Raw genomic sequence first — 56,600 nt, 5'->3', positions numbered from 1 at the left:
GCCGGGCAGCTCGTCGCTCACCTCGATGCGGCTGCCGTCCTCCCCGACGAGCAGCTCGGCTCCCGGCACCGGGTGCGGCGTGCCGTTCAGCCGGACGGCGATGGTCGGGGCCAGTCGCCCTGCGCGTTTGAGGTCGGTGAGCGCGGCCAATTCGGCGCGCCGGGAGGCCTCGGTGGCCGCGTCGACGTCGAGCAGCCCAAGAACCCGGATCACCACATCGGCGTCGACCTCGACCGGCTCCCGTCGCTCGTTGCGATAGGAGGTGGCCACGCCATGCGCCGCGGCCAGCTGCCGCAAGTCATCCGGAAACACGCTGCTCCTATACCCGAGCAGCCGCCTTTCACACTCGCGGTGGGGCCGGACTAGTTGGCGTGCAGCGCCTCCGCCTAATTCGCGTGCAGCGCCTCGTTCAGCGCGATGCCCTTGCCGTCGCGCGCGACCACCTCGACGGCGCCGGTCACCGAATTGCGGCGGAACAGAAGGTTGTTCGCGCCGGACAGTTCGCGGGCCTTGACCGTCGTCCCGTCCGGGGTGGTGACCTTGGTGCCCGCCGTCACATACAGGCCGGCCTCGATGATGCAGTCGTCGCCCAGCGAGATGCCCAGGCCTGCGTTGGCGCCCAGCAGGCAGCGCTTGCCCACCGAGATGACCTGAGTGCCACCGCCGGACAGCGTGCCCATGATCGACGCGCCGCCACCGACGTCGGAGCCGTCGTCGACGACCACACCCGCCGAGATCCGGCCCTCCACCATCGACGCACCGAGCGTGCCGGCGTTGAAGTTCACGAAGCCTTCGTGCATCACGGTGGTGCCCGGCGCCAGGTGTGCACCCAGGCGCACCCGGTCGGCGTCGGCGATCCGCACCCCGCTCGGCAGCACATAGTCGACCATCCGCGGGAACTTGTCCACGCCGTAGACCGCCACGTGACCGCGGCCGCGCAGCCGCAGCCGCACATCTTCGAACCCCTCGATCTGGCACGGTCCGAAGTTGGTCCACACCACGTTGGTGAGCACCCCGAAGATGCCGTCGAGATTCAGGCCGTGCGGCTCGACCAGTCGGTGCGAGAGCAGGTGCAGCCGTAGGTAGGCGTCATAGGTGTCGAGCGGCTTGTCGTTCAGGTCCGCGATCACCGTGCGCACCACGATCGTCTCCACACCGCGGGCCGGATCGGGGCCGGTCGCGGCCGCCAGATCGTCGGGCACTTCGGCGACGGAGAGCCGGGTGCTGCCCGACGGGCTGTAGGCACCCAGCTCCGGGTCCGGGAACCAGGTGTCGAGGACGGTCCCGTCCTCGGTGATGGTGGCCAATCCGACGCCGGCAGCAGAAGTCACGGTGCTCAACCGTAATGCATCGCGCTGACCGCTAGCCTGGTCAGTTGTGTTGGATCTACACGCTGACCCGATCGCGCTGACCGCCGCGCTCGTCGACATCCCGAGTGTGTCGCGCGACGAGGCGCGCATCGCCGGCGAGGTCGAGTCCGCGCTGCGCGCGCAGACGTCCGGCTACGAGATCATCCGCAACGGCGACGCGGTGCTGGCCCGCACGAACTTCGGTCTGCCGTCTCGGGTGGTGCTGGCCGGTCACCTCGACACCGTCCCGATCGCCGACAACGTGCCGTCGCGGTTCGACGCCGACCACCTGTACGGGTGCGGCACCTCGGACATGAAGTCCGGTGACGCGGTGTTCCTGCATCTGGCCGCCACCATCGCCGAGCCGGCCCACGACATCACGCTGGTCTTCTACGACTGCGAAGAGATCGAAGCCTCCGCCAACGGACTCAACCGGATCCAGCGCGAGCTTCCGAACTGGCTGACCGCGGACGTCGCGATCCTGGGTGAGCCGTCCGGCGGCTACATCGAGGCCGGCTGTCAGGGCACCCTGCGGGTGGTGATCTCGGCGACCGGAACGCGGGCGCACTCGGCGCGATCGTGGTTGGGCGACAACGCTATTCACAAGCTCGGCCCCGTGCTCGACCGGCTGGCCGGTTACCAGGCCCGCATGGTCGAGATCGACGGCTGTACGTACCGCGAAGGGTTGTCGGCGGTGAAGATCGACGGCGGTGTGGCAGGCAACGTCATCCCCGACGCCGCGCAGCTGACCGTGAACTTCCGGTTCGCGCCAGACCGCTCACCCGACCAGGCACTGGCTCACGTGCGCGAGGTGCTCGACGGCCTCGACGTACACCTGGAGCAGACCGATGTCGCCGCCGGCGCGCTCCCCGGACTGAGTCATCCCGCCGCGGCGGCGCTGGTGGCGGCCGCCGACGGGATGGTCCGAGCCAAGTTCGGCTGGACCGACGTCGCCCGGTTCGCCGCGCTGGGCATCCCCGCCGTGAACTACGGACCTGGCGACCCGAATCTGGCGCACAAACGCGACGAACGGGTGGCGCTGGCCCAGATCACCGCCGTCACCGAGACGTTGCGGCGCTACCTCACCGGGTGAACGCGCAGTCCACCGTCTCCGCCAGCTTCGCGATCGCCCCGGCGGCCTGCGTATCGCCGAGCCGCGCCGCCTCGTTCCACGCCCACACCGCGACCCCCAGCTGACCGCTGCGCTCCGCGCCGCGCGCGGCCTCGCGTGCCGCGTCGATCGCGGCGTGGGTGCCGTCGCCGACCGTGGCCAGCCGCCAGGCCCGCGCCACCCCCAGCTCGGGGGCGAACAACGCCGACTTGGTGCCGTGCCGGGCGTCGGCCCGGCTCAGCGCCTTCGCCGAATCGGCGATCTCGCCCTGCTGGGCCAGTGCGGTGGTCAGATACATCAGCGACAGCGGCCCCCACGAGTAGCCGGTGCGCTCCAGCGTGGCCGCGGCCGGGCCGAGCAGTCGTGCCGCGCCGGCCGGATCGCCCTGCGCGATCAGCACCTGCGCCAGCAGCACCTCCCCGATCGAGCGGCCCGGCTGGGCCAGCTCGGCGAAGTCGGTGAACTCGCCGGCAGTTTCGAGCGCGGCGTCGGGCTGCCCGGTCATCAGCAGTGTGGTGGTCTGCGCCAGGCCGACAGTGAAGCGCAGCAGGCCGGGATGTTCGGCGTCCAGCGCCCGCTTCACCAGAGCGTCCACCTGATCGAAGCGGCCCATCCGTGCCGAGCACAACGCCGAGGCGCTGGCCGCCCACGCCACCGCCATGTCCTCGGCCTCCGGGGCCGCCAGCACGCCTGCCGCGATCTCGAGTGCGCGTGCCACATTGCCCGCGTTCATCGCGAACGTCGCTGACAGGGCGTCCAGGGTCAGCCGGGCCGCCGTCGAGCTGATCCGCTTGCGGGTGTTCTGCAGGAACGCGGTGGCGCGCTCGGGTTCGGACAGCATCCAGAACTGGTTGGCCGCCCGCGGTAACGCCCACGCCATCACCTCGTCCTCGGTGAGCGCGGCTGCGTCGACATCGGCGAGCACCGAATCCGCTTCCCGCCCGCGGCCCTGCCAGGCCAGTGCGTAGCTGAGCGCGAGCCGCGCGTCGAAGCGCTCGGAGCGCGCCAGGGCCGCCCCGGCGAGACGTTCGCTCAGGGTCAGGTCGCCGAGTCGCAGCGCCTGCTGTGCCGCGGCGACCACGTCGTCGACAGGCTCGGGGGAGTCGGTGTCCAGTGCGAGCGCCGCGCGACCGAGGCGATCGCAGAGGTGGCGGTGAGGCCGGGCCGCGAGCTGGGTCAGGATCTCGGTCCGCAACCGCCTGATGTCGGCCGGGTCGGCGTCCTGGTTCGTCCGCTCGGCGAACAGCGGGTGACCGGCATACACTGTCTGGCCGAATAGCTCTGCGGCACCGGCTGTTTCGGACTGGGCGACGGCGTCGTCACCGGCGAGTGCGGCCAGGTCGTGGCGTGACAGCGGCTCATGCACGGCCAGGTAGCTCAGCACGGTGCGGGCTCCGGGCGGCAGCTCGGCGAGATAGGCATCGACCAGGCCTGCCAGTGACGTTGCCGCCGAACGGGTCTGCAGGTGCAGCCGCAATTCGAGCGGATTTCCGCCGGTGCGGCGGTACTCGTCGCCCAGCGGCTGGCCCAGCGCGGTCAGCACGGCTGCGGTCTCATCCTGGTCGAGCGGGCCGACGTCGAGGGTGGTCAGCAGCTCGTCGTCGGTCAGCGAGGACACCGCCGACGGCAGCGTCGCGCCCGCCCGTACCGTGACGATCAGTCGGGCCGACCCGTGCCGCGCCAACTGATAGACCAGGCTGGCCGACAGCGGGTCGAGCAGCTGAGCGTCGTCGACGATGATCACCGGGCTATCCGCTTGGGCGAGCAGCGATTCCAGCGCCGAGTGGATCAGCGCGGCCGGTTTGCCCACCTCGTGGACTTCGACCAGGGGGCCGAACGCGCCGAACGGTACCGCGGCTTGGGTGGTGGTGGCTTTCACCCGCACCGGCGTGGTCTCGCCGAGCCGCTCGGCGATCTGACCGGCCAGCGTCGTCTTGCCCACTCCGTCGGCGCCCACCAGGACCAGGCCGTGATGACCGTCGAGCAGCTCGATCGCGCGGTCGCAGGACTGGCGCGGGACGAGCGGCCACCGATTCGGCATAGCCGGACTGTATTTGCCTGCACCGCACCGCCACGGCAATAGCCGCAAATCGGCTGCGTTAGGTTTGCCGGTGTGGAACCCGAGAACCGCGACGGCGAGTGGGCGGTGTGCGTCTACTGCGCTTCCGGCCCGCGTCACCCCGACCTGCTCGACCTCGCCCGACGGGTGGGGGAGGCGATTGCCGACCGCGGCTGGACGCTGGTGTCCGGCGGCGGCAACGTCTCGGCGATGGGCGCGGTGGCCGAGGGTGCCCGATCCCACGGCGGGCGCACGGTCGGCGTCATCCCCAAGGCACTGGTGCACCGGGAGCTGGCCGACGTCGAGGCCGACGAGCTGATCGTCACCGACACCATGCGTCAGCGCAAACAAGTCATGGAGGACCGCAGTGACGCCTTCCTGGCACTCCCCGGCGGGATCGGCACGCTGGAGGAACTTTTCGAAACGTGGACCGCGGGGTACCTCGGTATGCATGAAAAGCCGGTGGTGCTCCTCGATCCCACCGGCCACTACGACGGTCTGCGCAGCTGGTTGGGATCACTCGTCGAGCCCGGTTTCGTCGCGCAGGCAGCATTGGACCGGCTGGTGGTCGTCGATGTCGTCGAGGCGGCTCTCGACGTCTGCGCACCCCGGACGTGACCAGGGCTACTCTGACTCGCGGGACGGGCGACACACGGGAGGTGGCATCGATGGCCAGCAATAATTCCGCCGAATCCGGCGATTCCGGCGCGGAAAAGTCGGGTGCGAAGCATTCGGTAGGGCTACTCGACCTGGCCACCCGGCTGCCTGCGGTGGTGATGGATGCGCCGGTGATCGTGCGCGGCGCACTGACCGGTCTGCTGGCGCTGCCCACCACGAAGACCTCCATCGGCAAGGTGTTCCAAGATCGCGCCGCGCGCTACGCCGACCGTGTGTTCATCCGGATGGGCGACGAGAAGATCACCTACCGCGAAGCCAACGAGACAGCGAACCGGTTGGCTGCGGTGTTGGCCGACAAGGGAGTTGGCCGCGGCGACGTGGTCGGCATCATGCTGCGCAACTCACCCCACGCCGTCCTGATGATGCTCGCCGCGGTGAAATGCGGCGCGGTGGCCGGCATGCTGAACTACCACCAGCGCGGAGATGTGTTGTCGCACAGCATCGGTCTGCTGGATGCGAAGGTCGTGATCGCCGAGTCCGACCTGATCGACGCGATCAAGGAAAGCGGTGCGGAGGTCGCCGACCTGGTGACCATCGAGGACTTCGAAGAACAAGCGAAGGGCAAGCCGACCGACAACCCGGCGTCGGCGTCACAGGTCCAGGCCAAGGACACCGCGTTCTACATCTTCACCTCGGGCACCACCGGCCACCCGAAGGCCAGCGTGATGACCCATCACCGGTGGCTGCGCGCGCTCGCGGCGTTCGGCGGATTGGGGTTGCGGCTCAACAGCAATGACACCCTGTATTGCCCGCTGCCGCTCTACCACAACAACGCGCTCACGGTCGCGGTGTCGTCGGTGATCAACGCGGGCGGGACTCTGGCACTGGGCAAGTCGTTCTCGGCGTCGCGGTTCTGGGACGACGTGATTCAGATGGAAGCCACCGCGTTCATCTACATCGGTGAGGTGTGCCGCTATCTGCTGAACCAGCCGCCCAAGGACACCGACCGCGCCCACAAGATCCGCGTGATCGCCGGCAACGGGTTGCGCCCGGAGATCTGGGACGAGTTCACCCGCCGGTTCAACATCGGCCGGGTCGCCGAGTTCTACGCCGCCAGCGAGGGCAACACCGCATTCATCAATATTTTCAACATCCCCAAGACCACCGGCATCAGCCCGATGCCACTGGCCTACGTCGAGTACGACGCGGAGACCGGCGAGCCGGCCCGCGACGAGAACGGCCGGGTCCGCAAGGTGGCGCCCGGCGAGCCCGGCCTGCTGATCAGCCCGGTCAACAAGCTCTCGCCGTTCGACGGCTACACCGACAAGGAAGCCAGCGAGAAGAAGTTGGTGCGCAACGCGTTCAAAGAGGGCGACGTGTGGTTCAACACCGGCGACGTGATGAACCCGCAGGGCATGCGGCACGCCGCCTTCGCCGACCGGCTCGGCGACACCTTCCGGTGGAAGGGCGAGAACGTCGCCACCACCCAGGTGGAGGCTGCGCTCGGTCAGGACAAGAACGTCGAGGAGTCGACGGTGTTCGGCGTCGAGGTGCCCGACACCGGCGGCCGCGCCGGGATGGCGGCGGTCAAGCTGCGTGACGGCGTGGAATTCGACGGCAAGGCGCTGGCCGAAACCGTCTACGGAAACCTGCCGGGCTATGCCGTGCCGTTGTTCGTCCGGATCGTCGAGTCGCTGGAGACGACGTCGACGTTCAAGAGCCGCAAGGTCGACCTGCGCAAACAGGGGTACGGCGCCGACGGCGAGGAGATCAAGGACCCGCTGTACGTACTGAAGGGCCGCGACGAGGGCTACGTACCGTTCTACGACGAGTATCCCGAGGAAGTGGCGGCCGGGTCCCGGCCCAAGGGCTAGTCCCAGTTCGCCCAAACCGACGTCTCGCGGAGGAACTGCGAGTAGAAGCCGTCATTTCGTCGATCTCGGCGTCACCAGGCACCATGGTGGGGTGAAGTCGACGTTCTGCGGACGGCCGGTGGCCGGTGATCGCGCGCTGATCATGGCGATCGTCAACCGCACACCCGACTCGTTCTACGACCGCGGCGCGACCTTCACCGACGAAGCCGCCAAAGACGCCGCGCACCGGGTGGTCGCCGAGGGCGCCGACGTGGTCGACGTCGGGGGAGTCAAGGCCGGGCCCGGCACCCTGGTCGATGCCGACGAGGAAATCGCCCGGGTGGTGCCGTTCATCGAGTGGCTGCGCGGCGAGTACCCCGACCAGCTGATCAGCGTCGACACCTGGCGTTCGACGGTGGCCAAGCAGGCCTGCGCGGCCGGAGCGGACCTGATCAACGACACCTGGGCCGGTGCCGACGCGGCCCTTCCCGAGGTCGCCGCCGAGTTCGGGGCCGGGCTGGTGTGTTCGCACACCGGGGGCGCCACACCGCGCACCCGGCCGTTCCGGGTCAGCTACGGCACAACCATGACCGGCGTGGTCGACGACGTCATCGCCGAGGTCACCTCCGCCGCAGAACGCGCGGTGGCGCTCGGGGTGGCCCGGGACGCGATTCTGATCGACCCGACCCACGATTTCGGCAAAAACACTCATCACGGTCTTACTTTGTTGCGCCACGTAAAAGATCTTGTTAAGACCGGATGGCCCGTCCTGATGGCGCTGAGCAACAAAGATTTCGTCGGGGAGACTTTGGGTGTGGAGCTCACCGAACGCCTCGAGGGCACGCTGGCCGCGACCGCTTTGGCCGCCGCCGACGGAGCCCGGATGTTCCGGGTGCATGAAGTGGGACCCACTCGGCGCGTACTGGAAATGGTCGCGTCGATCCGTGGGGAGCGTCCGCCGGTGCGGACGGTGAGGGGCTTGGCATGACCGAACTCGCCAACGACACACTTCCCGGCGACACCTGGCTGTCTGACCACAGCTGGAGCCGGCCGACCTGGACCATTGCTGAACTGGTGGCCGCCAAACGCGGCCGCACCATCTCCGTCGTCCTGCCTGCGCTCAACGAGGAGGAGACCGTCGGATCGGTGGTGGACACCATCCGCCCACTGTTGGGCGGCCTGGTCGACGAGCTGATCGTGCTGGACTCCGGCTCCACCGACGACACCGAGATCGAAGCCATCGCCGCCGGCGCCCGGGTGGTCACCCGGGAACAGGCGGTACCCGAGGTGGAGCCGCAGCCCGGCAAGGGTGAAGTGTTGTGGCGCTCGCTGGCGGCCACCACCGGCGACATCATCGTGTTCGTCGACTCCGACCTGATCGACCCCGACCCGATGTTCGTGCCGCGACTGGTCGGTCCGCTGCTCACCGGCGACGGCATCCACCTGGTCAAGGGTTTCTACCGGCGACCGCTGAAGGTCGGCAAGGACGAGGACGCCAACGGCGGCGGCCGGGTCACCGAGCTGGTCGCGCGACCGCTGCTGGCCGCGCTGCGCCCCGAGCTGGGCTGTGTGCTGCAGCCGCTGGGCGGCGAGTACGCCGGCACCCGCGAGCTGTTGACGTCGGTGCCGTTCGCGCCGGGCTACGGCGTGGAGATCGGCCTGCTGGTCGACACCTACGACCGGCTGGGCCTGCAGGCGATCGCGCAGGTCAATCTCGGCGTGCGCAGTCACCGCAACCGCCCTTTGATCGAGCTTGGTGCGATGAGCCGCCAGGTGATCGCCACGCTGCTGTCGCGCTGCGGCATCACCGACTCCGGGATCGGGCTGACGCAGTTCCTGCCCGACGGACACGACGGCTACCTGCCGCAGACCACCAAGGTCTCGCTGGCCGACCGGCCGCCGATGAACACCCTGCGCTGAGCGTATCTCTCGCCCAAACCGACATTTCGCCGCGGAAATGCGAGTGCAAGCATGCCGAACGTCGATCTCGGCGCAAGTAATCTCGTGACGTGACGTTGATCCTGCTGTACCTGGTGGTGCTGATCCTGATCGGCATCGTCCTCTTCGGGGTGGCCAGCCTGGTGTTCGGGCGGGGCGAGCAGTTGCCGCCGCTGCCGCGCGCCACCACGGCCACCGTGCTGCCCGCCTCCGGGGTCACCGGCGAGGACGTCGAGGCCGTCAAGTTCACCCAGGTGTTGCGTGGCTATAAGACCAGCGAAGTGGACTGGGTGCTGGACCGTCTCGGCGCCGAGCTGGACCAGCTGCGCGGCGAGCTCTCCGCAGTGCGTGCGGCCGCGGGCCTGGACGAGCCGGTACACACCCACCACGCCGCGCCCGCTGCCGACGAGGAATCGGTGTGAGCGAGACCGCCGAGGACGACGGCCGCACCCGCTGCGGCTGGGCCCAGAACCAGTCGGTGCTCTACCGCGACTACCACGACGACGAGTGGGGCCGGGTGCTGCGCGGTCAGGTGGCGCTGTTCGAGCGGATGAGCCTCGAGGCGTTCCAGAGCGGCCTGTCGTGGCTGATCATCTTGCGTAAGCGGGACAACTTCCGGCGGGCGTTCGACGGCTTCGACATCGAGACGGTGGCCGGCTACACCGACCGGGACGTCACCCGGTTGATGGCCGACGAGGGCATCGTGCGCAATCGCGCCAAGATCGAGGCGACTATCGCCAACGCCAGGGCCGTCGCCGAACTCGACGTCGACCTGTCCGATCTGCTGTGGTCCTACGCCCCGCCGCCGCGCCCGCGGCCCAAGACGATGGCCGACGTGCCGGCGATCACCCCGGAATCCCAGGCGATGGCCAAGGACCTCAAGAAGCGCGGTTTCCGCTTCGTCGGCCCCACCACCGCGTACGCGCTGATGCAGGCCACCGGGATGGTCGACGATCACCTGGCGTCGTGCTGGGTTCCCCGCCCGACCGCAGCGTGACGGCGCAAATCGGACCCCCTTAATCGGCCCTTTCACACCAATGCCCGCCGATAAGGAACAATAGAATCGAAAACAAGCAGTTCAGTGCCGACGCACCGGCCACGTGCCCGGCGCTGGACCGGGTCCGTGAGCACGGGCCGGCTCGAACCTGGAGGGAGCACTCGATGGCGGCGATGAAGCCCCGGACCGGTGACGGTCCGCTGGAAGCAACCAAGGAGGGGCGCGGCATCGTGATGCGGGTACCGCTGGAAGGCGGCGGGCGACTGGTGGTCGAGCTGACCCCCGACGAGGCGGCCGCCCTGGGTGACGAACTCAAGAACGTCACCAGCTAACTGATCCACCTTCGAAACCCCGCGTGACCCGCGGGGTTTCTTCTCTGCCGGTCGCCCCTTCGGTCGGCTTAGGCCGACACCTTGCGGTAGATCTCGAGTGTCTGCTCGGCGATGTGCGCCCACGAGAACTCGTCGATGCAGCGCTGCCGGCCGGCCGCCCCGAAGCGGCGCGCCTTCTCCAGATCGCCCACCAGCGCATTGACCGCCTCGGCGAGCCCGGCCTCGAAGCCTGCCGGGTCCGTCGACTCGTAGTGCACCAGGGTTCCGGTCACCCCGTCGTCGACCACCTCGGGTATGCCCCCCACGTCGGACGCCACCACAGCCGTTCCGCAGGCCATCGCCTCCAGATTCACGATGCCGAGCGGCTCGTACACCGAGGGGCATACGAAAGCTGTTGCCGCCGAGAGTATCTCGCGGATCTTTCCGATGGGCAGGAACTCCTGCACCCAGAACACGCCGCTGCGCCGCGCGGCCAGTTCCTGCACGGCCGAGCTCACCTCGGCGGCGATCTCCGGGGTGTCCGGCGCACCGGCGCACAGCACCACCTGGATCTCCGGGTCGAGGCGGTGCGCCGCGGCGATCAGATGCGGGACACCCTTCTGCCGGGTGATCCGGCCGACGAACGCCACCATGGGCCGCGACGGGTCGACGCCGAGTTCGGCGAGCACCGATTCACCCCGCTCCGGCGGCGCCGGATACCAGACGTCGGTGTCGATTCCGTTCTTCACGACATGAACCCGGTTGGGGTCCAACGCCGGATACACCGACAAGACGTCGTCGCGCATGCCGGAACTGACCGCGATCACCCCGTCCGCCGCTTCGACCGCGGTGCGCTCCACCCACAGCGACACCCGGTAGCCGCCGCCGAGCTGTTCGGCCTTCCACGGCCGCAACGGTTCGAGGGAGTGCGCGGTCAGCACGTGGGGGACGTCGTACAGCAGCGACGCAAGGTGACCCGCCATCCCGGTGTACCAGGTGTGCGAATGCACCACCGTCGCCTCGGCGGCCGCATTGGCCATCACCAGATCCGCGGACAGCGTCGACAGCGCCGGGTTGGCCGCCTTGAGTGCAGGGTCGGGCTGATGGACGAAGACGCCCGGACGCGGAGCGCCCATACAGTGCACGTCCACCTCGCACAGCCGCCGCAATTGTGCGACGAGTTCGGTCACGTGAACGCCCGCCCCGCCGTAAACCTCGGGTGGATACTCCCGAGTCATCATCGCCACCCGCATACGCCCGACGGTAGTGGCCCGCGCTGCGCGGCGCATCCTCTTCCCCGTCGCTTCGCTCGCCCCGACCTTGCGGGTCAACGTGATTGCGCGCGACCCCAAGTCGCTTCGGTCGCGACACGACGACCTGCAATAGCGGCGTTGGCCTAGCCGTCGGTTGCGTGTGCCGATAGGTTGGTTTTCATGAGGGAATTGCCACACGTGCTGGGCATCGTCCTGGCAGGCGGAGAGGGCAAACGGCTCTACCCGCTGACCGCTGACCGGGCCAAGCCGGCGGTTCCCTTCGGCGGCGCCTACCGCCTCATCGATTTCGTGCTGTCGAATCTGGTCAACGCGCGCTACCTCCGCATCTGCGTGCTCACCCAGTACAAGTCGCATTCGCTGGACCGGCACATCTCGCAGAACTGGCGGCTGAGCGGCCTGGCCGGTGAATACATCACGCCGGTTCCCGCTCAGCAGCGCCTCGGCCCGCGCTGGTACACCGGCTCGGCCGACGCCATCTACCAGTCGCTGAACCTGATCTACGACGAGGATCCGGACTACATCGTGGTTTTCGGTGCCGACCACGTGTACCGGATGGACCCCGAGCAGATGGTCAAGTTCCACATCGAGAGCGGGGCCGGCGCCACCGTCGCCGGTATCCGGGTGCCCCGCGCCGAGGCGCACGCATTCGGGTGCATCGACGCCGACGAGTCCGGCCGCATCCGGGAGTTCATCGAGAAGCCGGCCGACCCGCCGGGTACGCCCGATGATCCCGAGCAGACCTTCGTGTCGATGGGGAACTACATCTTCACCACCAAAGTGCTCATCGACGCCATCCGGGCCGACGCCGATGACGACAACTCCGATCACGACATGGGCGGCGACATCATCCCGCGGCTGGTGTCCGACGGGATGGCCGCGGTGTACGACTTCAGCAACAACGAAGTCCCCGGCGCCACCGAGCGCGACCACGGCTACTGGCGCGACGTCGGGACGCTGGACGCGTTCTACGACGCCCACATGGATTTGGTGTCGGTGCACCCGGTGTTCAACCTCTACAACAAGCGCTGGCCGATCCGCGGGGAGTCGGAGAACCTGGCGCCCGCGAAGTTCGTCAACGGCGGCTCGGCGCAGGAGTCCGTGGTCGGCGCCGGCAGCATCATCTCCGCGGCGTCGGTGCGCAATTCGGTGCTGTCGAGCAACGTCGCGATCGAGGATGGCGCCATAGTCGAGGGCAGCGTGCTGATGCCCGGCGTGCGGGTGGGCCGCGGCGCGGTGGTCCGGCACGCCATCCTCGACAAGAACGTGGTCGTCGGCCCCGGCGAGATGGTCGGCGTCGACCTGGAGAAGGACCGCGACCGGTTCGCGATCAGCGCAGGCGGCGTGGTGGCTGTCGGCAAGGGCGTCTGGATCTAACCGGCCGCAAGCAGCTCCGGGCCGATGATCTGGATGCTGCTGCTGCCACCCCCGTCGCTGCCGGTCACCACGATGGCACCGGAATTCGGTTCGACGGCAACGGAATTGGGTTGGCGCACGGTGGCCACATCGGCGAGGGTCCGGCTCGCCGCCGGGTCTGCGAGATCAACCACCCGCACCGCGTTCCGCTCGGTCAGCGTGATGTAGAGGCGGTGGCGCCGGGCGTCGTACGCCAAGCCGTAGGGCTTACCCGGTGCATCGATTCTGGCCGCCTGGCTCACCTTCGGATCGATGCGCTCGATGTAGACGGCGCCGCCGTCTGTGTCGGCGAACGCGGCCAGATCACCGGACAGCGAGACCGCGTGGGTGAGCTTGGCCCCCACCGGAGCCTGGCTGACCAGCTCGCGGGTCGAGCCGTCGTACACCCACACCCCGTTGCCCTGGACGTCGGCGACGGCTGCGTAGTTACCGACGGCCGCGACACCGCCGGGCTGCGGCGGACCGGCCGGCAGTGACCCGACGACCTGACCGTCGCGGACGAACAGCACGCCGCCGCCGCCTTCGTTGGTCACCACGATGGTTCCCGACGCCGTCGCCGCCGCGTCGTGCGGCTGCCGTCCGACGCCGGTGACGGTGGTGGTGATGCGGCCCTCGGCGAGGTTCAGTTCGAGGAGCTCAGCGGTGCCCTCCAACGGGGCCAGCACGGGGCCGTCCGGACCGGCCAGGCTCAAGTGGCGCGCGGCGCTCGGGGTCGGGATCCGCTGGCGTTGCCTGCCGGTGGTGGCGTCGAACAGCACTATGGCGTTGGGATCCCGCACCGCGACGGCCGCGATCCCCGACGTGCCGACGACGACGCCTTCCGGTGCGTTGCCGAGTGGGACGACGATGCCGACCGGCGCCGCGGTGGGCGGACCTGCCCTGGCCGGCTCGGCGGGCGGGGCATGCGTAATGCTGACGGGCTTGGGTTCACCGGCGCACCCGGCCGCCACCGAGCATCCGATCACCAGTACGCACAGCGAGGTTTGGATGCGGCGGCCCACGTGCGCACAGTGCCCCACCAGGTTGCCGGCTAAACCGGGCGCCGCGCAGCCTTGCGTCGTCGTCGGCGCCGCCACAACGCGACCGCGGCCCATGCCAGGGCGGCGATCACCACGAGTACCAGCGCCGGGATGAGGATCGCGATGAACACGAGTGCGACGCTGACGATGTCCTCGACCGTGCTGAGCACCGGCGCCGCGGTGCCGGCCGAGGCGACGTTCGCCGCCGGGCGGACCGCCGTCTTGGTCAAGTGGACGACCAGGGCCGTGACAACGCCGATCGCGACCGGTACCCACTGACCGGTGCGGGCGAACTCACCGGGATCGGTGACCGCGGCGGTCTGCGCGGCGGTGCCCGACCCGAAGACGATGCCGCCGGCCGTCGGGCGGACGAACGTCTGGACTACGTCGTTGACCGAGTCCAGGGCGGGGATCTTGTCGGCGACGATCTCGATCAGCAGCAGGACCGCGACTATGGCGATCACCCAGCCGTTCTCCAGCCACGACCACCCGGTCGGCAGAGTGACGAGGTCGGTGAACCGGGCCAGCAGCGCAAGCGACAGCAGCGGGATGTAGGCGTTGAGGCCCGCGGCGGTGGCCAGCCCGAAGCCGGTCATCAGCTCCATGGCGCCTCCTCATGCCGTCACAAACTCGCATCCAGGATGACGCGTCACTAACGAGATTTCCTGGCATCGACGATGATTCAAGTGCTCACCAGATCAGGGGCACCAGACGGTAGCGCACCTTCTGGGTGTACTGCCGATAACCGTCCAGTTCCTCGGTGAGCATCTTCTCCTCGTCGAGGATTCGCGCCGCCATCAACAGCAGCCCGACGACGACGAGCAACAGGGCCCAATACGAGCCGAGCGCCAGCGCGATCCCGATCATCAGGATTACATTGCCGAAGTACATCGGATGGCGCACAACGCCGTACAGCCCGGTACTCACCAACGGTTGGCCCTCCTCGACGGTGATGTTGGCCGAGGCGTACTGATTCTGTACCACCACCCACATCGCCAGACCCAGGCCGACCGCCACCAGCACGTCGCCGGCAACCGACAACCAGGCAGGCACCGTCGACCAACCGAAGCGGTAGTCCAGGGCCGGCACCACCAGCATCGCCGCGAACACCAAAAACGTCCCGGCGATCACGACCTTCTGGACCGGCCGGGTCTCCGCCCTGACGCCGGCATGGGTGCGCCGTTCGAACGCGTCGGGATACTTCCGGCCCAAATACAGTGTCGGGACCAGGCTCGCGATGCTGAACACCGCGAGGAAAGCCCAGCCCTGCCAATAGTTCACGGTCCCCGCGGGCACGAACAGCAGCACAGCGAAGGCCGCGATACCCACGATCGACGAGATCGCAATACGAAGTGACGTTCCCATGGCTCTCCTACACGACGTCGCGGCGGCGATAGATCGCACCGGCGATCAGCGTGACCGCGACGCCGATCGCCACCATCACACCCAGTGCCACAACGGAAACCGATGACGGTGCGGTGGTACGCCCCACCGGCGAGGCCTCGATCAACCATCGCGGCAACCGCAGCAGCGCACCGAGATACAACGCGACGACCACGAATGTCACGGCCACCCAGCCGATGCCGGGATGACGCAACGCGACGCCGAGGGCGGCGATCCCTGCCATCACCGCCATCGCAGGCAGGAAGGCCAGCGCAGCCCAGGTCAAGCGCAGGATCGTGGCGGGCTCGCCCAACGTCAATCCGGCGCCGATGCCGTTACCCAGGCCTGCGCAGGCCAGCAGCACCGCCGCACCGATCAGCCCCGCGCCGACCGCCGACAACAACCACGCCCAGCGCGACACCGAACCCGCCAGCACCGCCTCGCCGATTCCGGACTCCTCGTCGCGGCGCAGCCGCACCACAACGGTAACCACATACGCGGTGGTCGCCGCGGCCAGGAACTGCGTCATGGTGGTGTACACACCGTCGGTGCCCTGCGCCGAAAGCAACCGGGCCAGAAGCTCATTGCCTCTCGCCGCGTCCAGCAGCGATTTGGTCATCGAACCGAACGCCGCCCCGGCGATCAGCAGACCAACCGCCCAGCCCACGGTCAGGCCGCGGTGAATCACCAGCTGTAGACCGAAGACCCCGCCGACCGGTCGCGCACGGGAGTGCTCACCGGAGGACGCCAGGACACCGTCGTCGTACTGGCGGCGGCTCTCCAGCGCCACGGTGGCCGCGACGAGTGCGACGGCCAGCGCAGCCAGCAGCCCGAGTGGCCACCAGCGCAATGCGACGAAGGGGCGCATCTGCTGCGCCCACGCGATGGGGGAGAACCAGCTCAGCGCGCTGCCGGAGTTGTCGATCACATCGCCCGCGCCCCGCACCAGGACGGCCGCGGCCAGTGTCGCGAGCGCGGCTCCGCTGGCCGTTCTGGCCTGCCGCCACAATTGCGCGCTCAGCGCCGCGACAGCTCCGAAAACCGTTGCCACGGTGGTGATCCCCAAAATCATCGCCGCGGTGTCGACCACCGCGAACCCGGTGGCGGCCATGGCGATCGTCATCGTCACCGACAGGACGGCGTTCACCAGCACGATGACGATCAGGGCGGCGGCCGTGCGGGCATGGCGGCCGACGATCGAGGACAGCACGAGTTCGGCGGCTCCGCTTTCCTCTTCGGCGCGGGTGTGACGAATGACGGTCAGGATAGCCAGAATCGATGCCGCCACGATCAACGTCAGGGTCAGTTCATTGGCCATCATGACGCCGAGATCGGTCTCGTTGACCCCGAACATCGGTCCGCCCAACATGATCCCGGCCGGGGTCTTGAGCAAGTTCACGCGGGCCTGGCGCTGCGCCTCGTCGGGATACGCGAGTTTGATCCCATTGGGGGCGTAGACCATCATCAGTGTCAGCGCCGAGATCCACGCCGTCAGCCGGATCCTATCGCGACGCAGGGCGAAGCGGACGAGCGTCCCGGTCCCGGTCAACCGGGACGGGGCGGGGGCGGTTGCGGTTGCGGTCATGGCGCGGGCGTCCGGTATTCGCGCAGGAACAGGTCTTCCAGGGAGGCCGGCGTGACCGTCAGGTCCGCGATCCCGAGCTGGGTGAGATGCACCATCGTCGCGTCCAGTACGTCGCGGCCGACGGTGAATCGGACCTGGCCGTCGACGATGTTCACGTCGTGCACGCCGGGCCATCGAGCCACCACGGTGGGGTCGCGGTGGGTGCGTGCTGTCACCGTGGTGCGCATCAGGTGCTGGAGCTGGGCCAGCGGCCCCGATTGCACGGTGCGCCCGGCGCGGATGATGGTGACTGTGTCACAGACTTTTTCGACCTCGGCCAGGACGTGGCTGGAGAGCAGCACCGCCGCGCCGCGGCCGGCGACCTCGCGGACGCATTCCTGAAAGACGTTCTCCATCAACGGGTCGAGGCCCGACGTCGGCTCGTCGAGAATGTAGATGTCAGCGTCGGTGGCGAAGGCGGCCACCAGCGCCACCTTCTGGCGGTTGCCCTTCGAGTACGTACGGGCCTTCTTGTTCGGGTCGAGTTCGAAGCGCTGGATCAGCCAGTCCCGCCGGCGGGGGTCCGCACCACCGCGCAGGCCGCACAGGAAGTCGATCACCTGACCGCCGGTCAGATTCGGCCACAGCGTCACATCCCCGGGTACGTAGGCGATGCGCCGGTGCAGCGCCACCGCGTCGTGCCACGGGTCACCGCCCAGTAGGCGGACGTGGCCGCCGTCGGCGCGCAGCAGCCCGAGCAGGATGCGGATGGTGGTGGATTTGCCTGCGCCATTGGGTCCGAGGAATCCGGCGACCGAACCGGCGCGAACGGTCAAGTCCATGCCGTCCAGGGCCCGGGTTCGGCCGAAAGTCTTTACCAGACCGTGGATTTCGACCGCTGCGGTGTCAGTCCGCGCTGTCGGTGCCGATGCCGTCGTCATGTTGTTCTCCCTCGGTGTGGGTCACAATTTCGCCGTGTGCGGCGAAGCTGTCGAACATCGTCGAGTCGGTGAGCAGGCCCTCGGTGTAGAGCTCGAGGGCGGGCAGCATCATCTCGTTGGCGTAGTCGTGCAGAACAGCCCGTAAATCCGTTGGGTTGTCGTGCAATTGGAGGTAGAGCAGGAAGGCGCCGCCGCCTGCCATGCCGAGATACTTCGCGCGTGCGGCTGGGTCGCGGCTCGGCTTGATCGTGCCGGCGTGGACCCCCTCGTCGAGATAAGCCTCGACATTCGCGAACATGGTGCGCCACAGGTTTCTGGCCAGCTCGCCGCCGGTCTGCATGCTGCGCACAAGGTAGGCCATCATCGGCGCGAACGATTCGATCTCGGCCGCCGCGGCGAGCCACGTGGCCGGGTCGGTGGAACGAATCGTCTCGGATTTCTCACTGCGGACTTCTTCGGCGATGTAGTCGTCGCACGCTTGGCGCAATCCGTCCTTCGACCCAAAGTGGTGGATCACCAGCCCCGGGCTCACCCCGGCGGCCTCGGCGATCGCCCGCACCCCGACATCGAATCCGCGGGCGCCGAACAGCTCGATGGCGGCGTCGCGAATCCGGGCCACGGTCGTCAGGTCCGTTGAACGCATGTTTAGGATGCTAAACACTTGTTCAATCGCCGGTCAAGCACCAACTGCATCGACGGGTGGAACTGGTGGTGGGGCGGTCGCCCGGTACGGACGCCTCTCAGGCGGCAGTGCGCAACGCGACTGTCTCGACAGCCACCGGCGCGGGCCGGGCGGCGCGGTTGAGCAGGATCTCGAATGTGCGGGCGGCGCCGATCGACCCGTAGGAGTACGGCTGGTCGCGGTGCAGTGCTGAACCGGGGATGCCGTCGATGTCGACGCGGACGCGATGAGTGCTTGGGTCGCCCGCCGAACCGGTCTCGGTCACAGTGGCCGCCAATTCGGCCAGCGGGATTCGGACCGCGTCCCGGCGGCTGCCGACGATCAGCGAACTCTTCGTGATGCGCAGGTCACCCCATGTCGCCAGCACTCCCTCGCGGCCGTTACGGCGACTTTGCGAGAGATCGAAAAACATCGCGGCAATTCCGAGGAGAGCAAAGGGCACGAACAATGTCGCCACCAGCACGGGGCTTATCCGTGGATCCATGTTTTCCCCCAGAACACCCTGCGCTGTCAGCTGTTAACGGCCGGACATATCCCCGCAATACTTCTGCCTCACACCAACTTTGGTGCGAGGTTGCCCATATAACCAGCAAGGTAAACGCGTTTGCGATGACTCTTGTCGATCAGAGTCGCCCTCGCTCGCGATGACCTCACGGGTCAAAATCCTATTGAGTAGGAAGCGGGGATAACTGCACTTTAAGAGAGTTTGCTGGAATTCAGCATGATGGAAATATGGCAACCAATAACCAGCGGGGAATTGGCGTCTTCACCGGTTTGGCGAACGTCGCGTCAATGCTGGTGAGGGGATTTTCAAGCGCGGGACGGCGCGGGGAAGCGCCATGAAATCTGCACGTCCGTTGAATATCAGCAAACTTCGACCGGGAATGCGACGAGCAAAGCGCCGCCGGCCGCAGTGGTCAGCGCATCACACGAACTGCCAAATCAGTCGCGGGCCGCGACCAGGATTCCGTCACCGAGCGGAATCAACACCGGGGTCAGCCGCTCGTCCTCGGCGATCAGCCGGGCCGCCTCGCGCACGGCCGCGACCTCGGCGTCATTGGCCGCCGGGTCACCGGCGCGGCCGCCGAGCGCGGAGCGATGCACGACGATCGCGCCGCCTGGGCGCAGCAGGCGGATGCCCTCGACGATGAAATCGGCCTGATCCGACGGTGCGGCGTCGAGAAACACCAGGTCATAGGACTCGTCGGCCAGCCGGGTGAGGACTTCCTGGGCTCGGCCGGCGATCAGCCGGGTACGCGACGGGCCGATGCCGGCCTCGGTGAACGCCTGCTTGGCGATGCGCTGATGCTCGGGCTCGATGTCGATGGTGGTCAGGACACCGTCGTCACGCATCCCCGACAGCAGCCAGAGCCCGCTCACGCCGGCACCGGTGCCCACCTCGACAACTGCTTTGCCGCCGGACAGCCGGGCAAGTACGCTGAGCAGCGCACCGACCGCCGGTGTCACCGCTCCGGCGCCGGCGTCCACAGCTCGCTCCCGGGCGGCCGCGACAATGGCGTCCTCGGAGATCGAACCCTCCGCGTGGGCGAGCATCCGGTCGGCGCGGCTGGCCTCCGGCTGGCCTGTTTGGTCCTCGGTAGTGGCCATTCTCAGCAGCGTAGGCGCAGTTGTATCGGCGAGCGGGCAGGCGCGCCCGGCGCCGGTGGGCGCCACAACGGCCGGTCCGATGCGGGGATGCCAGACGTCAAGGATGACGCGCCGTCCAGCAGTGAAAGAGCTGGACACGAATCGATAACGAAAGTATTTCTTAGTCAAACCTTAGTTAGCTCAAATCGCCCCCACACAGGATTGGGGAACGGTAGCGGGCATGGAACAGAGCCCCCGCTGGTCGGGGAATATGCCCGACAACGGTCGCGTTGTCAGGCTTGATGCGGTCGACGGCACCCAGCCGTCAACGCAGGTCAACCAGGAGGATCCGACGACCACCACATTGATGGCTCCGGCACATATGTCGCACCCCGAGCAGTTGGGGGAAGCCGAGTGGGTTGAACCGTCCGAGGAACTGCAGGGCACCGCGGTGTTCGATGCCACCGGCGACCGGACGGCCATGCCGTCCTGGGACGAGCTGGTCCGGCAGCACGCCGACCGGGTGTACCGGCTGGCCTATCGCCTGTCGGGTAACCAGCAGGACGCCGAGGACCTCACCCAGGAGACCTTCATCAGGGTGTTCCGCTCTGTGCAGAACTACCAGCCCGGCACGTTCGAAGGCTGGCTGCACCGCATCACCACCAACTTGTTCCTCGACATGGTCCGCCGCCGCGGCCGCATCCGCATGGAGGCGCTGCCCGAGGATTACGACCGGGTCCCCGCCGACGAGCCCAACCCCGAGCAGATCTTCCACGACTCGCGACTGGGTGCGGATTTGCAGGCCGCGCTGGATTCGTTGGCGCCGGAGTTCCGTGCCGCCGTCGTCCTGTGCGACATCGAGGGTCTGTCGTACGAGGAGATCGGTGCGACGCTCGGCGTCAAGCTGGGCACCGTGCGCAGCCGCATCCACCGCGGTCGCCAGGCGCTCCGCGACTACCTGGCGGCCCATTCCGGCCAGCGGGGACTGGCTGACTTCACGGCCGAATCGGCGTAGACCGACGGGCAGCGGCCAAACTGTGGCCGGCATGTCATGTCACCGAGGGTTTCGCGCGCTACATTCGATCTAGCGGCGCAGCACCAGCGAGGTAAATCTCGTGCTGACGCGAACCCCGAGAGGAGCGCAGTGATGGTCGACCGTGGACACATGTTCCGTCGAGCATTTTCCTGGTTGCCCTCACAGTTCGCCTCGCAGAGTGACGCGCCCATCGGGGCGCCGCGGCAATTCGGTTCCACCGAGCACCTGTCGATCGAGGCGATCGCCGCGTACGTCGACGGCGAGCTGAGGATGAAGTCGTACCTACGGGCGGCGCACCATCTGTCGCTGTGCCCGGAGTGCGCGGCCGAGGTGGAGGGCCAGAGTCAGGCTCGCACCGCGTTGCGGGATTCCGTTCCGATCAGCATGCCGAGCAGCTTGTTGGGGCTGTTGTCGCAGATCCCGCAGGCGGCGCCGGACGATTCGGGTGTGCCGGACGGGCGAAGCCGCCCTGGCAGCGACATCGAGTCCGGACTCGCCGATCAGTTAGCTGAACGCACAGACCGTGACCGGCGTAAGCGCCGGTAGGGTGGATGTGAAATCGGGCAGTGTCGTGCCCGGTCCCACAGCGCGCGCTCGCGGCTGAGCGCTTGGATAGAGGTTGAACTTGAGCCCCAATCAGGACAACTCCGGCAGCAGCCCCCGTCTGGCACCGCGTCCGGTCTCCCGGCCTGCCGTCGATCCGGCCGCCACCCGCACGTTCGGGCGTCCCCAGGGTGTCGACGGCTCGTTCGTGGCCGAGGAGCTGCGTCCCGCCAAATTCCGCGGGGAGGTCGAATTCCAGCCCAAGGACCACGTCCCGGACCCCGTGCTGGGCGAGGCGTTCGGCCGGCCCTATCCGGGTGGCGAGTCGCTGCAGCGGCACCCCGCCGACGCCGGGGCGCTGGACGCTGAGCGCGACGACGATTCCGACGACGTCGACGATCCCTGGCGGGACCCGGGGGCGGCGGCCGCTCTCGGCACGCCGGCGCTGCAGCAGGCGGCACCCGTGGTCGCGGCCGGGCCCACCGGCAAGCTCGGCGTCCGCGACGTGCTGTTCGGCGGGCGGGTGTCCTACGTCTCGCTGGCGGTGCTGGGCATCATCGCGCTGCTGATCGGGTTCGCCGGCGGCTGGGTGGGGCGCAAGACCGCCGAGGTCGTCGAGGCGTTCACCACGTCGAAGGTCTCGCTGGCCACCAACAGCACCGGTGAGGTGCCGCCCGGCAGGTTCGCGAAGGTCGCCGCGTCAGTCGCCGATTCCGTCGTCACCATCGAGGCGGTCAGCGACGACGAAGGCGCTCAGGGCTCCGGCGTCGTCGTCGACGGCCGCGGCTATATCGTCACCAACAACCACGTGATCTCCGACGCCGCCAACAATCCGAGCAAGTTCAAGATCTCGGTGGTGTTCAACGACGGCAAGTCGGTGCCGGCCAACCTCGTCGGCCGCGACCCCAAGACCGACCTGGCCGTGCTCAAGGTCGACAACGTCGACAACCTGACGGTGGCCCGCTTCGGGGACTCCGACAAGGTTCACGTCGGCGACGAGGTGATCGCCGCCGGTGCCCCGCTGGGTCTGCGCAGCACCGTCACCCACGGCATCATCAGCGCGTTGCACCGGCCGATCCCGCTCTCGGGTGAGGGTTCGGACACCGACACCGTCATCGACGCCATCCAGACCGACGCCTCGATCAACCACGGTAACTCCGGTGGCCCGCTGATCAACATGAACTCTGAGGTCATCGGCATCAACACTGCCGGAAAGTCGTTGTCCGACAGTGCAAGTGGCCTCGGATTCGCCATCCCGGTCAACGAGGTCAAGCAGACCGTCGAGGCGCTGATCAAGGACGGCAAGGTCGCGCACCCGACGCTCGGACTCTCGGCGCGCTCGGTCAGCAACGACCTCGCCCAGGGCGCGCAGGTGGCCAACGTCAAGGCGGGCAGTCCCGCCGAAAAGGCCGGCATCCTCGAAAACGACATCGTGGTCAAGGTCGGCAACCGCACAGTCGCCGACGCCGACGAGTTCGCGGTCGCCATCCGTCAGCTCAAGATCGGTCAGGACGCGCCCATCGAGGTCATCCGCGATGGCCGCAAGGTCACGCTGACGGTGAACCCCGCGCCGGACAACTGACCCGATGTTCGCGAACGTCGGCTGGGGCGAAATGCTCGTGCTGCTGGTCATCGGGCTGGTGGTCCTCGGCCCCGAGCGGCTGCCGGGTGCCATCCGGTGGACGTCGAATTCGTTGCGGCAGGCCCGCGACTACATCAGCGGCGCCACCAGTCAGCTGCGTGACGACCTCGGGCCCGAGTTCGAGGATCTGCGCCAGCCGCTGAGCGAGCTGCAGAAGTTGCGCGGTATGACCCCGCGGGCCGCGCTCACCAAACACCTTCTCGACGGCGATGATTCGTGGATCGGCGAAGCGTTCCAGTCGCCCGGAGCCGCCGGGCCTGCGACATCAGACACAGTGAAGCCGCACAGTGCGCCGCCCCCGCAGGCCGTGGTGCCAAAGCCTGAGCCGTTGCCGCCCGGTACGCCGGCACCTTTCGATGCCGACGCGACCTGATCGCCTACAGGTGGCGGGTGGTGTCCAGGCCCAGCGACATCCCGGCCAGCCCGCGCCGTCGTGCCGCCAGCTTGTCGGCGATGCCGCGCAGTTCCTTGCCGGCCGCTGAATCGGGCGCTGAAAGAACAAGCGGCACACCGGAATCGCCGGCCGCCACCAACGCGGGGTCGAGCGGCACCTGGCCGAGCAGCGGCACATCAGCGCCGACCGAACGGGTGAGACTCTCGGCGACCTGACGGCCGCCACCTTCGCCGAAGATCTGCATCGTGGTGCCGTCCGGCATGAGCAGCCCCGACATGTTCTCCACCACGCCGACGATGCGTTGGCGGGTCTGCAGCGCGATCGCCCCGGCGCGTTCGGCCACCTCGGCGGCGGCGAGCTGCGGTGTCGTCACCACCAGGATCTCGGCGCCCGGAACCAGCTGAGCCACCGAGATCGCCACATCGCCGGTTCCCGGCGGCAGGTCGAGCAGCAGCACGTCGAGGTCGCCCCAGTACACGTCGGCAAGGAACTGCTGCAGCGCCCGGTGCAGCATCGGCCCACGCCACACCACCGGTGCGTTGCCCTGAGTGAACTGGGCGATCGAGATGACCTTCACATCGTGGGCGACCGGCGGCAGGATCATCGACTCGACCTGGGTGGGGCGGTCGTCGGTGCCCATCATGCGCGGCACCGAATGGCCGTAGATGTCGGCGTCGAGGACGCCGACGGACAGGCCGCGGGCCGCCAGCGCCGCAGCCAGGTTGACCGTCACGCTCGACTTGCCGACACCGCCCTTACCGGAGGCGACGGCGTACACCCGAGTGAGGGAGCCGGGCTGGGCGAAGGGGATCACCGGTTCGGGCGCATCGCCGCGCAGTTGCTTGCGCAGTTCGGTGCGCTGCTCGTCGTTCATCACATCGAGTGCGACGGTCACCGCCGCGGTGCCCGGCACATCGGCGACGGCCTGGGTCACCCGCTCGGTGATCTCGGTCTTCTTCGGGCACGCGGCCGTCGTGAGGTAGACCTCGACATGCACGGCGCCGTCGTCGGCGACCGAGATGCTCTTGACCATGTTGAGCTCGGTGATCGGCTTGCGCAGCTCGGGATCGATCACTTTGCCCAGCGCAATGCGCACCTGGGTCTGCAGTTCGTTCTTTTCGGACATCAGGGCCGAGTCTAGGTTGTGCGACCCCTGTCAGCGGAAACGGCCTGAGTACTGACGCGGCGCCCGGTGACGACGGTCGCGGTCACCAGAACGCCGATGACGGCGATGGTGATCACCGAGTTGACGCCGTTGGCGGTGTCGACGGAGAACTTGCCGATGACGATCAGCCGGATCGCGACCTCGAGCAGCAGACCGACACCCCACATCGCGGACAGCCGGACGTGGATGCGGCGGCGACGGTCGGCGTCTGATGTTTCCCGCTCCTCGTCGGCGTTGCTGAATCGGTCACTGACGACCTGGGTCAACGGGGTGCCGATCACGCAGCTGCCCAGAAAGATCAGTCCGCCGATTCCGTTGACGACGGTGTTGCCGACCAGGACCAGTTTGGGATCGGTCGTGGACAACCCGACGGCCAGACTGAGCCCGAAGGTCAGCAGCAGGTAGACGGCGAACGGGTCCAACCGCCGGACTCTGACCACGCTGTAGATCACCCGTAGGCCCGACAACACCGTGGCCGACAGCAGGGCGATGTATTCGGACACTCCCGCCGCGCGCAGTCCGTAATAGGCGATCAGCGGCGGCGCGACGTCGGCCGCGACGGTCTGGAGCACGGGTCGCATCGACCGTTGTTGTGCCGGATTACGTTGACTCACAACGCGTTACGTTAGCGCCGCTGTCTGTCCGCTCGCTGTGCGAGCTCGGACCGCCTGGTGTGGCTAGCTGGCCGGGCCCGGCAGCGCCCCGTGCACGGCAGGCAGCGGCGCCGCGGGCGCCGGCACCTCGGCGACCGGCTCGGGAGCGGGCGCCGGCGGCGGGGGCGGCGACAGCCACGGCGGCTGCCACGGGGGCGGCGCGTCCGGCATTGCCTGAGGTTGGGCGGCCACCGGCGGGGGAGCCTGCGAACCGAGGCAGATCACCTGGCAGGGCAGCGACGGCAGCTCACTGGCGGGGCCGGGCAGCGGGCCCAGCGCCAGCGATCCGGCCGTCTCGGTGTTGTTGATGCTGAGCTGCGCCAGCGGATCGGTGGGCGGCAGCCCGATGGCATTGAGCGGCAGGCCCGGACCCAGGCCCTCCGGGTTCTCCAGGTGGGCGTCCCCGAGAGCGGGCGCCGGCCCGACGATCGGCGGCAGGTTGATCGGCTCCACGCCGGTGGCGTAGGCGGCGGCCCAACCCAGCACATTCTGGGCGTAGGCCATCGAGTTGTTGTAGCGCAGGATCGCGGTCAGCACCTGCGACTGGTTGCGCAGGTTCAGCCCGCCGCTGCACAGGTAGCGGGCCGCGGCCAGCGCCGCGTCGTAGACGTTCTGTGGGTCGGCCTTGCCGTCGCCGTCGCCGTCGGCGGCGTAGCGCGACCAGGTGCCGGGCAGGAACTGCATGGGTCCCATCGCCCGCGCAAACACCGGGCGGCCGGCCTGGACCGTCTGCACGATGACCTCGTTGCCGGACAGGGTGCCGTCCAGCGTCGGGCCGTAGATCGGGTTGATCGCGGTGCCCCGCGCGTCGGTGGCGCCACCGTTGGCATGCATGGACTCGATGCGGCCGATGCCGGCCAGCAGGTTCCAGCTCAGCCCGCAGCCCGGCGCGGCCACTGACATCTTCTGTTCGGCATTGCGATAGGCCGCCAGCGGAACGGACGGGATGCGCAGGGACCCGATCGAGCTGACCACCATCGCAGGCGGCGGAGCAGACGGGGTGGCCGCCGCGAAGTGGAAGTTGGTGGGTTGCTTGGTCAGAGCGACGACGGTGACACCCGAGGTGTCGATCTGCGGTGACACCGCGGCCAGTGGAATGACGTCCTTGCCGACCACCGGTGCGTGCGGCAGGTCGGGGGCTGCGCTGACCGCGCCGGCAAGCACGACCGGGGTGAGCACAGCAATTCCGAAAGCAGGTTTCCGCACCATCCGGCTGACGCGGTTTCCTATGCCCACTCGTCCGTCCTCAGATCATGCCGCCTGTGTGAACCAAGTCACCATACATATCTTCGTGACCTCAGTGGTATCCAATGGTCACCTTTGTCACTAACTCACCTCGTCCCCGACGGGCTCGACGGCCGGCCGGGCCTTTTTGGCTTTGTCCTTCTTGGCCTTGCCGCCGTTGTCGGACTGCAGCGATTCCAGCAATTCGCGAATCTCCTCCAGCTCGCGGCGAAGGTAGTCGCGGGTGGCAACCTCGCCGACCGCCAACCGGAGCGATGCCAGCTCGCGGGCCAGGAACTCGGTGTCGGCTTTGGTCTGCTGAGCGCGCCGGCGATCTTCCTCCAACGACACCCGGTCGCGGTTCTCCTGCCGGTTCTGCGCCAGCAGGATCAGCGGCGCGGCGTAGGCGGCCTGGGTGGAGAACGCCAGGTTCAGCAGGATGAACGGGTAGGGGTCCCACCGCCATCGCACCGCGAACAGGTTCAGGGCGATCCAGACGACGACCAGGATCGTCTGCCACGCGAGGTAGCGCCCGGTGCCCAGGAACCGGGCGATCGATTCACTGAACCGGCCGACCGCCTCCGGATCGACGTTGAACGACAGCCGACGCGACGAGCGCGGGGTGTCCAGGCGCTGGCGTGCGGACAAGTCGCTCACGTCGCCCCCTCTGCGCTGGCCGCCCGCTCGGACAGTTGTGGATCCTCGTAGCTTTCCCGCCAGTCGTCGGGCAGCAGATGGTCGAGCACGTCGTCGACGGTCACCGCGCCGAGCAGGTGGTTCTCCTCGTCGACCACGGGACCGCAGACCAGGTTATAGGCGGCGAAGTACCGCGTCACCCCGGCCAGTGACGTGTTTGGGGTGCAGCTGGGCAGGTCGGTGTCCACGATTCCGCTGACCAGGTTGGCGGGCGGTTCGCGCAGCAGCGCCTGCAGGTGCACGCAGCCGAGGTAGCGGCCGGTGGGGGTGGCCGTCGGGGGCCGCACCACGAACACCAGCGACGCCAGCGCCGGCGTCAGGTCGGGGTCCCGCACCCGGGCCAGTGCCTCGGCGACGGTGGTGTCGGGCGCGAGCACCACCGGGTCGGAGGTCATCAGACCGCCCGCGGTGTCGGGGGAGTGACTCAGCAGACGTCGCACCGGCTCGGAGTCCTCGGGATCCATTCGGCGCAGCAGCACCTCGGCCTCGGTCGGGTTCAGCACGCCGAGAAGGTCGGCGGCGTCGTCGGGGTCCATCGCCTCCAGGACGTCGGCGGCTCGTTCGGTGTCCAACTGCAACAGCAGGACGGTCTGGTCGTCCTCGGGCAGCTCCTGGAGGATGTCGGCCACCCGCTCGTCGTCGAGCGCGTTGATCAGTTCGGTGCGGCGCTTTGCCGGCAGATCGCGGATGGCGTCGGCCACCTCGATCGGGCGCTGGCCTTCGAACTGGTGCAGCAGTTGGGCCACCCCCTGGCCGGGCATCGACAGCGCCGACGGGGTCAGGCCAGCCACGTTGTGCCAGTCCACCACCTGGATCGTCGAGCGCCGGCCCAGCCTGCGGTGGCTGCGCACCGCGACCCGGGTGACCACCCAGTCGCGGACGCGGGACTGTTCGATACCCAGGTCGACGACGATGACGTCCACACCGGACATCTGCGGCAGCTCCGGGTCGTTGACCCGCACCCGGCTGTCGAGGACCTGGCCGAGCACCAGAACCTCACCGGGCCGCTGCGCGAAGCGGCGCAACGACACATTTCCGGTGGTGAGCGTGACGGCGTTCGGCTCGATCGCGGTGACTCGCAGTATCGGTACGAAAATCCTTCGGCGAGTGAGCATTTCGACTACCAAGCCGAGGACGCGCGGTTGCTGACGGACGATGCTCATACTGATCACGACGTCGCGAACGCGGCCGAGGGATTCGCCATCTGGACCGAGCACGGCCAGTCCTGCCAGCCGCGCCGCGTACACCCTGTTCACCGACGCCATGAGTGAAAGGGTAGGAGTGTAAGCGTGGAGAACGCTTATCGACCCCGTCGAACGTGCTTGTCGGTTCCGGGCAGCAGTCTCAAGATGATCGAGAAGGCCAAGGCATTGCCTGCCGACGAGGTGTTCCTCGACCTCGAGGATGCGGTCGCGCCAGATGCCAAGGCGCAGGCCCGCAAACAGGTCGGTGCGGCATTGGCGAGCCCGGGCTGGGCGGGTCAGCTGCGGGGTGTGCGGGTCAACGACTGGACCACGCCGTGGACGTACTCCGATGTGATCGACGTGGTGTCCGAGGTGGCTTCGGCCCGCGACGGGCACCTCGACGTCATCGTGCTGCCCAAGGTGACCGACGCCGGCCATGTTCACGCCCTCGACCTGTTGCTGACTCAGCTCGAGCTCACCCACGGCCTGCCGGTCGGGCGGATCGGGGTCGATGCCCAGATAGAAGATGCCAAGGGACTGGCCAACATCCACGCGATCGCCGCCGCGCCGCGGGTGCAGGCGTTGGTGCTGGGCCCGGCGGACCTGATGGCCAGTCTGAACATGCGCACCTTGGTGGTGGGTGAGCAGCCGCAGGGATACGACGTCGGTGACGCCTATCACCACGTGTTGATGACGATCCTCGTCGCCGCCCGCGCGCACGGCATCGCCGCGATCGACGGGCCGTATCTGAAGGTGCGTGACGTGGCGGCGTTCCGGCGAGTGGCGGGCCGGGCGGCGGCGCTGGGCTACGACGGCAAATGGGTGCTTCATCCCGACCAGATCGACGCGGGTAACGAGATTTTCTCACCCGCCCAAGCCGAATACGACCGCGCCGAGCTGATTCTGGAGGCCTACCACTGGCACACGTCGACGGCGGGCGGGGCCCGCGGCGCGGTGATGCTCGGTGACGAGATGATCGACGAAGCCAGCCGCAAGATGGCGCTGGTGGTCGTCGGCAAGGGCCGGGCGGCCGGCATGCAACGTCAGGGTGAGCGGTTCACCCCGCCGAGCTAGTAGCTGCTCGGTGACGTCGTGGTACTGGCCGCGAGGATGACGACGAACGCGACGTAGAGCACGATCAGGGCGATGATCACCGCGCCGATGGCCACGCCGGCGACCGCGAGCCCGAAGCCGTCCTGCCCGGTGCGCTTGGTTTCGCGCATCGCGACGATCCCGAGAATGATGCCGGCGATCGAGGGCAGCCCGCACAGCAGCAGACCGGCCAGCGATGTCACCAACGCGGCGATGGCTTTTCCGTTGGTGCCTGGTGGTTTGGTCGGCCGGTACGGGTCGTAGGGGTCGCCGTAACCGAGGTAGGCCGGCGGCGGGTACGGGTAGCCCGGGTACCCGGTCGGCGCCGGGTAGACCGGTGGCGGCATCGCGGGGAAGTTCGCCGGATAGTCCACCGGGGCGTACGGATCAGCCGACGGCGGTGTGCCCTCCGGGTGCGGGGGATAGGTCATCGGGTCAGCGCCAGGCGTAGATCGCCCAGATCACGCTGATGATCAGCGTCGCGACGCCCACCACGATTCCGGCGATGGCCAGGCCGTAGCCGCCCTGACGGGTTTTCTTGATCTGGTTGAGCGCGAGGATGCCGCAGACGATCCCGACGATCGAGCCGATCCCGCACAGCAATCCGATGACCGACGCCACCAGCGACCAGATCGCCAGGGTGTTGGTGCCCGTTGCCGGGGCCGGGTAGCCGTAGCCGCCCTGGTACGGCGCGGCCCCGTACTGCGGCGGCGGAGGGGGTGGGTAGGCGCCGGGTTGCGGAGGCGGATAGGCCGACGGCTGCTCGCCATAGCCGGGTGCCCCGTACGCGCCGGGGGACGGCGGTGGGTAGCCCGGTTGCGGGCTGTAACCCGGCGGCGGATAGCCGGGCGCGCTGTAGCCCGGCGGCGGCGGGTAGGCGCCCGGCGCGTCGTAGCCGGGATAGGCCGGTGGGGTGGGCTCGTAGCCCGACGGGGTGCTCTCGTAGCCGGGTGACGCCGGGTTCTGTTCGATGGGCGGGGCTTCGTGCGTCCCCTCGGACGGACCCTGTTCGCCCGCGTTCTGCGGCTTTTCGCCGGAGTCGCCGCCGGAAGCTGTCATGCTGTTCAACCTAGCGTATGTGCAGGTAGCGCGGGGCTGGCTTGCCGTTGGGGCACCAACGCCGGCGGTACCACGTTGATCAGGTTGATCAGGAATTTGGCCCGTTTCGGCGGGTGCGACACGACGCGACAAACGCCGCGCACGACAGGAGAATGAGCAGTTATGACCAGCCCTTTCCCACAGGGTCAGAACCCCGGTGGCGCCGCCGCCGCGTCACGCCGCGGGCCGGTCGGCCTGCCCACCCCGCCCAAGGGGTGGCCGATCGGCTCGTATCCGACCTACGCCGAGGCCCAGAAGGCCGTCGATTACCTGTCCGACGAGCAGTTCCCGGTGGAACAGGTGACCATCGTCGGTGTGGACCTGATGCAGGTCGAGCGCGTCACCGGCAGGTTGTCATGGCCCAAAGTGCTGGGCGGTGGCGTGATCACCGGCGCCTGGCTGGGTATCTTCATCGGCTTGGTGTTGGGATTCTTCAGTCCCAACCCGTGGGCGTCACTGATCACCGGCGTCGTCGCCGGCGTCATATTCGGATTGATCACCTCCGCGGTCCCGTATGCGATGGCGCGTGGGACAAGGGATTTCAGCTCCACCATGCAACTGGTCGCGGGCCGCTATGACGTGCTGTGCGACCCGCAGAGCGCCGAGAAGGCGCGGGACATGCTGGCGCGCTTGAAGATTTGACGCGCTGATCACGGCGAATGCGGTCACGATCTGGCCGCATCCGGCGCGGGAGTGTTGCACATCACGGCAGGGGAGCTCTACGGTTTGGCCGCGGGGCATTGTCCTGCCGTGATGCAGCCTGCGCCGAGCGCGGACGGTTGCCGCACGTACCGAGAAGGCGGGTGAAGACGGGAGGCGGTTGCGAGATGGCTTGCCCAGGCGCACGCGCTCGGCGGCTAGGGGCGGCCGCGATCGCCGCGTTGACATGCGCCTCATTGGTCTCGTCGTGCAGCTCCGGCGAGCAGGGGCTGGTGGTCAGCTTCTACACGCCGGCCAGTGAGACGGCGACGTTCACCGCGGTGGCCAACCGCTGCAATGAAGAACTCGGCGGCCGCTTTCGCATCGAACAGCGCAGCCTGCCCAAGGCTGCCGACGATCAGCGGCTGCAGTTGGCGCGCAGGCTGACCGGAAACGACCGCACGCTCGACGTGATGGCGCTCGACGTGGTGTGGACCGCGGAGTTCGCCGAGGCGGGCTGGGCGCTGCCGTTGTCCGACGACCCCTCCGGACAGGCCGAGTCCGATGCGACCGACAACACCTTGCCCGGCCCACTGCAGACGGCCAAGTGGCAGGACAAGCTGTACGCCGCACCGGTCACCACCAACACTCAATTGCTCTGGTATCGAGCCGATCTGGTGGCTCCACCGCCGGACACCTGGGACGGTATGGTCGCGGAGGCCACCCGCTTGCACGCCGAAGGCAAGCCCAGCTGGATCGCGGTGCAGGCCAAGCAGTACGAAGGCTTGGTGGTGTGGTTCAACACTCTGCTGGAAAGCGCAGGGGGACAGGTGCTTTCCGATGACGGAAAGCGGGTCACGCTGACCGACACCCCCGAACACCGGGCGGCGACGGTCAAGGCGCTGCAGATCATCAAGGCCGTCGCCACCGCGCCGGGGGCCGACCCGTCGGTCACCCAGACCGACGAGGGCACCGCACGGCTGGCCCTCGAACAGGGCAAGGCGGCGCTGGAGGTCAACTGGCCCTTCGTGTTCGCGTCGATGCTGGAGAACGCCGTCAAGGGTGGGGTGCCGTTCCTGCCGCTCAACGAGAAGCCGGAACTGAAGGGCAGCATCAACGACGCAGGCACCTTCTCGCCGAGCGACGATCAGTTCACCGTCGCCTTCGATGCGTCCAAGGAAGTGTTCGGGTTCGCCCCCTACCCGGGAGTGATCCCCGGCCGGCCCACCCGGGTCACCCTGGGCGGGCTGAACCTCGCGGTGGCCAAAACCACCCGGCATGCGGCCGAGGCGTTTGAAGCCGTGCGCTGTATCCGCAACCTGGAGAACCAGAAGTACACCTCGATCGAGGGTGGCCTGCCGGCGGTGCGCACCTCGCTGTACTCCGATCCCGCGTTCCAACAGAAGTATCCGCAGTACGCGATCATCCGCGATCAGCTGACCACGGCGGCGGTGCGTCCGGCGACGCCGAACTATCAGGCTGTGTCGACCCGCATCTCGGCGACGCTGGCGCCTATCAGCCAGATCGACCCCGACAAGACTGCGGATGAACTCGCCGTCCAGGTGCAGAAGGCGATCGACGGCAAGGGGTTGATCCCGTGACCGCCCCCGCCCGCACGTCAGCGAATGCTGCGACCCGCAGCGATGACCGCCGGTCTCAGCGCAAGCTCGCCTACCTGCTGATCACCCCGGCCGTCGTTCTCATGCTCGCGGTGACCGCCTACCCGATCGTGTATGCGCTGTGGCTGAGCTTGCAGCGGTACAACCTGGCCAGCCCGGCCGACACGAAGTTCATCTGGTTCGAGAACTACCAGACCATCTTGAGTGACAACTACTGGTGGACGGCGTTCGTCATCACGCTGGTCATCACGGTGGTCTCGGTGGCCATCGAGTTCGTGCTCGGCATGGCGCTCGCACTTGTCATGCACCGCACCATCTTCGGCAAGGGGCTGGTGCGCACCGCGATCCTCATTCCGTACGGGATCGTCACGGTCGCTGCTTCCTACAGCTGGTACTACGCGTGGACGCCGGGCACCGGATATCTGGCCAACCTGCTTCCGGACGGCAGTGCGCCACTGACCCAACAGATTCCGTCGTTGGCGATCATCATCTTGGCCGAAGTATGGAAAACCACCCCGTTCATGGCGCTGCTGCTGCTGGCCGGGCTGGCGCTGGTGCCCGAGGATCTGCTCAAGGCCGCCGAGGTCGACGGGGCCGGCCCGTGGACCCGGCTGGTCAAGGTGACGTTGCCGTTGATCAAACCGGCGATCCTGGTGGCGCTGGTGTTCCGCACGCTCGACGCGTTCCGCATCTTCGACAACATCTATGTGCTGACCGGTGGTGCCAACGACACCGCCTCGGTGTCGATCCTCGGCTACGACAACCTGTTCAAGGCGTTCAACATCGGACTCGGCTCGGCGATCAGCGTGCTGGTGTTCCTGTCGGTGGCCGTCATCGCGTTCGTCTACATCAAGCTGTTCGGCGCGGCCGCGCCGGGCATGGACAACGAGGTGCGCTGATGGCTGAGCGGATCGGCACCCGGCGAACGGTGAGCTGGGTCGTGATCGATGCGATCGTGGTGATCTACGCCCTCTTCCCGGTGCTGTGGATCCTGAGCCTGTCGCTCAAGCCCACGTCAACGGTCAAGGACGGCAAACTCATTCCGTCAGAGATCACCTTCGACAACTACAAGGGCATCTTCAGCGGTGACGCGTTCAGTTCTGCGTTGATCAATTCGATCGGCATCGGGCTGATCACCACGGTGATCGCGGTGGTGATCGGGGGCATGGCGGCCTACGCCGTCGCCCGACTGGAGTTCACCGGCAAGAAGGCGCTGATCGGCGCAGCGCTGCTGATCGCGATGTTCCCCCAGATCTCGCTGGTGACACCGCTGTTCAACATCGAGCGCCGGCTCGGGCTGTTCGACACCTGGCCCGGGTTGATCATCCCGTACATCACGTTCGCGCTGCCGTTGGCGATCTACACGCTGTCGGCGTTCTTCCGGGAGATTCCCTGGGATCTGGAGAAGGCCGCCAAGATGGACGGCGCAACACCGGGTCAGGCGTTTCGCCGGGTGATCGCGCCGCTGGCGGCACCGGGCATCGTGACGGCGGCCATCCTGGTGTTCATCTTCGCGTGGAACGACCTGCTGCTGGCGCTGTCGCTGACCGCCACCGACGCCGCGATCACCGCGCCGGTGGCCATCGCGAACTTCACCGGCAGTTCGCAATTCGAGGAACCGACCGGGTCGATCGCCGCTGGCGCGATGGTGATCACGGTTCCGATCATCGTGTTCGTTCTGATCTTCCAACGACGGATCGTCGCCGGGCTGACCTCCGGCGCGGTGAAGGGGTAGCGAGGTTTTCGATGGCCGAGATAGTCCTGGACCATGTCAGCAAGAATTATCCGGACGGTGCTGTTGCCGTGAAGGATCTGAGCCTGACGATCGCCGACGGCGAGTTCGTCATCCTGGTCGGGCCGTCCGGCTGCGGCAAGTCCACCACCCTCAACATGATCGCCGGCCTGGAGGACATCAGCGCCGGGGAGCTGCGGATCGGCGGCGACCGGGTCAACGAGAAGGCGCCCCGCGAACGTGACATCGCGATGGTGTTCCAGTCCTATGCGCTCTACCCGCACATGACCGTCCGGCAGAACATCGCGTTCCCGTTGACGCTGGCCAAGTTGAACAAGGCCGACATCGCCAAGAAGGTCGAGGAGACGGCGAAAATCCTTGACCTGACCGAGCTTCTGGACCGCAAGCCCTCGCAGCTGTCCGGTGGCCAGCGCCAGCGGGTCGCGATGGGCCGGGCGATCGTCCGCCAGCCCAAAGCGTTCCTGATGGACGAGCCGTTGAGCAACCTCGACGCGAAGCTCCGGGTGCAGATGCGCGGTGAGATCGCCCGGCTGCAGAACCGGCTGGGGACCACCACCGTCTACGTGACACACGACCAGACCGAGGCGATGACGCTCGGTGACCGGGTCGTGGTGCTGCGCGGCGGTGAGGCTCAGCAGATCGGTACGCCGGGCGAGTTGTACGGACGGCCGGCGAACCTGTTCGTCGCCGGCTTCATCGGCTCGCCCGCGATGAACTTCTTCCCGGCAACGCTCGACGGTATGAGCCTGCGGTTGCCGTTCGGCGAGGTGACGCTGAGCCAGGACGTCCAGAACGTTCTGGGGCAACACCCCAAGGCCGCCAACGTCATCGTCGGCATCCGGCCCGAACACTTCGAGGATGCGGCGCTCCTGGACGCCTACGAACGCATCCAGGCCACCACCTTCGAGGTGACGGTGGACCTGGTCGAGTCGCTGGGCGCCGACAAGTACGTGTACTTCACGACCGCCGGCGACAGCGCGAAGGCGGCACAGCTGGCTGAACTGGCCGCCGAGTCCGGTGCCGGTGAGAACGATTTCGTGGCACGGCTTTCCGCGGATTCCAAGGCGGCGATCGGGCAGTCGATCGAGTTGGCGTTCGACACGACCAAGCTGCACATCTTCGACGCCGACAGCGGCGTGAATCTGACCATTGCGCCCGCAGGTTAAGTGAGTCAGCCCCTGGATTCGGTCCGCGCGCACGTGCGCGGCCACTTCGCCGACGCCGGACTGGACGCCGAGCCGGATTCGGCCAGCGTGACATTCCTCGGACTGGAGCGCATCGAGGTGCTGCGGTTCGGGCCGGACCCGGGCGGCGTGGCTCACTATGTGACGCTGGGGTGTTCGCGGCACCCGATGACCGAGCCGACGGCCGGCGTCGCCGACCCGTTGCACGGCCCGCGGGCCGAGGTCGTCCTGACTCTGAGGGCCACCACGCCGACCACGGGGCTGGCCCGCAGCCTGGCCGTGGTGGCGGCCACGCCCGCCGTCGAGGGGGTGGTGCTGGTCGCCGACGCGCTGATCGACTTGTCCGCGCCGCTATGGGACGGTGCGGCGTTCACCGCTGTGCTGCTGGGTGATTCGGATCTTCCCGACCTGCCGCTGGAGGCGCCCCGCGACCCGGTGCGGTTCCTGGCGGCGATCCCGGTGACCCAGACCGAGGCGGCGTGGGTGCGCCTCAAGGGTGCCGACGCGATGCGCCAGGCCTGGCTCGACGACGGGGTCGACGTGCTGGACCCGAACAGGCGTGCAGCGCAACCGGGTTAGACCCTCACAGCCAGTTGTTTCGCCGGAAGTTCAGGTAGAGGAACCCGCAGACGGTCGCCATGAGGGCCAATACCGCCGGATAGCCCCACGTCCAGGACAGCTCCGGCATGTGCTCGAAGTTCATTCCGTAGATACCGGCGATCATCGTCGGCACCGCCGCGATCGCGACCCACGCCGAGATCTTGCGCATGTCGACGTTCTGTTGCATGCCCACCTTCGCCAGGGCGGCCTGCACCAGTGACGACAGCATCTCGTCGTAGGACTCGATCCGGTCGGCCGCCTGCGCGGCGTGATCCAGCACGTCGCGCATATAGCGCAGGATCTCTTTGGACATCAGGTCTTTGAAGTCGGGATTGAATCGGCCGAGCGCCACGGTGAGAGGCGATACCGCCCTTCGCAATTCGACAACTTCACGCTTGAGCAGATAGATCGGTTCGATGTCGGTTTTCTTGAGCGGGGAGAATGTCTCCGACTCGATGGCGTCGATATCGCACTCCATCAGCTCGCTGACGTCGCGGTAGGTGTCCACGACGTGGTCGGCGATCGCGTGCATGACCGCGTACGGGCCCAGCGCCAGGTGCTGGTGTTCCTCTTCGAGGTGTTTGCGCAGTCCGGCCAGTCCGGTGTGGTCGCCGTGGCGCACCGTCACGACGAAATCGGCGCCGACGAACACCATGATCTCGCCGGTTTCGACGATTTCACGGGCCAGCGCGACCGACTCATGTGGCACGTACGTCACCGTCTTGAGCACCAGGAACAGCGTGTCGTCGTAGCGTTCGACCTTGGGGCGCTGGTGGGCGTGCACCGCATCCTCGACGGCCAGTGGGTGCAGGCCGAACACCTCGGCCACCGCCTGCATCTGATGTTCGTCGGGTTCGTGCAGACCGATCCACACGAACGCCTTCTGTCCGCCGGCCTCGAGCTCGCGAACCCGTTCCAGCGCGGCGGCGTGGGTGAACTTGCCGGCTAGCCGGTCACCTTCGACGTAGACCGCGCAGTCGACCATGGCCCGCGCGACGGGCACGTGAATGCGTTTGGCGTCGACGGGAGTGGATCGGGTGCGGGTCACGCCCAGCAGAGCCTGTGGGCGTGGACGAAACGACGGCATGACCCGACCTCCCCGTGAGCGGCAGGCGGGGCCCTGACGGGCCCCGCCGAAATGTTACGCGCCGGTAGTGTTGTCGGCGTAGTTCATGCCGGGGAGACCCTGGTCGGTGAGGTATTGGGGGCGAGTACCCTGACGCCGTGTCCGAAACAGTGAGTACCCCCCGCGTCGTTATCGACGACGAAGAGATCTTCGCCGCTCACGTGGGCGGCAAGCTGTCCGTCGAGCTGAAGGCGCCGCTGGACACCCAGCGCGCACTGTCGATCGCCTACACCCCCGGCGTAGCCCAGGTCAGCCGCGCGATCGCCGCCGACCACACGCTGGCTGCGCGCTACACCTGGTCCAATCGACTGGTCGCGGTGATCAGTGACGGAACCGCCGTGCTCGGCCTCGGTGACATCGGTCCCGCGGCGTCGCTGCCGGTCATGGAGGGCAAGTCCGCGCTGTTCAAGACCTTCGGCGGGCTGGACTCGATCCCGATTGTGTTGGACACGAAAGACCCCGACGAGATCGTCGAGACGATCATCCGTCTGCGCCCGACGTTCGGCGCGGTCAACCTCGAGGACATCTCCGCGCCACGCTGCTTCGAGATCGAGCGCCGCCTGATCGAGGCGCTGGACTGCCCGGTCATGCACGACGACCAGCACGGCACCGCGATCGTCGTACTCGCGGCACTGATCGGCGCCACCAGGGTTCTCGATCGCGACATGCACTCGCTGAAGGTGGTCATGTCGGGTGCGGGCGCGGCCGGCGTCGCATGCACGAACATCCTGTTGGCTGCGGGCATCACCGACATCACCGTGCTGGACAGCCAGGGCATCCTGCACACCGGTCGCGACGACATGAACTCGGTCAAGGCGGAGCTGGCCACCCGGACCAACCCGCGCGGGCTCACCGGCGGGATCGCCGAGGCGCTCAACGGCGCCGACGTCTTCATGGGCGTCTCGGCCGGACTCGTTCCCGAGGAATTGATTGCCACGATGACCCCCGGCGGCATCGTGTTCGCGATGTCCAATCCCGACCCCGAAATCCACCCGGACGCGGCGCGGAAGCACGCCGCGATCGTGGCGACCGGTCGAAGCGACTTCCCGAACCAGATCAACAATGTTCTGGCCTTCCCCGGTGTCTTCCGCGGAGCGCTGGACGCCGGCGCGCGGCGGATCACCGAGAAGATGAAAGTCGCAGCGGCAGAGGCGATCTTCTCCGTCGTCGGCGACGACTTGGCGGCCGATCACATCGTGCCGAGCCCGCTGGATCCGCGGGTCGGGCCTGCGGTGGCTGCAGCGGTGGCGGCGGCATCCGAAGCCTGAGTGAAACGTGCTGAGGCCGACGATGTTTCGCCGGCTGATGCTCGGACTTCTGGTTCTGGCGGCGGTCGCCTGCGGGTCGCCGGCGCCGGGACCGTCGATGGCCGTCGGCGCCACTGCCGACCCGGAATACACCCTGCTGGCCAATCTGTACGCCGCCGCTCTGCGCTCCTATGGGACGGGCGCGCACGTGCAGATCGTCGAGGATCCCTTGACCGCGCTGGATTCCGGAGCGGTGAGCGTGGTGCCGGGATTCACCGGGAGGCTGCTGCAGAAGTTCGCGCCGGGCACGAAGGCCCGGTCGGATTCCGAGGTGTACAAGGCGCTGCTCGGTGTGTTACCCGAAGGTGTGGCGGCCGGTGACTACACCACCGCCGCCGACGACAAGCCTGCGCTGGCCGTCACCGACGCGACCGCGTCGGCCTGGGACAGCCGGGATCTGACCGCACTGGTGAGCCATTGCGCCGGGCTGCGCCTCGGAGCCGTCGCATACGCCAGGGGACTGCCGACCACCGTCGGCGGCTGCACGCTCCCGCCGGCGCGCGACTTCCCGGACAAGGCAACGATGTTCGCCGCGCTACAGGCGGGGGACATCACCGCGGGCTGGACGGGAACCGCCGACAGCGGTGTGCCGAGTGATCTGGTCGTCCTGGCCGACCGCAAACCGGAGCTGGTGATGGCCGAGAACATCGTGCCGCTCTACCGCCGCAACGAACTCGACGACCCGCAGGTTCGCGCGATCAACGAACTCGCCGGCGTGCTCGACACCGGCTCGCTGGTCGACATGCGCCAGCACGTCGCCGACGGGCGCGACCCGCGGTCGGTCGCCGAGGAATGGTTGTCCGCGCACCCGTTGGGGCGCTGAGGACACTCAGCGCATCGGGGGAGCGAGCTTGGGCAGCACGGTGGAGAACAGCTGCTGATAGCCCGAACCGGTGATGCGCACGATCACGTCGAGGATCTTGGCGTCGGCCCCCACCAGCACCCGCGCCTTGTTCTTGCGGACGGCGTCGAGGATGATCTGGGCTGCGCGCTCCGGCGTCGTCCTGGCCAGCTTCTTGTCGAAGGCGCTGGCCATCGCGGCTTGATCGAGCCCTTCGGCCACCGTGGAATTACGCGCGATCGCGGTCTTGATCCCGCCGGGGTGCACCGTGGTCACCTTGACCGGGTGCTTGGCCAGGATCATCTCCTGGCGCAGCGCTTCGGTGAAGCCGCGCACCGCGAACTTGGCCGCGTTGTAGGCGGCCTGGCCGGGCACGGAGAAGATGCCGAACAGGCTGGAGACGTTGACGATGTGGCCGTCGCCGGACTCGATGAGGTAGGGCAGGAAGACTTTGGTGCCGTTGACGACGCCCCAGAAGTCGACGTCCATGATCCGCTCGATGTCCTTGTACTGGCTGATCTCGACGTCACCGGAGAACGCGATGCCGGCATTGTTGTAGATCTGGTTGACCTTGCCGAAGTGCGCCTTGACGCCGTCGGCGTAGGCCTGGAAGGCCTCCCGCTCGGTGACGTTCAGCCGGTCGGCCTTGACGTCCACACCGATCGCCTTGAGGCGCTCCTCGGTGATCGCGAGACCCTCGGTGTCGATATCGCTGATGGCCAGCTTGGCACCCGACCGGCCCAGCTCGATCGCCAGTGCCTGACCGATGCCCGACCCGGCTCCGGTCACCACCGCTACCTTTCCGGCGAACCCCTGCATGAACGACTCCTCGCGTTGTTTGACGTGTGTCGAATGGGCTCAGGTTATCGGGTAAGCACCCCGCCGGTAACAGCGGGATGGTCGACCGCGATGCTTAGAGCATGACATTTCGCCGTATGGCCAGCGCCGGGGCGGTTGCCGGACTGATCGCCGGCGCCGTCGCGTTGGCGGCGCCCGCGCAGGCCGACACCACCACCGATGACTTTTTGGCCGCGTTGGGCAATGCCGGTATCACCGGAATGGACCCTGCACAGGCCGTCGAGATGGGTCAGTCGATCTGCCCGCTGCTGGCCGACCGCAGCCAGAACACCGCCGACATCGCGTCCACCGTCGCCGATCGGATGGGCCGCCCGCTGGGCGCGGCCACCATGTTCACCGGTCTGGCCGTGTCGTACTTCTGCCCGCGTGCGATGCAGGACCTGGCAAACGGCAACTCGCCGATCCCGCTGGACCTGCTGAACAACTTCGGCTTCTAGCCGCAGGCGAGCGTCGAGTGTGGGGGCTATGCACGCAAAAGTGCCAAATAGCGTGCATACGCCCCACAGTCGCGGTTAGCCGAACGCCTCGTCGATGATCTCCTGCTGCTCGACGGCGTGCACCTTCGACGAGCCGGACGACGGCGCGGACATGGCGCGCCGCGAGATGCGCTTGATCCCGGTCAGCTTCTCCGGCAACAGCTCCGGCAGCGTCAGGCCGAACGTCGGCCAGGCACCCTGGTTGGCCGGTTCCTCCTGCACCCAGAAGAACTCCTTGGCGTTCGGATACGAATCCAGGGTGTTGCTCAGCCGCCGCTTGGGCAGGGGCGCCAGCTGCTCGACGCGGACGATCGCGACGTCGTCGCGCTTGTCCTTGTCCTTGCGGGCCACCAGCTCGTAGTAGATCTTGCCGCTGGTCAACAGGATTCGGGTGACCTTGTTGCGGTCGCCGTCGCCGTCGGTGTAGGTCGGCTCCTCCAGGATCGACCGGAACTTCTGCTCGGTGAAGTCGCGGATGTCGCTGACGGCAGCCTTGTTGCGCAGCATCGACTTCGGTGTGAACACGATCAGCGGGCGGTGCACCCCGTCCAGTCCGTGCCTGCGCAGCAGGTGGAAGTAGTTCGCCGGGGTGGACGGCAGCGCGATCGTCATCGAACCCTCGGCCCACAACTGCAGGAACCGCTCGATGCGGCCCGAGGTGTGGTCGGGGCCCTGGCCTTCGTGGCCGTGGGGGAGCAGCAGCACCACGTCGGAGAGCTGGCCCCACTTGGCCTCGCCGGAGCTGATGAACTCGTCGATGATCGACTGGGCGCCGTTGACGAAGTCGCCGAACTGCGCCTCCCACAGCACCAGCGCGTCCGGATTGCCCACCGAATAGCCGTATTCGAAGCCGACCGCGGCGTACTCCGACAGCGCCGAGTCGTACACCAGGAACCGGCCGCCGGTCGGCGTGCCGTCCGGGTTGACGGTCAACAGGTCCAGCGGGGTGAACTCCGCGCCGGTCTTGCGGTCGATGATCACCGAGTGCCGCTGGGTGAACGTGCCGCGCCGAGTATCCTGACCGGAGAACCGGATCAGCTTGCCCTCGGCCAAAAACGTTCCGAGCGCCAGCAATTCGGCGAAGGCCCAGTCCACCTTGCCCTCGTAGGCCATCTCGCGCCGCTTCTCCAGAACCGGCTTGACGCGCGGGTGCACGCTGAAGTTCTCCGGGAACGCCAGGTGCGCATCGCCGATGCGGGCCAGCAGCGACTTGTCCACCGCGGTGGTCATGCCGCGCGGGATCATCTGGTCTTCTTCGACCGACTCGCTGGGTTCGACCTCGTGCTTCTCCAGGTCGCGAACCTCGTTGAACACCCGCTCCAGCTGACCCTGGTAGTCGCGCAGCGCGTCCTCGGCTTCTTTCATCGAGATGTCGCCACGGCCGATGAGGGCTTCGGTGTAGGTCTTGCGGACACCGCGCTTGGTGTCGATGACGTCGTACATGTAGGGCTGGGTCATCGACGGATCGTCACCTTCGTTGTGCCCGCGACGGCGGTAGCACAGCATGTCGATGATGACGTCCTTCTTGAACTTCTGCCGGAAATCCACCGCCAGACGGGCCACCCAGACGCACGCCTCGGGATCGTCGCCGTTGACGTGGAAGATGGGCGCTCCCACCATCTTTGCGACGTCGGTGCAGTACTCCGAGCTCCGCGAGTCCTGCGGCGAGGTGGTGAAACCGATCTGATTGTTGACGATGATGTGGATCGTGCCGCCGGTGCGGTAGCCGCGCAGCAGCGCCAGGTTCAGCGTCTCGGCCACCACGCCCTGGCCGGCGAAGGCCGCGTCGCCGTGCAGCATCATCGGCATGACGGTGAAGCCGTCATCACCGGTTCCCTTGTCCAGCAGATCCTGCTTGGCCCGGACGATGCCTTCCATCACCGGGTCGACAGCTTCGAGGTGCGACGGGTTCGCGGTCAGCGAGACCTCGATGTCGTTCTCGCCGAACATCTGGATGTAGTCGCCTCGGGCACCGAGGTGGTACTTGACGTCGCCGGAGCCGTGCGCCTGCGAGGGGTTCAGGTTGCCCTCGAACTCACTGAAGATCTGCGAGTACGGCTTGCCGACGATGTTGGCCAGCACGTTGAGCCGGCCGCGGTGCGGCATGCCGATCACGACCTCGTCGAGAGCGTGCTCGGCGGCCTGGTCGATCGCGGCGTCCATCATCGGGATGACGGTCTCCGCGCCTTCCAGCGAGAAGCGCTTCTGCCCAACGTATTTGGTCTGCAGGAAGGTCTCGAAGGCTTCGGCCGCGTTCAGCTTGGACAGGATGTACTTCTGCTGGGCGACCGTCGGTCCCTCGTGCTTGACCTCGATGCGTTCCTGCAGCCACTTCTGCTGCTCGGGTTCGAGGATGTGGGTGTACTCCACGCCGATGTGGCGGCAGTACGCGTCGCGAAGCAGCCCGAGCACGTCGCGCAGCTTCTTGAATTCCTTGCCGGCGAACCCGTCCACCTTGAACACCCGGTCGAGGTCCCACAGGGTCAGGCCGTGGGTGTTGACGTCGAGGTCGGGGTGGCTGCGGAAGCGGGTCTTGTCCAGGCGCAGCGGGTCGATGTCGGCCATCAGGTGCCCGCGGTTGCGGTAGGCCGCGATCAACTCCATCACCCGGGCGTTCTTGTCGACGATCGAATCCGGGTTGTCGGTGCGCCAGCGGACCGGCTCGTAGGGGATACCGAGCTCGAAGAAGATCTCGTCGAAGAAATCGTCGGAGAGCAGCAGCTGGTGGATCGTCCGCAGGAAATCGCCGGACTCCGCGCCCTGGATGATGCGGTGGTCGTAGGTCGACGTCAGCGTGATCAGCTTGCCGATGCCGAGCTCGGCGATGCGCTCCTCGCTGGCACCTTGGAACTCGGCCGGATACTCCATCGCGCCCGCGCCGACGATCGCGCCCTGCCCGGACATCAGCCGGGGCACCGAGTGCACAGTGCCGATCGTGCCGGGGTTGGTCAGCGAGATCGTCACGCCGGCGAAATCCTCGGCGGTCAGCTTGCCGTCGCGGGCGCGCCGCACGATGTCTTCGTAGGCCGCGATGAACTGGCCGAACCGCATGGTTTCGCAGTTCTTGATCGCGGCGACCACCAGCGACCGTTTGCCATCCTTGCCCTGGAGGTCAATCGCCAGGCCGAGATTGGTGTGGGCCGGCGTGACGGCGTTGGGCTTGCCGTCGATCTCCGCGAAGTGGCGGTTCATGTTGGGGAATGACTTGACCGCCTGCACGATCGCATAGCCCAGCAGGTGGGTGAAGGACACCTTGCCGCCACGGGTGCGCTTGAGGTGGTTGTTGATGACGATCCGGTTGTCGATCATCAGCTTCGCCGGGATGGCCCGCACGCTGGTCGCGGTCGGGATTTGCAGCGAGCTGTTCATGTTCTTCACGACGGCCGCCGCCGCGCCGCGCAATACCTGGCTCTCGCCGCCGTTATCCGACGACGACGCGGCCGGAGCCGGCTTGGACGCGGGCTCCTTGGCCGGAGCTTCCTTGGCCGGGGCTTTGGCCGGGGCGGCCTTCGCCGCGCCGTTGTCGGCCGGTGCGGGCTTCGCGGGGGCCGCCTTGGCCGGCGGGGGAGCCGGTGCCGGTTCCGGCGGGGCGACGGGTGCCGCCGTCGCGGTGGACTGCCCGTTGCCGGCGGCGGCCGAGTCGCTCGTCGGCTCCGGGTTGTAGTCGACCAGGAACTCGTGCCAACTCGGATCGACCGAGGAGGGGTCGTCGCGGAACTTGCGGTACATCTCCTCGACCAGCCATTCGTTCTGTCCGAATGGTGAACTAGTACTGCTCACGGCAGTTCCTCGCCTCAATTCCTTCGTCCCGGCAAGCCGTGCTCGCACGGTTTGCCCCACTCTTGCGCCACAACACCTGGCCGCCGTCTAAAAGGCTATCGCTTCTCCGGTGTTCCCGAAGCACGTCAGCTCCATGCCCGACGGTGGTGCGACAACCGGTCGTCGGAGGTCGGCGAACGGTTATCCGCCCGGCTCGATCGCAGGCAGCAGGTGCAGGCTCACCGGCCACCGGCTGGGCGCGGGCCCAAACGCCGAGCGGGCATTGTTCACTATCTTTTTGCCCATCATTCGGTTGCCACCGCCGCCGACCGCGGCGCCGATGCCGACCGGCAGCATCTTGCCGAAGGCCATCGCCGACCGCTTGAGCGTGAACCGCTTGACGAAGTAGCGCATCAGGCGGGTGTTCAGCTGGGCCAGCGCGGGCAACGGCAGCATGTCCGCGCCCTCGGCCAGCCACGCTCCGCTGGTGCGGCTCGGGCCGATCAGGTCGGCGATCGCGCCGCGGCTCTCTTCACCGACGAGCACCGCCAGCACCAGCGCGCGTCGACGCTCGCGCTGCTCGAGCGGAATGCCGTGGACGTCGGCGACGGCAAGGACGAACACCGTGGTGGCCTCCAGGAACACCAGCGTCTCCCCGGCCACCGCCGACAACGCCGCCAGCGTGCCGATGCCGGGGAACGCCGCCGCCGATCCGACGGCGGCACCACTGGCCATCACCGCGGCCAAGTAGCGCTTCTCGAGCTTGGTGACGATCTCGGCCGGGGTCGCTTCGGGGTTGGACCGGCGTAGCCGCGCAACGTAGGCGCGGACGGCGGGCGCCTGGGCGCGCGTGCTGCGCTCGAGGATCTGGGAGAGCACCCGCGCGGACATGGTCGCGTCGTCCTCGACCTTGGCCGGCAATTGCTCGCGACGGAGCTTCATGGGTGTGCCTTCCTGATAGGCGTAACACCAGGCTAACGAACGACTACCAGGGAAAGGTGCCTCGCGGTGATCCCGGTCACCGTGGGTCGGATAGCCGCAGGAGGAACAAACAATCGGCTGGGCGTGCTGTGGTTCGGCATGGCAACATCGCGAACTGTGACGGCCACCGATAACGCGACGTCCGACGTCGCGGAGGTGGCAGCGCCGAGCCGGCTGCGGATGATCGTGGTGTTGGGCGCGCTGGTCGCGCTGGGACCGCTGACCATCGACATGTATCTGCCCGCGCTTCCGCGGATTGCCGACGAGCTCGGGGTGTCCTCGTCGGTGGCGCAGTTGACGCTGACCGGAACGCTGGCCGGATTGGCTCTCGGGCAGCTGATCGTCGGTCCGCTGTCGGATTCGCTGGGCCGCCGCCGCCCGCTGATGGCCGGGATCGCGTTGCACATGCTGGCGTCACTGCTGTGCTTGTTCGCGCCCGACGTTGCCGTGCTGAGCCTGGCCCGCGGTCTGCAGGGGATGGGCGCGGCCGCCGCGATGGTGGTCGCCGTCGCCGTCGTGGGTGACCTGTTCGACGACAGCGCGGCGGCAACCGTGATGTCGCGGCTGATGCTGATCCTCGGGGTTGCGCCGATCGTCGCGCCGTCGCTGGGGGCGGCGGTGCTGCTCAAGGCGTCCTGGCACTGGATATTCGCGGTGTTGATCGTCCTGGCGGGCGCACTGCTGCTGGTGGCCGCGCTCGCGCTGCCGGAGACCCTCCCGGTCGGCAGCCGTCGACCGCTGCGGATCCGCTCGATCGTCGCGACCTACGGAAGTCTGCTGCGCGACCTGAAGTTCGTCATCCTGGTGATCGTCGGCGCGCTCGGGATGGCCGGGCTGTTCGCCTATATCGCCGGTGCGGCCTTCGTCCTGCAGGGCCGTCACGGTCTGGATCAGCAGACCTTCGCGTTGGTGTTCGGGGCGGGGGCGATCGCGTTCGTCGTCGCCACCCAACTCAATGTCGTTCTGCTGCGCCGGTTGTCCCCGCAACGCATCCTGGTGATCGCGCTGACCGTGGCGACCGGGGTCGGTGCGGTGTTCGTCGCGCTGTCGGTGACCCACACCGGCGGTATCTACGGCTTCCTGGTCCCGGTCTGGGCTGTGCTGGCGATGATGGGCTTCGTCATCCCCAACGCTCCCGCCGTCGCGCTGTCGCGCCATCATGAAGCGTCCGGAACCGCCGCCGCCCTGCTGGGTGCCGCCCAGTTCAGTGTCGGCGCGGTGATCGCACCCGTCGTCGGCTTGATGGGCAACGACGAGATCGCGCTGTCGGTGGTGATGACCGCCGGGGTGGCGATCGCATTGGTGGCGCTGCTGTTCGTCGGTGGCACCGACGAGTCAGACACCTGAGCGATGATTCCGGCCGCGGACTCGCTCTCAGGTCTGACTCGACGGGTCGATAGGCTCGATCCGGCGGCGTGACGGCATGAGGCGCGGGGGCCCACCAAACGTCCGGCGGGGGTTTGACGGGGGCGCGCGCCGACACCATCGCAGTAGCCGAAACGAGGTAGTGGATATGACCAGGAACATGGCCGGCCCGGCGCCGGACGTGGACTTGGACCCCGATCCGGTCGCGGTGCCCGACGTGCCGGCCAACCCGTGGCCCGCCCTGTGGGCCATGCTGGTCGGCTTCTTCATGATCCTGGTCGATTCGACGATCGTCGCCGTCGCGAATCCCAGCATCATGGACGGGCTGCAGATCACCGACTACGACACCGTGATCTGGGTGACCAGTGCGTACCTGCTGGCCTACGCCGTGCCGTTGCTGTTGGCCGGCCGCCTCGGCGACCGCTTCGGACCCAAGAACCTCTACATCGTCGGGTTGGCCATCTTCACCGCGTCGTCGTTGTGGTGCGGTCTGGCCGGGTCCATCGACACGCTGATCGCCGCCCGCGTGATGCAAGGGCTCGGCGCCGCGCTGCTGACACCGCAGACCCTGTCGACGATCACCCGGATCTTCCCGCCCGAGCGCCGCGGTGTGGCGATGAGCCTGTGGGGTGCGACGGCCGGGGTGGCCACCCTGGTCGGTCCGCTGGCCGGCGGCGTGCTCGTCGGCCGGCTGGGCTGGGAGTGGATCTTCTTCGTCAACGTGCCCGTCGGCGTGATCGGTCTCGGGTTGGCGGTCTGGCTGATTCCGGCGCTGCCCACCCGCAAACACCGGTTCGACATCATCGGGGTGGCGCTGTCCGGGATCGGCATGTTCCTGGTGGTGTTCGGTCTGCAGGAGGGCCAAGGCCATCATTGGGCGGCGTGGATCTGGGCTGTGATCGTCGCCGGCATCGGGTTCTTCACGGCGTTTGTGTACTGGCAGTCGATCAACCGCAACGAGCCGCTGATCCCGCTGCAGATGTTCGCCGACCGGGATTTCAGCCTGTCCAACATCGGTGTTGCCGTGATCGGTTTCGTCGTCACCGCGATGATGCTGCCGGTGATGTTCTACGCCCAGGTGGTGTGCGGGTTGTCGCCGACGCGTTCGGCGCTGCTGATCGCGCCGATGGCGGTCTCCAGCGGGGTGCTCGCCCCGTTCGTGGGCCAGTTGACCGATCGGGTTCACCCTCGCCCGATCCTCGGGTTCGGTTTCTCGGTGGTGGCGATCGCGCTGACGTGGCTGTCGATCGACATGACGCCGACGACGCCGATCTGGCGGCTGGTGCTGGCGCTGACCGCGATGGGGGTCGGGATGGCGTTCATCTGGGCGCCACTGGCCGCCACCGCCACCCGCAACCTGCCCGCGCACCTGGCCGGCGCCGGGTCAGGTGTGTACAACGCGACTCGTCAGGTGGGCTCGGTGCTGGGTAGCGCCGGGATGGCCGCGTTCATGGCGTCCCGGATCAGCGACGAGATGCCGGCCGCACCGGCCGATGCCGCACCGAGTGATCTTGCGGTGCTGCAGCTTCCGTCGTTCCTGCGGGAACCGTTCTCCGCCGCCCTGTCGCAGTCGATGCTGCTGCCGGCGTTCGGGGCGCTGTTCGGGATCGTGGCCGCCCTGTTCGTCGTCGGCGGTTTCGGTGCACCGCGCCCGGTCCGCGACGACGATGAGATCACCGACGAGATCCCCGTCTACGACGACGGCTACGACGACGACGATTACCTGGAGTACGTGGTGGACCGGGAACCGGTCGCCCCGCCGCTGCGCGACGAGCGCGACGACGAGACCGAGGTGATCAGCTGGCAGCCGCCGATCGCGCCACCCGAGCCGGTTGTTGAGCCGATTGGCCCGGTGCACAACGGTTTCGCGCTGGATGGCGACGGGTCACGTCACCGCCTCAGCGATCCGGGCGAGCCGCGTCGTGCCCGCCACTACCGCGACGAGCCCGCGGAGGTCCAGAGCTACGGCCGTCACTCGCGGCCGGGTGACTGACCCCGGTCGTGACCCTCCGATTCATTCTTCCCGACTGAGTACTATGCTCGCTGAAAAAGAGAATGCAATTTTCAGCGAGGAGAATGATGGCCGAGAAGCATTCGCTCACCGACCGCACGCTGGTCGTCTCGGGCGGTAGCCGGGGTATCGGTCTGGCCATCGCGCTGGGCGCGGCCCGGCACGGCGCCAATGTCGTCTTGCTGGCCAAAACCGCCGAGCCACACCCGAAGTTGCCGGGCACGGTCTATACCGCGGCCGCCGAGATCGAAGCGGCCGGCGGCAAGGCCATCGCCGTCGTCGGTGACGTACGCAGCGAAGAGGACGTCGCGCGCGCCGTCGACGCCGCGGTGACGGAGTTCGGTGGGGTCGACATCTGCGTCAACAACGCCAGCGCCATCGCCACCGACCCCACTGAGACGCTCTCGGCCAAGAAGTTCGATCTGATGCAGCAGATCAACATTCGCGGCACATTCCTGTTGACCAAGGCGTGTCTGCCACATCTGCGCACATCGCCCAACGGCCACGTCGTCACGATCGCCCCGCCGCTCAACCTCAACCCGCACTGGCTGGGTGCGCACCCGGCCTACACGCTGTCCAAGTACGGGATGACGCTGCTGTCGCTGGGTTGGGCGGCCGAATACGCCGACACCGGAATCGGTTTCACCTGCCTATGGCCGGAGACCTACATCGCGACCTCTGCGGTGGCCAACTCGGCCGACTTCGAGGATGCGCTGGCGTCCTCGCGCAGTCCCGAGATCATGGCCGACGCGGCGGTCGAGATCATCACCTCGCCGGGTTCGAAGGTCAACGGCGGCTGCTTGATCGACTCCGAAGTCCTGCGTGCCGCCGGGGTCGAGGACCTGTCCCGCTACGGCGGTGGCGACAACCCCATCATCGACATCTTCGTCGACCGCTAGTCGCTCAGCCGACGGGCAGCAGGTCCGGGTACTCGGTGCGAACACCCCGGCCGTAGCTGCGGAACGCCTCGAAGGAGGCGACCGTAGCGTCCAGCCCGGCCGCGACCGCCGCCTGCGCTTTGAACACCGTTGCCGCAGCGCTCAGTTGGTGGCGGACCTCGAATCCTCGGCGACCCACGCTGGGCAGCCACACATCACCCCAGACGGTGACCTCGGTGCGTGCCGAGCGGACCGACGCCGCCAACGCGTCGCGGACCCGGTCGTCCTCCCCGCACATCGCGCCGGCCAGCGCGAGCGCGGTGGGCGCGTCTGCCCCGTCGAACATTGCGCGCAGCTCGATGGGCTGGACGCCGAGGATGCGAAGAGCGGCGAGGTTGCCGGCGTCGGCGACCGCGACCCGTACATCCCAGCCGGCCATCACCCGGTCGAACAGCCAGCCGCCGGCCGAGTCGACAACGTCGGCCACGTGGGCGCCGACGACATCGAGTTGGTAGCGGGCCAGCCGGGCTGTCCGCTGGCGCGACCTGGCCACCTCGTGCTGCCGGTCTCGTTGGTCGAGTTCATGCACGCCACACAGCGTGACACTTCACGGCTAATCTGTAAAGGTCATTGCAGTTCGAAGAATCGCCTGAGTGCCGCGGCCTGCATGGCCAGCAACGTCTGACTGACCTCCCAGTCCGGACACAGCGAGTCGAAACCGTGACAGGTACCGCCGAAGACATGCAGATCGGTGCGGACGCCGGCGCTCATCAGCCGGCCGGCGTAGTCCAGCGCCTCGTCACGAAGCGGATCCACTTCCGAGCACGTGATGAATGTGCTTGCCGCCCCGATTATTTGGTGACTGCGTGCAGGGACTGCGGCGGCGCTCGGGCCGGTCGCGCCGAGGTAGTGTCGCCACATCGCTTCGGTGGCGGCACCGTCGAATCCGGGCGTCGAGTCGAACTCCGTCTTCGATGCCGTGGGCCGATCGTCGAGGACCGGCTGGTGCAGCAACGCGCCCGCGATCGGCGGAGTCTGGCCGGCCGCAGCTCGCTGGGCCAGACCTGCGGCCAGCGCCGCGCCCGCGCTGTTCCCCGCGAGCACCAGGCGGTCGCGGTCGAGTCCGAGGTCCGGCCCGGCCGTCCAGGTCCACTGCAGCACGGTCGTCGCGTCGTCCAGCGCGGCGGGGAAGGGGTGTTCAGGAGCCAGCCGGTAGTCGACGGACACCACTGTGCAGCCGCCCCGCCGGGCCAGTTCGACGCACTGGCGGTGATCGGTGTCGAGATTGCCGAGCATGAATGCGCCTGCGTGGCAATAGATCACCGTGGGCGACGGAGACGGCGCACCGCGGTAGAAGCGCACCGGAACTCCCGCGACATCGTCGTCGACGATATCGACTCCTGTCGCGTCGATCTCGGCGATGGTCTCGGCGCGCCGGACGTCGAGCGAGTCACGCACGGCCGCAAGGCTGTTCAGCGACAGGTCAGTGCGTGCGGCGGCGAACGGATGCAGAACGGGATCCAGCCGCCGCAGAAGCTCGGGGTCCGGTTCCATGGCTAGGCGTCCGGCGGGGCGAACGCGTAGTCGCGTGCGCGGAACCGGCGGGTCATGGCCCAGAACGCGCCTGCACTGCGCGGCCACTGGGTGACCACCCGGCCGTTGGGCGCCCGGAAATAGTTGCTGCACCGCGTCGTCCACACGGTGCCTTCCATCCACCGGTCGACGTCGGCCAAGAACGAAGACATGGTGTCGGGTCTCACCGCGATGTAACGTCTCCCGTTGCGGCGCAGATGCTTCAGGGTTCGCACGATGTAGCGGGCCTGCGCCTCGAGCACGAAGATCACGCTGTTTGATCCGACGTTGGTGTTGGGCCCGTACAGCATGAAGAAGTTCGGGAAGCCCGGAACGGCCATGCCCAGGTACGCGAAGGCACCGTCGCGCCAGGTGTCGTGCAGCGATCGGCCATCCTCACCGCGGACCTCGATCTGGCCCAGATAGTCGGTGGCCGCATACCCGGTGGCACACAGCACCACATCCACGTCCAGTTCCGAGCCGTCCTCGGTGACCAGTGTGCGCGCCCGCAGTGAGCGGGCCGGGCTGGACACCACCTCGACGTGCGGTTGGGTCAGCGTGGACAGGTAGTCGGCGGCAAACACCAGCCGCTTGCAGCCCAGCGGGTGGTCCGGGGTGAGCTTCGCCCGCAGTTCGGGGTCGGCGACCGAGGATTCCAGGTATCGCAGCGAAATATCCTTGAATTCTTGCGTTTTGTCGCTGCCGTTCTCGATCACGGAGATGTTGCGTTCACTGCGCAGCCACAGCCGGGTCCGGTAGAACTTCTTGGCGAACGGAATCCACCGGAAGACCCAGCGCTCCCGGTCGCTGTAGGGGCGGTCCGGCTTGGGCAGGATCCAGGTGGGGGAGCGCTGCACCGAGTACACCTTGTCGGCAACCTTGGCGACTTCGGGCAGGAGCTGCGAGGCGGTGGAGCCGGTGCCCAGCACGGCCACCCGGGCGCCGGTGAGGTCCACCGAATGATCCCAGCGTGCCGTGTGCATCAGCGTCCCGGTGAACGGCTCCTGCTCACGCAACTCGGGCAGCAGTGGGCGGGTGAACATCCCTACCGCCGAGACCACGATGTCGAAGGTGTGCCGGGCGCCGGACGAGTCGCTCAGCGTCCAGGTCTGAGTGTCCGAATCCCACTGTGCCGAGGTGATTTCGGTGTTCAGTCTCAGGTGCGGTCGCAGTCCGTGGCGGTCGGTCGAGCGTTCGAAGTACTGCAGCAGTTCGGGCTGCCCGGGCCACATTCGGCTCCACTGCGAGTTCAGGTCGAACGAGTACGAGTACAAGTGCGATTTCACATCGCACGCCAGGCCCGGATAGGTGTTGATGCGCCAGGTGCCGCCGACACCGTCCTCGCGGTCGAAGATGGTGAAGTCCCGAAACCCGGCCTTGGACAGGAAGATCCCGAGCGCCAGACCGCCCGGACCGGCGCCGATGACACCGACCGACAGGGTGGTCACCCGATCCGCAGACATTGGCCACCGTCGACGACGAGCTCTGCTCCGGTGATGAACGCCGCATGCTCGGACACCAGGAAGGCGACCGCATCCGCGACCTCCATCGGCTGACCGAGGCGGCCGCTGTAGGACCGTTCGATCAGTCGCTGCCGCGCGGTGTCGTCGAGCATCGGGGTGTCGATCGGCCCGGGGAACACCGCGTTGACCCGGATGCCGTCACCGGCGAGCTCGGCTGCCGCGATCTGGGTGAGGCCACGCAACGCCCATTTCGACGATCCGTACGCCGCGTGGAACGGGAACGGCCGGATCGCGCCGGTGCTGCACGTGTTGACGATCGCCGCGCCCTCGGCCTCCCGGAGATGGGGAAGCGACGCCCTGATACCCAGGAACGGGCCCAAAGTGTTGAACCGCCAGCTGCTTTCGAAACCCTCCGCGGTCTCCTCGGACAGCGGCGCGCGGTGCAGTACGCCGGCATTGTTCACCAGTGTGCTCAGCCCGCCGAACCGATCGACCACCTCGGCCACCGCCGCCGCCCACAGCTGCTCGGAGGTGACGTCCAATTCGACGGCGATCACCCCCGGGTCGTCGAGCTCCTCGATCTGGTTGCGCAGATCGTCGATCAGCCGGTCAGCGGCGGCGACCTGGAAGCCGTCGGCGCGCAGCCGTCTGACCAGCGCTGCGCCCTGGCCGCGCGCGGCCCCGGTGACCAGTGCGACTTTGTCACTCATTCGTGCCCCTGAGCCTCGGCGAGGTGCGCGACCGCCCCGCGGCGTAAGGCCTGTGACTCCGGGGCCAAGGTGATCAGCTGAAAGCCCAACGCGGCCAGTTCCTTTCCTGTGGTTCCATCACCGGCGTGGATGCCCGCCACGATGCCCGCCGCGGTCGCGGCCTGCTGGACACGGATGACCGCATCCCTCACCCTGGGCCGGGTGGTCGCCTTGACCACCTCGTCGCCCAAGGAGATGGCCAGGTCCGCCGGACCGACGTAGACACCGGACAGACCGGGCACCGCACAGATGTCAGAAACCGCGTCCAGTCCGGCGGCGGTCTCGATCATCGCGAACACGCTGACTCGATCGGCCAGCGCGACGGGGTCGATCCCCAGGCTGGCGCGCAGTGGCCCGAAGCTGCGGATTCCGCTGGGCGCGTAGCGGGTTGCAGCGACCGCCTCAGCGGCCTGTTCGGGACGATCGACCATCGCGACGATGATCGCATCGGCGCCGGCGTCGAGCACCCGCCCGATCGGTGCGGCAGCGGCCGAGGGCACCCGCACCGCGGTGGCGATCGGGACGTGCTCCATGCGGCGCAGGACCTGCGCCACGTCGGCGTCGTCGAGGTAGCCGTGCTGGATGTCGAAACCGACGTAGTCGTAACCGGCGTGCGCGAATTCGTCCGGACCGAGGAAACTGGGACCGGTGATCCAGCCACCCCACACCTGCGGTTTGTCGGCCAGCGCCTGCTGCAGTCTGCTGGCGGTCATGAGGCCACGATCGAAATCTTGACCCGTCCCGGGGTTGGGCGGCAGGCGAATTCGAACGCCTCCTGCACGTCGGCGATGTCGAAGGTGTGCGTGACGTAGTTGCCGAGCAGGTCGGGATGCTTGCGGGCGAACGCGTCCGCGGCGTCGAGCACTCGCCGGCGCTCCAGTGTCACACCGGATTTCAGCGTGAGATTGTTGCGCAACATGGTGCGCATACTGATCGGGTAGCTGTCGTCGTCGGGCACACCGAAATAGAACACGGTGCCGCCGAAGCCGGCCGCTTCGACCGCGTTGTTGAGGGTGGAGACCTGATGACCGACGGCCTCGATGACGACGTCGGGTTTGGCGTGCGGTGCCAGGTGCGCCACCCAGCGGTCGCTGGTGGACCGCACCACGGTGTCCACACCGAACGCCGCGCCGACGTCGTCGCGGTAGATCGGGTCTACCCCGGTGACATGCTCGGCGCCGGCGGCTTTGGCGGCAAACGAGAACAACAATCCGATCGATCCCTGCCCGATCACTGCCACCCGCTTGCCGTCCAGCGGTGGAAGTTGTTCGAGCGCATACAGAATGCAGGCCAGCGGCTGTAGGCCCACCGCGTGAGCCGGGCTCAGAGAGGGGTCGTAGGGGGCCAGCCCGTTGCCGTCGGAGATCACGAATTCCATCAGGCCGTCGAAGCCGGACGCCCAGCCGACCACGCGGTCACCGGGCTGATGCTCAGGGTGGTTGCTCGCCAGCACCTCGCCGACGATCTCGTGGACCGGGAAACCCGCCATTTCGGCCGCGAGCGCTCCGGTGTCACCGGGCAGGCGGCCCTGCACGCCTTTGAATCCGGGGATGTCGCTGCCGCAGATGCCGGCGGCCAGGAACTTCAGTAGCACCTGTCCGTCGCGCAGACGGTCATGCGGCGGATCCGGCACCGTGAGCCGTTCGAACGTGTACGGCGCGACAAGCCGATAACACCACACAGCTTCAGACCTCCGATAACGCGTGGGTCGTTGACAGTGCCACGTACGGAGCGTGACATTTGTGCGATGTTTTGTAAAGGTAGGGCATGACCGTTCTCGGCTCCTTGTCTCGCGCTCAGCTTGCCAGCGGATTCTGCTTCGGTGAAGGCCCACGCTGGTTTGAAGGCCTGCTGTGGCTCTCGGACATGCTCGGCGACGCCGTGCACACGATCAGCATCGACGGGTCGGTGACCACGGTGGAGCTGCCCGGCCACGCGCCCGCCGGTCTGGGGTTCCGTCCCGACGGCACGCTGTTGATCGTGTCCACCGAACGGCGGCTGCTGCTGGGCTATGACGGGGAAGCCGTCACCGAGGTCGCCGACCTGTCCGGTATCGCACCGGCCGGTCTCGGCGACATGGTGGTCGACGCACACGGCCGGGCCTATGTCGGATCGCAGGCCCGCGAGGGCGGCATCATCGCCCGGGTCGATCCCGACGATTCGGTGACCGTGGTAGCCGGTGACCTTGACTTCCCCAACGGGATGGCGATCACGCCGGATGGTGGCACGTTGATCGTCGCGGAATCGATCGGGCGACGGCTGACCGCCTACGACATCAACGCGGACGGGTCCCTGTCCGGGCGTCGGGTCTTCGCCGACGGGCTCGACGGTCCACCGGACGGAATCGCCCTGGATGAGGCCGGCGGGGTGTGGACGTCGATGACGTTGGCGCATCAGTTCGAGCGGGTGGTGGCCGGTGGCGAGGTCACCGATCGCATCGACATCGGCGACCGCGCGGCCATCGCCTGCATCCTGGGCGGTCCGGACCGGCGCACCCTGTTCCTGGTGTCGGCCCCCGACGCCTATCCACAGCGGCTCGTCGGCACCCGCGGGTCGGGCGTCGAGATGGTCAGGGTCGAGATCCCCGGCGCGG

At 67.7% G+C, this 56,600-nt stretch carries 55 protein-coding genes and 1 pseudogene (2 of these 56 running past the window's edge); 27 read left to right on the top strand and 29 right to left on the bottom strand.

Translation table 11 applies throughout. The annotated features are described in order from the left end of the window. Together malQ and dapD are read right to left on the bottom strand one after the other, a co-directional pair. Positions 1 to 312, bottom strand: the 5' portion of a protein-coding gene (gene malQ, locus AB4879_RS03400) for a 4-alpha-glucanotransferase (RefSeq protein ID WP_370506427.1). 1,653 nt of this gene lie to the left of the window's left edge; the window shows 312 of its 1,965 coding nt (coding positions 1–312); the start codon lies at positions 310 to 312; its stop codon lies beyond the left edge, outside the window. A 74-nt stretch (positions 313 to 386) separates the two neighbouring features. After that, on the bottom strand, positions 387 to 1,340 hold the full coding sequence (gene dapD, locus AB4879_RS03395) for a 2,3,4,5-tetrahydropyridine-2,6-dicarboxylate N-succinyltransferase (RefSeq protein ID WP_199189939.1): 954 nt from the start codon (positions 1,338 to 1,340) through the stop codon (positions 387 to 389). A gap of 37 nt (positions 1,341 to 1,377) precedes the next feature. Between dapD and dapE the strand changes: the two genes are divergently transcribed. After that, a complete protein-coding gene (dapE, locus tag AB4879_RS03390; protein WP_370506426.1) occupies positions 1,378 to 2,442 on the top strand; it encodes a succinyl-diaminopimelate desuccinylase in 1,065 nt (354 codons plus the stop codon). On the opposite strand, the gene AB4879_RS03385 is transcribed toward dapE, so the two are convergent. Then, positions 2,432 to 4,501 carry an AAA family ATPase gene (locus AB4879_RS03385; protein ID WP_370506425.1) on the bottom strand — a complete coding sequence of 690 codons (2,070 nt, stop codon included), beginning with the start codon at positions 4,499 to 4,501 and terminating at the stop codon, positions 2,432 to 2,434. The two genes, dapE and AB4879_RS03385, sit on opposite strands and share 11 nt — an antisense overlap. A gap of 72 nt (positions 4,502 to 4,573) precedes the next feature. On the opposite strand from AB4879_RS03385, the gene AB4879_RS03380 reads away from it, so the two are divergent. The 7 genes from AB4879_RS03380 (at position 4,574) to AB4879_RS03350 (ending at position 10,257) form a co-directional block, all read left to right on the top strand. After that, positions 4,574 to 5,137 carry a TIGR00730 family Rossman fold protein gene (locus AB4879_RS03380; RefSeq protein WP_370506424.1) on the top strand — a complete coding sequence of 188 codons (564 nt, stop codon included), beginning with the start codon at positions 4,574 to 4,576 and terminating at the stop codon, positions 5,135 to 5,137. A gap of 50 nt (positions 5,138 to 5,187) precedes the next feature. After that, complete coding sequence (gene fadD6 / locus AB4879_RS03375) at positions 5,188 to 7,011, top strand: long-chain-acyl-CoA synthetase FadD6 (protein ID WP_370506423.1); 1,824 nt, start codon at positions 5,188 to 5,190, stop codon at positions 7,009 to 7,011. Positions 7,012 to 7,153: 142 nt separating this feature from the next. Next, positions 7,154 to 7,978: a dihydropteroate synthase gene (gene folP / locus AB4879_RS03370; protein WP_370506445.1), complete on the top strand. Its 825-nt coding sequence runs from the start codon at positions 7,154 to 7,156 to the stop codon at positions 7,976 to 7,978. Beyond that, positions 7,975 to 8,910 (top strand): glucosyl-3-phosphoglycerate synthase, encoded by a 936-nt coding sequence (locus tag AB4879_RS03365; protein ID WP_370506422.1) that lies wholly within the window; start codon positions 7,975 to 7,977, stop codon positions 8,908 to 8,910. Before folP ends, AB4879_RS03365 begins: the two co-directional genes overlap by 4 nt. 89 nt (positions 8,911 to 8,999) lie before the next feature. Next, positions 9,000 to 9,350: a DivIVA domain-containing protein gene (locus AB4879_RS03360; protein ID WP_102808316.1), complete on the top strand. Its 351-nt coding sequence runs from the start codon at positions 9,000 to 9,002 to the stop codon at positions 9,348 to 9,350. Further along, positions 9,347 to 9,925, top strand: a complete 579-nt coding sequence (locus tag AB4879_RS03355) for a DNA-3-methyladenine glycosylase I (protein ID WP_370506421.1) — start codon at positions 9,347 to 9,349, stop codon at positions 9,923 to 9,925. The genes AB4879_RS03360 and AB4879_RS03355 overlap by 4 nt, the downstream gene beginning before the upstream one ends. Positions 9,926 to 10,089: 164 nt before the next feature. Continuing rightward, the gene (locus AB4879_RS03350; protein ID WP_005059648.1) at positions 10,090 to 10,257 is read left to right on the top strand and encodes a DUF3117 domain-containing protein; all 168 of its coding nucleotides are present in this window, start codon (positions 10,090 to 10,092) and stop codon (positions 10,255 to 10,257) included. 68 nt (positions 10,258 to 10,325) lie between these two features. Here the strand turns inward: AB4879_RS03350 and glgA are convergent, their stop codons facing one another. Continuing rightward, a complete protein-coding gene (gene glgA / locus AB4879_RS03345; RefSeq protein ID WP_370506418.1) occupies positions 10,326 to 11,489 on the bottom strand; it encodes a glycogen synthase in 1,164 nt (387 codons plus the stop codon). Positions 11,490 to 11,669: 180 nt separating this feature from the next. On the opposite strand from glgA, the gene glgC reads away from it, so the two are divergent. Continuing rightward, positions 11,670 to 12,884 carry a glucose-1-phosphate adenylyltransferase gene (gene glgC, locus AB4879_RS03340; protein WP_036343821.1) on the top strand — a complete coding sequence of 405 codons (1,215 nt, stop codon included), beginning with the start codon at positions 11,670 to 11,672 and terminating at the stop codon, positions 12,882 to 12,884. On the opposite strand, the gene AB4879_RS03335 is transcribed toward glgC, so the two are convergent. The 8 genes from AB4879_RS03335 to AB4879_RS03300 form a co-directional block, all read right to left on the bottom strand. After that, complete coding sequence (locus AB4879_RS03335; RefSeq protein WP_370506417.1) at positions 12,881 to 13,924, bottom strand: hypothetical protein; 1,044 nt, start codon at positions 13,922 to 13,924, stop codon at positions 12,881 to 12,883. The two genes, glgC and AB4879_RS03335, sit on opposite strands and share 4 nt — an antisense overlap. A 29-nt stretch (positions 13,925 to 13,953) precedes the next feature. Continuing rightward, complete coding sequence (locus AB4879_RS03330; protein WP_370506416.1) at positions 13,954 to 14,547, bottom strand: DUF4126 domain-containing protein; 594 nt, start codon at positions 14,545 to 14,547, stop codon at positions 13,954 to 13,956. 85 nt (positions 14,548 to 14,632) lie between these two features. Further along, complete coding sequence (locus AB4879_RS03325; protein ID WP_370506415.1) at positions 14,633 to 15,307, bottom strand: isoprenylcysteine carboxylmethyltransferase family protein; 675 nt, start codon at positions 15,305 to 15,307, stop codon at positions 14,633 to 14,635. Positions 15,308 to 15,314: 7 nt separating this feature from the next. After that, the gene (locus AB4879_RS03320) at positions 15,315 to 16,910 is read right to left on the bottom strand and encodes an ABC transporter permease (RefSeq protein WP_370506414.1); all 1,596 of its coding nucleotides are present in this window, start codon (positions 16,908 to 16,910) and stop codon (positions 15,315 to 15,317) included. Beyond that, positions 16,907 to 17,830, bottom strand: a complete 924-nt coding sequence (locus tag AB4879_RS03315; RefSeq protein ID WP_370506413.1) for an ATP-binding cassette domain-containing protein — start codon at positions 17,828 to 17,830, stop codon at positions 16,907 to 16,909. Before AB4879_RS03315 ends, AB4879_RS03320 begins: the two co-directional genes overlap by 4 nt. Continuing rightward, on the bottom strand, positions 17,796 to 18,473 hold the full coding sequence (locus AB4879_RS03310; protein ID WP_102808323.1) for a TetR/AcrR family transcriptional regulator: 678 nt from the start codon (positions 18,471 to 18,473) through the stop codon (positions 17,796 to 17,798). Before AB4879_RS03310 ends, AB4879_RS03315 begins: the two co-directional genes overlap by 35 nt. Positions 18,474 to 18,570: 97 nt before the next feature. Beyond that, on the bottom strand, positions 18,571 to 18,996 hold the full coding sequence (locus tag AB4879_RS03305; protein ID WP_370506412.1) for a hypothetical protein: 426 nt from the start codon (positions 18,994 to 18,996) through the stop codon (positions 18,571 to 18,573). A 458-nt stretch (positions 18,997 to 19,454) separates the two neighbouring features. After that, on the bottom strand, positions 19,455 to 20,120 hold the full coding sequence (locus AB4879_RS03300) for an O-methyltransferase (protein ID WP_102808325.1): 666 nt from the start codon (positions 20,118 to 20,120) through the stop codon (positions 19,455 to 19,457). Between the two features lie 220 nt (positions 20,121 to 20,340). On the opposite strand from AB4879_RS03300, the gene sigE reads away from it, so the two are divergent. From sigE to tatB, 4 genes are all read left to right on the top strand, one after another. After that, positions 20,341 to 21,114, top strand: a complete 774-nt coding sequence (sigE, locus tag AB4879_RS03295; RefSeq protein WP_370506411.1) for an RNA polymerase sigma factor SigE — start codon at positions 20,341 to 20,343, stop codon at positions 21,112 to 21,114. 132 nt (positions 21,115 to 21,246) lie between these two features. Then, positions 21,247 to 21,681: an anti-sigma E factor RseA gene (gene rseA / locus AB4879_RS03290; protein ID WP_102808327.1), complete on the top strand. Its 435-nt coding sequence runs from the start codon at positions 21,247 to 21,249 to the stop codon at positions 21,679 to 21,681. A 79-nt stretch (positions 21,682 to 21,760) separates the two neighbouring features. Next, the gene (locus tag AB4879_RS03285; RefSeq protein WP_370506410.1) at positions 21,761 to 23,260 is read left to right on the top strand and encodes a S1C family serine protease; all 1,500 of its coding nucleotides are present in this window, start codon (positions 21,761 to 21,763) and stop codon (positions 23,258 to 23,260) included. Positions 23,261 to 23,264: 4 nt separating this feature from the next. Next, positions 23,265 to 23,693 carry a Sec-independent protein translocase protein TatB gene (gene tatB / locus AB4879_RS03280; protein ID WP_370506409.1) on the top strand — a complete coding sequence of 143 codons (429 nt, stop codon included), beginning with the start codon at positions 23,265 to 23,267 and terminating at the stop codon, positions 23,691 to 23,693. Positions 23,694 to 23,697: 4 nt separating this feature from the next. Here the strand turns inward: tatB and AB4879_RS03275 are convergent, their stop codons facing one another. From AB4879_RS03275 to AB4879_RS03255, 5 genes and pseudogenes are all read right to left on the bottom strand, one after another. Then, entirely contained in the window at positions 23,698 to 24,840 is a 1,143-nt protein-coding gene (locus AB4879_RS03275; protein WP_036343834.1) for an Mrp/NBP35 family ATP-binding protein, read from the bottom strand. An 11-nt stretch (positions 24,841 to 24,851) separates the two neighbouring features. After that, positions 24,852 to 25,460, bottom strand: coding sequence for a VC0807 family protein (locus AB4879_RS03270; protein WP_142391393.1), 609 nt, complete (start codon positions 25,458 to 25,460; stop codon positions 24,852 to 24,854). Between the two features lie 96 nt (positions 25,461 to 25,556). Beyond that, a complete protein-coding gene (locus AB4879_RS03265) occupies positions 25,557 to 26,741 on the bottom strand; it encodes a lytic transglycosylase domain-containing protein (RefSeq protein WP_102808331.1) in 1,185 nt (394 codons plus the stop codon). A gap of 117 nt (positions 26,742 to 26,858) precedes the next feature. Next, positions 26,859 to 27,413, bottom strand: coding sequence for a DUF1003 domain-containing protein (locus tag AB4879_RS03260; protein ID WP_102808332.1), 555 nt, complete (start codon positions 27,411 to 27,413; stop codon positions 26,859 to 26,861). A 4-nt stretch (positions 27,414 to 27,417) separates the two neighbouring features. Then, positions 27,418 to 28,717: pseudogene (locus tag AB4879_RS03255) on the bottom strand (magnesium transporter MgtE N-terminal domain-containing protein); the annotation flags it as partial. Between the two features lie 24 nt (positions 28,718 to 28,741). On the opposite strand from AB4879_RS03255, the gene AB4879_RS03250 reads away from it, so the two are divergent. Further along, complete coding sequence (locus AB4879_RS03250; RefSeq protein ID WP_370506408.1) at positions 28,742 to 29,710, top strand: CoA ester lyase; 969 nt, start codon at positions 28,742 to 28,744, stop codon at positions 29,708 to 29,710. On the opposite strand, the gene AB4879_RS03245 is transcribed toward AB4879_RS03250, so the two are convergent. Both AB4879_RS03245 and AB4879_RS03240 read right to left on the bottom strand, forming a co-directional pair. After that, positions 29,707 to 30,159 carry a DUF4190 domain-containing protein gene (locus AB4879_RS03245; protein WP_370506407.1) on the bottom strand — a complete coding sequence of 151 codons (453 nt, stop codon included), beginning with the start codon at positions 30,157 to 30,159 and terminating at the stop codon, positions 29,707 to 29,709. The genes AB4879_RS03250 and AB4879_RS03245 overlap by 4 nt on opposite strands. 4 nt (positions 30,160 to 30,163) lie before the next feature. After that, positions 30,164 to 30,787 carry a DUF4190 domain-containing protein gene (locus AB4879_RS03240; protein ID WP_102808336.1) on the bottom strand — a complete coding sequence of 208 codons (624 nt, stop codon included), beginning with the start codon at positions 30,785 to 30,787 and terminating at the stop codon, positions 30,164 to 30,166. Between the two features lie 162 nt (positions 30,788 to 30,949). Between AB4879_RS03240 and AB4879_RS03235 the strand changes: the two genes are divergently transcribed. The 6 genes from AB4879_RS03235 to AB4879_RS03210 all read left to right on the top strand — a co-directional run bounded on the left by AB4879_RS03235 (position 30,950) and on the right by AB4879_RS03210 (position 36,600). Beyond that, complete coding sequence (locus AB4879_RS03235) at positions 30,950 to 31,468, top strand: general stress protein (protein WP_036343845.1); 519 nt, start codon at positions 30,950 to 30,952, stop codon at positions 31,466 to 31,468. 185 nt (positions 31,469 to 31,653) lie between these two features. Beyond that, positions 31,654 to 33,066, top strand: a complete 1,413-nt coding sequence (locus AB4879_RS03230; protein ID WP_370506406.1) for an ABC transporter substrate-binding protein — start codon at positions 31,654 to 31,656, stop codon at positions 33,064 to 33,066. After that, a complete protein-coding gene (locus AB4879_RS03225; RefSeq protein ID WP_370506405.1) occupies positions 33,063 to 33,983 on the top strand; it encodes a carbohydrate ABC transporter permease in 921 nt (306 codons plus the stop codon). The genes AB4879_RS03230 and AB4879_RS03225 overlap by 4 nt, the downstream gene beginning before the upstream one ends. 11 nt (positions 33,984 to 33,994) lie before the next feature. Continuing rightward, on the top strand, positions 33,995 to 34,819 hold the full coding sequence (locus AB4879_RS03220; protein ID WP_370506444.1) for a carbohydrate ABC transporter permease: 825 nt from the start codon (positions 33,995 to 33,997) through the stop codon (positions 34,817 to 34,819). An 11-nt stretch (positions 34,820 to 34,830) separates the two neighbouring features. Continuing rightward, positions 34,831 to 36,003, top strand: coding sequence for an ABC transporter ATP-binding protein (locus AB4879_RS03215; protein WP_370506404.1), 1,173 nt, complete (start codon positions 34,831 to 34,833; stop codon positions 36,001 to 36,003). Then, positions 36,004 to 36,600, top strand: coding sequence for a suppressor of fused domain protein (locus AB4879_RS03210; protein ID WP_370506403.1), 597 nt, complete (start codon positions 36,004 to 36,006; stop codon positions 36,598 to 36,600). Positions 36,601 to 36,604: 4 nt separating this feature from the next. Here the strand turns inward: AB4879_RS03210 and corA are convergent, their stop codons facing one another. Beyond that, positions 36,605 to 37,708, bottom strand: a complete 1,104-nt coding sequence (corA, locus tag AB4879_RS03205; protein WP_102808342.1) for a magnesium/cobalt transporter CorA — start codon at positions 37,706 to 37,708, stop codon at positions 36,605 to 36,607. A gap of 137 nt (positions 37,709 to 37,845) precedes the next feature. Between corA and AB4879_RS03200 the strand changes: the two genes are divergently transcribed. Beyond that, the gene (locus tag AB4879_RS03200) at positions 37,846 to 39,015 is read left to right on the top strand and encodes an NADP-dependent malic enzyme (RefSeq protein WP_102808343.1); all 1,170 of its coding nucleotides are present in this window, start codon (positions 37,846 to 37,848) and stop codon (positions 39,013 to 39,015) included. A 22-nt stretch (positions 39,016 to 39,037) separates the two neighbouring features. Further along, positions 39,038 to 39,877: a glycine betaine ABC transporter substrate-binding protein gene (locus AB4879_RS03195; RefSeq protein WP_370506443.1), complete on the top strand. Its 840-nt coding sequence runs from the start codon at positions 39,038 to 39,040 to the stop codon at positions 39,875 to 39,877. A gap of 6 nt (positions 39,878 to 39,883) precedes the next feature. On the opposite strand, the gene AB4879_RS03190 is transcribed toward AB4879_RS03195, so the two are convergent. Then, positions 39,884 to 40,714 (bottom strand): SDR family oxidoreductase, encoded by an 831-nt coding sequence (locus AB4879_RS03190; protein ID WP_102808344.1) that lies wholly within the window; start codon positions 40,712 to 40,714, stop codon positions 39,884 to 39,886. 101 nt (positions 40,715 to 40,815) lie between these two features. Here AB4879_RS03190 and AB4879_RS03185 point away from each other — a divergent pair, with 101 nt between their 5' ends. After that, a complete protein-coding gene (locus AB4879_RS03185; protein ID WP_102808345.1) occupies positions 40,816 to 41,190 on the top strand; it encodes a DUF732 domain-containing protein in 375 nt (124 codons plus the stop codon). A gap of 75 nt (positions 41,191 to 41,265) precedes the next feature. Here AB4879_RS03185 and AB4879_RS03180 read toward each other — a convergent pair whose 3' ends face one another. After that, a complete protein-coding gene (locus AB4879_RS03180; protein WP_370506402.1) occupies positions 41,266 to 45,009 on the bottom strand; it encodes a multifunctional oxoglutarate decarboxylase/oxoglutarate dehydrogenase thiamine pyrophosphate-binding subunit/dihydrolipoyllysine-residue succinyltransferase subunit in 3,744 nt (1,247 codons plus the stop codon). Between the two features lie 180 nt (positions 45,010 to 45,189). After that, the gene (locus AB4879_RS03175; RefSeq protein ID WP_102808347.1) at positions 45,190 to 45,930 is read right to left on the bottom strand and encodes a hypothetical protein; all 741 of its coding nucleotides are present in this window, start codon (positions 45,928 to 45,930) and stop codon (positions 45,190 to 45,192) included. A gap of 138 nt (positions 45,931 to 46,068) precedes the next feature. Here AB4879_RS03175 and AB4879_RS03170 point away from each other — a divergent pair, with 138 nt between their 5' ends. The 3 genes from AB4879_RS03170 (at position 46,069) to AB4879_RS03160 (ending at position 50,244) form a co-directional block, all read left to right on the top strand. Then, entirely contained in the window at positions 46,069 to 47,316 is a 1,248-nt protein-coding gene (locus AB4879_RS03170) for a multidrug effflux MFS transporter (protein WP_370506401.1), read from the top strand. A 268-nt stretch (positions 47,317 to 47,584) separates the two neighbouring features. Further along, positions 47,585 to 49,327 carry an MFS transporter gene (locus AB4879_RS03165; protein WP_370506442.1) on the top strand — a complete coding sequence of 581 codons (1,743 nt, stop codon included), beginning with the start codon at positions 47,585 to 47,587 and terminating at the stop codon, positions 49,325 to 49,327. Positions 49,328 to 49,413: 86 nt separating this feature from the next. Then, positions 49,414 to 50,244, top strand: a complete 831-nt coding sequence (locus AB4879_RS03160) for an SDR family oxidoreductase (protein ID WP_370506400.1) — start codon at positions 49,414 to 49,416, stop codon at positions 50,242 to 50,244. A 4-nt stretch (positions 50,245 to 50,248) separates the two neighbouring features. On the opposite strand, the gene AB4879_RS03155 is transcribed toward AB4879_RS03160, so the two are convergent. From AB4879_RS03155 to AB4879_RS03130, 6 genes are read right to left on the bottom strand one after another with little or no spacing between them, the layout of a single operon-like run. Next, on the bottom strand, positions 50,249 to 50,812 hold the full coding sequence (locus AB4879_RS03155; RefSeq protein ID WP_370506399.1) for a hypothetical protein: 564 nt from the start codon (positions 50,810 to 50,812) through the stop codon (positions 50,249 to 50,251). Positions 50,813 to 50,850: 38 nt separating this feature from the next. Further along, complete coding sequence (locus tag AB4879_RS03150; RefSeq protein ID WP_370506398.1) at positions 50,851 to 51,777, bottom strand: alpha/beta hydrolase; 927 nt, start codon at positions 51,775 to 51,777, stop codon at positions 50,851 to 50,853. Between the two features lie 2 nt (positions 51,778 to 51,779). Then, positions 51,780 to 53,258, bottom strand: a complete 1,479-nt coding sequence (locus AB4879_RS03145; protein WP_370506397.1) for a flavin-containing monooxygenase — start codon at positions 53,256 to 53,258, stop codon at positions 51,780 to 51,782. Beyond that, positions 53,240 to 53,968, bottom strand: coding sequence for an SDR family NAD(P)-dependent oxidoreductase (locus AB4879_RS03140; RefSeq protein WP_370506396.1), 729 nt, complete (start codon positions 53,966 to 53,968; stop codon positions 53,240 to 53,242). Before AB4879_RS03140 ends, AB4879_RS03145 begins: the two co-directional genes overlap by 19 nt. Continuing rightward, the gene (locus AB4879_RS03135; protein WP_370506395.1) at positions 53,965 to 54,720 is read right to left on the bottom strand and encodes an HpcH/HpaI aldolase/citrate lyase family protein; all 756 of its coding nucleotides are present in this window, start codon (positions 54,718 to 54,720) and stop codon (positions 53,965 to 53,967) included. Before AB4879_RS03135 ends, AB4879_RS03140 begins: the two co-directional genes overlap by 4 nt. Continuing rightward, positions 54,717 to 55,688: a zinc-binding dehydrogenase gene (locus tag AB4879_RS03130; protein ID WP_370506394.1), complete on the bottom strand. Its 972-nt coding sequence runs from the start codon at positions 55,686 to 55,688 to the stop codon at positions 54,717 to 54,719. Before AB4879_RS03130 ends, AB4879_RS03135 begins: the two co-directional genes overlap by 4 nt. 86 nt (positions 55,689 to 55,774) lie before the next feature. On the opposite strand from AB4879_RS03130, the gene AB4879_RS03125 reads away from it, so the two are divergent. After that, positions 55,775 to 56,600: the 5' portion of an SMP-30/gluconolactonase/LRE family protein gene (locus AB4879_RS03125; RefSeq protein ID WP_370506393.1), read on the top strand. 23 nt of this gene lie beyond the right edge of the window; only the first 826 of its 849 coding nucleotides appear in the window; the start codon lies at positions 55,775 to 55,777; the stop codon falls past the right edge of the window.

It is taken from the genome of Mycobacterium sp. SA01, from assembly GCF_041287105.1.
Taxonomy (GTDB): domain Bacteria; phylum Actinomycetota; class Actinomycetes; order Mycobacteriales; family Mycobacteriaceae; genus Mycobacterium.
Note: the sequence above shows the minus strand (reverse complement) of the source record. Positions and strands in the feature narration are given on the sequence as shown.

Bases quoted from the DNA above. Each gene is read 5' to 3' on its own strand.
- fadD6 (WP_370506423.1), top strand. From the start codon at position 5,188: ATGGCCAGCAATAATTCCGCCGAATCCGGCGATTCCGGCGCGGAAAAG.
- AB4879_RS03140 (WP_370506396.1), bottom strand. From the start codon at position 53,968: ATGAGTGACAAAGTCGCACTGGTCACCGGGGCCGCGCGCGGCCAGGGC.
- folP (WP_370506445.1), top strand. From the start codon at position 7,154: ATGGCGATCGTCAACCGCACACCCGACTCGTTCTACGACCGCGGCGCG.
- AB4879_RS03270 (WP_142391393.1), bottom strand. From the start codon at position 25,460: ATGCGACCCGTGCTCCAGACCGTCGCGGCCGACGTCGCGCCGCCGCTG.
- AB4879_RS03240 (WP_102808336.1), bottom strand. From the start codon at position 30,787: ATGACAGCTTCCGGCGGCGACTCCGGCGAAAAGCCGCAGAACGCGGGC.
- AB4879_RS03330 (WP_370506416.1), bottom strand. From the start codon at position 14,547: ATGGAGCTGATGACCGGCTTCGGGCTGGCCACCGCCGCGGGCCTCAAC.
- AB4879_RS03230 (WP_370506406.1), top strand. From the start codon at position 31,654: ATGGCTTGCCCAGGCGCACGCGCTCGGCGGCTAGGGGCGGCCGCGATC.
- AB4879_RS03275 (WP_036343834.1), bottom strand. From the start codon at position 24,840: ATGTCCGAAAAGAACGAACTGCAGACCCAGGTGCGCATTGCGCTGGGC.
- AB4879_RS03365 (WP_370506422.1), top strand. From the start codon at position 7,975: ATGACCGAACTCGCCAACGACACACTTCCCGGCGACACCTGGCTGTCT.
- tatB (WP_370506409.1), top strand. From the start codon at position 23,265: ATGTTCGCGAACGTCGGCTGGGGCGAAATGCTCGTGCTGCTGGTCATC.
- AB4879_RS03190 (WP_102808344.1), bottom strand. From the start codon at position 40,714: ATGCAGGGGTTCGCCGGAAAGGTAGCGGTGGTGACCGGAGCCGGGTCG.
- AB4879_RS03265 (WP_102808331.1), bottom strand. From the start codon at position 26,741: ATGGTGCGGAAACCTGCTTTCGGAATTGCTGTGCTCACCCCGGTCGTG.
- AB4879_RS03325 (WP_370506415.1), bottom strand. From the start codon at position 15,307: ATGGGAACGTCACTTCGTATTGCGATCTCGTCGATCGTGGGTATCGCG.
- AB4879_RS03245 (WP_370506407.1), bottom strand. From the start codon at position 30,159: ATGACCTATCCCCCGCACCCGGAGGGCACACCGCCGTCGGCTGATCCG.
- AB4879_RS03135 (WP_370506395.1), bottom strand. From the start codon at position 54,720: ATGACCGCCAGCAGACTGCAGCAGGCGCTGGCCGACAAACCGCAGGTG.
- AB4879_RS03310 (WP_102808323.1), bottom strand. From the start codon at position 18,473: ATGCGTTCAACGGACCTGACGACCGTGGCCCGGATTCGCGACGCCGCC.
- AB4879_RS03235 (WP_036343845.1), top strand. From the start codon at position 30,950: ATGACCAGCCCTTTCCCACAGGGTCAGAACCCCGGTGGCGCCGCCGCC.
- AB4879_RS03320 (WP_370506414.1), bottom strand. From the start codon at position 16,910: ATGACCGCAACCGCAACCGCCCCCGCCCCGTCCCGGTTGACCGGGACC.
- AB4879_RS03145 (WP_370506397.1), bottom strand. From the start codon at position 53,258: ATGTCTGCGGATCGGGTGACCACCCTGTCGGTCGGTGTCATCGGCGCC.
- AB4879_RS03305 (WP_370506412.1), bottom strand. From the start codon at position 18,996: ATGGATCCACGGATAAGCCCCGTGCTGGTGGCGACATTGTTCGTGCCC.
- rseA (WP_102808327.1), top strand. From the start codon at position 21,247: ATGGTCGACCGTGGACACATGTTCCGTCGAGCATTTTCCTGGTTGCCC.
- AB4879_RS03185 (WP_102808345.1), top strand. From the start codon at position 40,816: ATGACATTTCGCCGTATGGCCAGCGCCGGGGCGGTTGCCGGACTGATC.
- AB4879_RS03160 (WP_370506400.1), top strand. From the start codon at position 49,414: ATGGCCGAGAAGCATTCGCTCACCGACCGCACGCTGGTCGTCTCGGGC.
- sigE (WP_370506411.1), top strand. From the start codon at position 20,341: ATGGAACAGAGCCCCCGCTGGTCGGGGAATATGCCCGACAACGGTCGC.
- glgA (WP_370506418.1), bottom strand. From the start codon at position 11,489: ATGCGGGTGGCGATGATGACTCGGGAGTATCCACCCGAGGTTTACGGC.
- AB4879_RS03215 (WP_370506404.1), top strand. From the start codon at position 34,831: ATGGCCGAGATAGTCCTGGACCATGTCAGCAAGAATTATCCGGACGGT.
- corA (WP_102808342.1), bottom strand. From the start codon at position 37,708: ATGCCGTCGTTTCGTCCACGCCCACAGGCTCTGCTGGGCGTGACCCGC.
- AB4879_RS03350 (WP_005059648.1), top strand. From the start codon at position 10,090: ATGGCGGCGATGAAGCCCCGGACCGGTGACGGTCCGCTGGAAGCAACC.
- AB4879_RS03385 (WP_370506425.1), bottom strand. From the start codon at position 4,501: ATGCCGAATCGGTGGCCGCTCGTCCCGCGCCAGTCCTGCGACCGCGCG.
- AB4879_RS03300 (WP_102808325.1), bottom strand. From the start codon at position 20,120: ATGGCCACTACCGAGGACCAAACAGGCCAGCCGGAGGCCAGCCGCGCC.
- AB4879_RS03150 (WP_370506398.1), bottom strand. From the start codon at position 51,777: ATGGAACCGGACCCCGAGCTTCTGCGGCGGCTGGATCCCGTTCTGCAT.
- AB4879_RS03170 (WP_370506401.1), top strand. From the start codon at position 46,069: ATGGCAACATCGCGAACTGTGACGGCCACCGATAACGCGACGTCCGAC.
- AB4879_RS03175 (WP_102808347.1), bottom strand. From the start codon at position 45,930: ATGAAGCTCCGTCGCGAGCAATTGCCGGCCAAGGTCGAGGACGACGCG.
- glgC (WP_036343821.1), top strand. From the start codon at position 11,670: ATGAGGGAATTGCCACACGTGCTGGGCATCGTCCTGGCAGGCGGAGAG.
- AB4879_RS03165 (WP_370506442.1), top strand. From the start codon at position 47,585: ATGCTGGTCGGCTTCTTCATGATCCTGGTCGATTCGACGATCGTCGCC.
- AB4879_RS03195 (WP_370506443.1), top strand. From the start codon at position 39,038: ATGTTTCGCCGGCTGATGCTCGGACTTCTGGTTCTGGCGGCGGTCGCC.
- AB4879_RS03315 (WP_370506413.1), bottom strand. From the start codon at position 17,830: ATGACGACGGCATCGGCACCGACAGCGCGGACTGACACCGCAGCGGTC.